Annotated in this window: 49 protein-coding genes (2 of these 49 only partly in view); 32 read left to right on the top strand and 17 right to left on the bottom strand. The window is 73.1% G+C overall.

The annotated features are described in order from the left end of the window. Positions 1-784, top strand: partial view of an endonuclease III gene (gene nth, locus EWV39_RS01635; protein WP_129656555.1) — the 3' portion only. 101 nt of this gene lie to the left of the window's left edge; 784 of the gene's 885 nt are visible here — the last part of the coding sequence; its start codon lies beyond the left edge, outside the window; the stop codon is at positions 782-784. After that, the gene (locus EWV39_RS01630) at positions 774-1,679 is read left to right on the top strand and encodes an NUDIX hydrolase (RefSeq protein ID WP_238147964.1); all 906 of its coding nucleotides are present in this window, start codon (positions 774-776) and stop codon (positions 1,677-1,679) included. Before nth ends, EWV39_RS01630 begins: the two co-directional genes overlap by 11 nt. 34 nt (positions 1,680-1,713) lie before the next feature. Here EWV39_RS01630 and EWV39_RS01625 read toward each other — a convergent pair whose 3' ends face one another. Then, a complete protein-coding gene (locus EWV39_RS01625; protein WP_129656554.1) occupies positions 1,714-3,492 on the bottom strand; it encodes a bifunctional 3'-5' exonuclease/DNA polymerase in 1,779 nt (592 codons plus the stop codon). 321 nt (positions 3,493-3,813) lie between these two features. Here EWV39_RS01625 and EWV39_RS14285 point away from each other — a divergent pair, with 321 nt between their 5' ends. From EWV39_RS14285 to EWV39_RS01580, 7 genes are all read left to right on the top strand, one after another. Then, positions 3,814-4,623 (top strand): CHY zinc finger protein, encoded by an 810-nt coding sequence (locus EWV39_RS14285; RefSeq protein ID WP_337589928.1) that lies wholly within the window; start codon positions 3,814-3,816, stop codon positions 4,621-4,623. A 345-nt stretch (positions 4,624-4,968) separates the two neighbouring features. Then, a complete protein-coding gene (locus tag EWV39_RS01610; RefSeq protein ID WP_129656553.1) occupies positions 4,969-6,237 on the top strand; it encodes a CpaE-like family protein in 1,269 nt (422 codons plus the stop codon). Further along, positions 6,234-7,355, top strand: a complete 1,122-nt coding sequence (locus EWV39_RS01605) for a TadA family conjugal transfer-associated ATPase (protein ID WP_129656552.1) — start codon at positions 6,234-6,236, stop codon at positions 7,353-7,355. The genes EWV39_RS01610 and EWV39_RS01605 overlap by 4 nt, the downstream gene beginning before the upstream one ends. A 350-nt stretch (positions 7,356-7,705) precedes the next feature. Continuing rightward, complete coding sequence (locus EWV39_RS01600; protein WP_129656551.1) at positions 7,706-8,134, top strand: type II secretion system F family protein; 429 nt, start codon at positions 7,706-7,708, stop codon at positions 8,132-8,134. Between the two features lie 848 nt (positions 8,135-8,982). Then, positions 8,983-9,246, top strand: coding sequence for a DUF4244 domain-containing protein (locus EWV39_RS01590; protein WP_129656549.1), 264 nt, complete (start codon positions 8,983-8,985; stop codon positions 9,244-9,246). Next, on the top strand, positions 9,246-9,701 hold the full coding sequence (locus tag EWV39_RS01585; RefSeq protein WP_129656548.1) for a TadE family type IV pilus minor pilin: 456 nt from the start codon (positions 9,246-9,248) through the stop codon (positions 9,699-9,701). Before EWV39_RS01590 ends, EWV39_RS01585 begins: the two co-directional genes overlap by 1 nt. Beyond that, positions 9,698-10,096, top strand: a complete 399-nt coding sequence (locus EWV39_RS01580) for an Rv3654c family TadE-like protein (RefSeq protein ID WP_129656547.1) — start codon at positions 9,698-9,700, stop codon at positions 10,094-10,096. The genes EWV39_RS01585 and EWV39_RS01580 overlap by 4 nt, the downstream gene beginning before the upstream one ends. A gap of 151 nt (positions 10,097-10,247) precedes the next feature. On the opposite strand, the gene EWV39_RS01575 is transcribed toward EWV39_RS01580, so the two are convergent. Together EWV39_RS01575 and EWV39_RS01570 are read right to left on the bottom strand one after the other, a co-directional pair. Beyond that, positions 10,248-11,792: a GntP family permease gene (locus tag EWV39_RS01575; protein ID WP_129656546.1), complete on the bottom strand. Its 1,545-nt coding sequence runs from the start codon at positions 11,790-11,792 to the stop codon at positions 10,248-10,250. A 338-nt stretch (positions 11,793-12,130) separates the two neighbouring features. After that, positions 12,131-14,701, bottom strand: coding sequence for a DEAD/DEAH box helicase (locus tag EWV39_RS01570; RefSeq protein WP_165313074.1), 2,571 nt, complete (start codon positions 14,699-14,701; stop codon positions 12,131-12,133). A 52-nt stretch (positions 14,702-14,753) separates the two neighbouring features. On the opposite strand from EWV39_RS01570, the gene trhO reads away from it, so the two are divergent. Then, positions 14,754-15,647 carry an oxygen-dependent tRNA uridine(34) hydroxylase TrhO gene (gene trhO / locus EWV39_RS01565; protein WP_129656544.1) on the top strand — a complete coding sequence of 298 codons (894 nt, stop codon included), beginning with the start codon at positions 14,754-14,756 and terminating at the stop codon, positions 15,645-15,647. Between the two features lie 29 nt (positions 15,648-15,676). Here the strand turns inward: trhO and EWV39_RS01560 are convergent, their stop codons facing one another. Further along, complete coding sequence (locus tag EWV39_RS01560) at positions 15,677-16,783, bottom strand: glutathione S-transferase C-terminal domain-containing protein (RefSeq protein ID WP_129656543.1); 1,107 nt, start codon at positions 16,781-16,783, stop codon at positions 15,677-15,679. A 71-nt stretch (positions 16,784-16,854) separates the two neighbouring features. On the opposite strand from EWV39_RS01560, the gene EWV39_RS01555 reads away from it, so the two are divergent. The 6 genes from EWV39_RS01555 (at position 16,855) to proC (ending at position 24,709) form a co-directional block, all read left to right on the top strand. Further along, the gene (locus EWV39_RS01555) at positions 16,855-18,519 is read left to right on the top strand and encodes a DUF7059 domain-containing protein (RefSeq protein WP_129656542.1); all 1,665 of its coding nucleotides are present in this window, start codon (positions 16,855-16,857) and stop codon (positions 18,517-18,519) included. A 9-nt stretch (positions 18,520-18,528) separates the two neighbouring features. Beyond that, positions 18,529-18,954: a pyridoxamine 5'-phosphate oxidase family protein gene (locus EWV39_RS01550; RefSeq protein ID WP_129656541.1), complete on the top strand. Its 426-nt coding sequence runs from the start codon at positions 18,529-18,531 to the stop codon at positions 18,952-18,954. A 144-nt stretch (positions 18,955-19,098) separates the two neighbouring features. Next, the gene (gene topA, locus EWV39_RS01540; RefSeq protein ID WP_129656539.1) at positions 19,099-21,975 is read left to right on the top strand and encodes a type I DNA topoisomerase; all 2,877 of its coding nucleotides are present in this window, start codon (positions 19,099-19,101) and stop codon (positions 21,973-21,975) included. Between the two features lie 2 nt (positions 21,976-21,977). Continuing rightward, positions 21,978-22,955, top strand: a complete 978-nt coding sequence (locus tag EWV39_RS01535) for a Ppx/GppA phosphatase family protein (protein WP_129656538.1) — start codon at positions 21,978-21,980, stop codon at positions 22,953-22,955. Between the two features lie 9 nt (positions 22,956-22,964). Continuing rightward, the gene (locus EWV39_RS01530; protein ID WP_129656537.1) at positions 22,965-23,780 is read left to right on the top strand and encodes a sugar phosphate isomerase/epimerase family protein; all 816 of its coding nucleotides are present in this window, start codon (positions 22,965-22,967) and stop codon (positions 23,778-23,780) included. A gap of 77 nt (positions 23,781-23,857) precedes the next feature. Beyond that, positions 23,858-24,709: a pyrroline-5-carboxylate reductase gene (proC, locus tag EWV39_RS01525; protein WP_129656536.1), complete on the top strand. Its 852-nt coding sequence runs from the start codon at positions 23,858-23,860 to the stop codon at positions 24,707-24,709. A gap of 203 nt (positions 24,710-24,912) precedes the next feature. Here the strand turns inward: proC and EWV39_RS01520 are convergent, their stop codons facing one another. After that, entirely contained in the window at positions 24,913-25,581 is a 669-nt protein-coding gene (locus tag EWV39_RS01520) for a potassium channel family protein (protein WP_129656535.1), read from the bottom strand. Next, positions 25,574-26,986, bottom strand: coding sequence for a TrkH family potassium uptake protein (locus EWV39_RS01515; protein WP_238147963.1), 1,413 nt, complete (start codon positions 26,984-26,986; stop codon positions 25,574-25,576). Before EWV39_RS01515 ends, EWV39_RS01520 begins: the two co-directional genes overlap by 8 nt. 183 nt (positions 26,987-27,169) lie before the next feature. Between EWV39_RS01515 and EWV39_RS01510 the strand changes: the two genes are divergently transcribed. From EWV39_RS01510 to ccsB, 10 genes are all read left to right on the top strand, one after another. Continuing rightward, positions 27,170-28,321 (top strand): acetoin utilization protein AcuC, encoded by a 1,152-nt coding sequence (locus EWV39_RS01510; protein WP_129657287.1) that lies wholly within the window; start codon positions 27,170-27,172, stop codon positions 28,319-28,321. Positions 28,322-28,403: 82 nt separating this feature from the next. Beyond that, positions 28,404-29,621 carry an ArsR/SmtB family transcription factor gene (locus tag EWV39_RS13930; protein WP_202864870.1) on the top strand — a complete coding sequence of 406 codons (1,218 nt, stop codon included), beginning with the start codon at positions 28,404-28,406 and terminating at the stop codon, positions 29,619-29,621. Between the two features lie 57 nt (positions 29,622-29,678). Continuing rightward, a complete protein-coding gene (locus EWV39_RS01500) occupies positions 29,679-30,692 on the top strand; it encodes a FadR/GntR family transcriptional regulator (protein WP_193554665.1) in 1,014 nt (337 codons plus the stop codon). Positions 30,693-30,883: 191 nt separating this feature from the next. Then, positions 30,884-30,982: a 30S ribosomal protein bS22 gene (locus EWV39_RS01495; protein WP_003792170.1), complete on the top strand. Its 99-nt coding sequence runs from the start codon at positions 30,884-30,886 to the stop codon at positions 30,980-30,982. Positions 30,983-31,096: 114 nt separating this feature from the next. Beyond that, complete coding sequence (locus tag EWV39_RS01490) at positions 31,097-31,372, top strand: glutaredoxin family protein (RefSeq protein ID WP_129656534.1); 276 nt, start codon at positions 31,097-31,099, stop codon at positions 31,370-31,372. A gap of 46 nt (positions 31,373-31,418) precedes the next feature. Continuing rightward, entirely contained in the window at positions 31,419-32,096 is a 678-nt protein-coding gene (locus tag EWV39_RS01485) for a histidine phosphatase family protein (protein ID WP_129656533.1), read from the top strand. A gap of 138 nt (positions 32,097-32,234) precedes the next feature. Then, positions 32,235-32,849, top strand: a complete 615-nt coding sequence (locus EWV39_RS01480) for a TlpA family protein disulfide reductase (protein WP_129656532.1) — start codon at positions 32,235-32,237, stop codon at positions 32,847-32,849. 7 nt (positions 32,850-32,856) lie between these two features. Then, positions 32,857-33,609, top strand: a complete 753-nt coding sequence (locus tag EWV39_RS01475) for a cytochrome c biogenesis CcdA family protein (protein WP_129656531.1) — start codon at positions 32,857-32,859, stop codon at positions 33,607-33,609. A 64-nt stretch (positions 33,610-33,673) separates the two neighbouring features. Continuing rightward, complete coding sequence (resB, locus tag EWV39_RS01470; RefSeq protein WP_129656530.1) at positions 33,674-35,350, top strand: cytochrome c biogenesis protein ResB; 1,677 nt, start codon at positions 33,674-33,676, stop codon at positions 35,348-35,350. Beyond that, the gene (gene ccsB / locus EWV39_RS01465; protein WP_129656529.1) at positions 35,347-36,435 is read left to right on the top strand and encodes a c-type cytochrome biogenesis protein CcsB; all 1,089 of its coding nucleotides are present in this window, start codon (positions 35,347-35,349) and stop codon (positions 36,433-36,435) included. Before resB ends, ccsB begins: the two co-directional genes overlap by 4 nt. A 205-nt stretch (positions 36,436-36,640) precedes the next feature. Here ccsB and EWV39_RS01460 read toward each other — a convergent pair whose 3' ends face one another. Further along, positions 36,641-37,117: a PLD nuclease N-terminal domain-containing protein gene (locus EWV39_RS01460; RefSeq protein WP_129656528.1), complete on the bottom strand. Its 477-nt coding sequence runs from the start codon at positions 37,115-37,117 to the stop codon at positions 36,641-36,643. A 79-nt stretch (positions 37,118-37,196) separates the two neighbouring features. Between EWV39_RS01460 and EWV39_RS01455 the strand changes: the two genes are divergently transcribed. Continuing rightward, positions 37,197-37,490, top strand: a complete 294-nt coding sequence (locus EWV39_RS01455; protein ID WP_129656527.1) for a DUF4229 domain-containing protein — start codon at positions 37,197-37,199, stop codon at positions 37,488-37,490. Positions 37,491-37,546: 56 nt separating this feature from the next. Here EWV39_RS01455 and EWV39_RS01450 read toward each other — a convergent pair whose 3' ends face one another. The 7 genes from EWV39_RS01450 to gluQRS all read right to left on the bottom strand — a co-directional run bounded on the left by EWV39_RS01450 (position 37,547) and on the right by gluQRS (position 46,012). Then, on the bottom strand, positions 37,547-38,830 hold the full coding sequence (locus tag EWV39_RS01450) for a CynX/NimT family MFS transporter (RefSeq protein WP_129656526.1): 1,284 nt from the start codon (positions 38,828-38,830) through the stop codon (positions 37,547-37,549). Continuing rightward, a complete protein-coding gene (locus EWV39_RS01445; RefSeq protein ID WP_129656525.1) occupies positions 38,827-39,711 on the bottom strand; it encodes a 1,4-dihydroxy-2-naphthoate polyprenyltransferase in 885 nt (294 codons plus the stop codon). The genes EWV39_RS01450 and EWV39_RS01445 overlap by 4 nt, the downstream gene beginning before the upstream one ends. Positions 39,712-39,757: 46 nt before the next feature. Continuing rightward, on the bottom strand, positions 39,758-41,140 hold the full coding sequence (locus EWV39_RS01440; RefSeq protein ID WP_129656524.1) for an AMP-binding protein: 1,383 nt from the start codon (positions 41,138-41,140) through the stop codon (positions 39,758-39,760). Then, positions 41,140-42,111, bottom strand: coding sequence for a 1,4-dihydroxy-2-naphthoyl-CoA synthase (locus tag EWV39_RS01435; protein WP_129656523.1), 972 nt, complete (start codon positions 42,109-42,111; stop codon positions 41,140-41,142). Before EWV39_RS01435 ends, EWV39_RS01440 begins: the two co-directional genes overlap by 1 nt. Before the next feature lie 117 nt (positions 42,112-42,228). Continuing rightward, positions 42,229-43,794: a sodium/proline symporter PutP gene (gene putP, locus EWV39_RS01430; protein WP_129656522.1), complete on the bottom strand. Its 1,566-nt coding sequence runs from the start codon at positions 43,792-43,794 to the stop codon at positions 42,229-42,231. Positions 43,795-44,000: 206 nt separating this feature from the next. Continuing rightward, positions 44,001-44,936, bottom strand: a complete 936-nt coding sequence (locus tag EWV39_RS01425) for an EamA family transporter (protein ID WP_129656521.1) — start codon at positions 44,934-44,936, stop codon at positions 44,001-44,003. Next, positions 44,933-46,012, bottom strand: a complete 1,080-nt coding sequence (gene gluQRS, locus EWV39_RS01420; protein WP_129656520.1) for a tRNA glutamyl-Q(34) synthetase GluQRS — start codon at positions 46,010-46,012, stop codon at positions 44,933-44,935. The genes EWV39_RS01425 and gluQRS overlap by 4 nt, the downstream gene beginning before the upstream one ends. Positions 46,013-46,120: 108 nt before the next feature. Here gluQRS and EWV39_RS01415 point away from each other — a divergent pair, with 108 nt between their 5' ends. Continuing rightward, a complete protein-coding gene (locus tag EWV39_RS01415; protein WP_129656519.1) occupies positions 46,121-47,026 on the top strand; it encodes an MBL fold metallo-hydrolase in 906 nt (301 codons plus the stop codon). 88 nt (positions 47,027-47,114) lie between these two features. Here EWV39_RS01415 and EWV39_RS01410 read toward each other — a convergent pair whose 3' ends face one another. Continuing rightward, positions 47,115-48,053, bottom strand: coding sequence for a phosphatase PAP2 family protein (locus tag EWV39_RS01410; protein ID WP_129656518.1), 939 nt, complete (start codon positions 48,051-48,053; stop codon positions 47,115-47,117). A gap of 146 nt (positions 48,054-48,199) precedes the next feature. On the opposite strand from EWV39_RS01410, the gene EWV39_RS01405 reads away from it, so the two are divergent. The 4 genes from EWV39_RS01405 to menD all read left to right on the top strand — a co-directional run bounded on the left by EWV39_RS01405 (position 48,200) and on the right by menD (position 54,472). Beyond that, positions 48,200-49,219: an o-succinylbenzoate synthase gene (locus tag EWV39_RS01405; protein WP_420329929.1), complete on the top strand. Its 1,020-nt coding sequence runs from the start codon at positions 48,200-48,202 to the stop codon at positions 49,217-49,219. Between the two features lie 161 nt (positions 49,220-49,380). Beyond that, positions 49,381-51,426: a PhoX family protein gene (locus EWV39_RS01400; protein ID WP_129657285.1), complete on the top strand. Its 2,046-nt coding sequence runs from the start codon at positions 49,381-49,383 to the stop codon at positions 51,424-51,426. 81 nt (positions 51,427-51,507) lie between these two features. Continuing rightward, a complete protein-coding gene (locus tag EWV39_RS01395) occupies positions 51,508-52,554 on the top strand; it encodes an HAD-IA family hydrolase (RefSeq protein ID WP_129656516.1) in 1,047 nt (348 codons plus the stop codon). A 115-nt stretch (positions 52,555-52,669) separates the two neighbouring features. Further along, the gene (gene menD / locus EWV39_RS01390; RefSeq protein WP_238147962.1) at positions 52,670-54,472 is read left to right on the top strand and encodes a 2-succinyl-5-enolpyruvyl-6-hydroxy-3-cyclohexene-1-carboxylic-acid synthase; all 1,803 of its coding nucleotides are present in this window, start codon (positions 52,670-52,672) and stop codon (positions 54,470-54,472) included. A 13-nt stretch (positions 54,473-54,485) separates the two neighbouring features. Here the strand turns inward: menD and EWV39_RS01385 are convergent, their stop codons facing one another. Together EWV39_RS01385 and EWV39_RS01380 are read right to left on the bottom strand one after the other, a co-directional pair. Beyond that, positions 54,486-54,716, bottom strand: coding sequence for a hypothetical protein (locus EWV39_RS01385; protein ID WP_129656515.1), 231 nt, complete (start codon positions 54,714-54,716; stop codon positions 54,486-54,488). A gap of 234 nt (positions 54,717-54,950) precedes the next feature. Continuing rightward, positions 54,951-56,751 carry the 3' portion of an MMPL family transporter gene (locus EWV39_RS01380; RefSeq protein ID WP_129656514.1) on the bottom strand. It continues 731 nt past the right edge of the window, so only the last 1,801 of its 2,532 coding nucleotides appear in the window; its start codon lies off the right edge, out of view — the gene reads right to left on this strand; the stop codon is at positions 54,951-54,953.

Raw genomic sequence — 56,751 nt, 5'->3', positions numbered from 1 at the left:
CGGCGTGGCGGAGACCCGGCTGGGCCTGGTCCGCCGCGCCCGGCGGATCGACCGGATCCTGGGCGAGACCTACCCGTACGCCGTCGCGGAGCTCGACTTCGAGAACCCCTATCAGCTGCTGGTCGCGACCGTGCTCTCGGCGCAGACCACGGACGTCAAGGTGAACTCGGTGACGCCCGCGCTGTTCGCCGCGTACCCGGACGCTGAGGCGCTGGCGAACGCCTCGCACGAGGCGGTGGAGGAGATCGTGCGCCCGCTCGGCTTCTACCGGGCCAAGACCCGCTCCATCGTGAAGCTCGCGAACCAGCTGGTGGACGAGCACGACGGCGAGGTGCCCGGCGAGCTCGAGGCGCTGACGGGACTGGCCGGCGTCGGGCGCAAGACGGCCTTCGTGGTGCTGGGCAACGCCTTCGGCCGGCCCGGCATCACCGTGGACACCCACTTCGGGCGGCTGGCGCGCAGGTTCGGCTTCACCGAGCAGACCGACCCGGTGAAGGTCGAGGCCGACGTCGTCGCCCTCTTCGAGCCCCGCGACTGGACGGACCTCTCCCACCACCTGATCTACCACGGGCGGCGCATCTGCCACGCGCGGGTCCCCGCCTGCGGGGTCTGCCCGGTGGCGGACCTGTGCCCCTCCTACGGGGTGGGGGAGACCGACGAGACGGCCGCCGCGGCGCTGCAGCAGTACGAGTTCGCCCCCGGCCGCGAGGAGCTGCACCGCCGCTTCCTCGAGGGCGCGACGCGGCGGGAGCTCCGGGCCGAGGGGTACGGCCTTGGCGCCTGAGCGGAGAGGGCCGGGGGACCCCGGCGGCGCGGAGCGGGACGTCGGGCGGGACGCCGGACGAGCGGACCAGGCCCCCGGGCGGGATGTCGAAGGAACGGACCGGGCCGCCGGATGGGAGCCGGGGGACGGCGCGGGTCGGCGGGAGCGCGATGCGGCGGCGACTCCGCCCGTCGAGCGGGCCCGCAGGACCCTGGAGCGCCTGGCCGAGCGCGGGCCCGAGGTGCTCATGGAGGACCGCGAGCCCTGGCGGATCGGCGGCCTGGACCCGGCGTCGGCCCGCGAGGCCGCGGTCCTGATCCTCTTCGGCGTCCTGGACAGCGACGACGCCCGCGCCCGCCCCGAGTCCCTCGCGGGCGCCGCGGAGCGGATCGGGGCGGAGCTGGACGTGCTGATCGTGGTGCGCGCCGGATCCCTGCGCCAGCACGCCGGCCAGCCGGCCTTCCCCGGCGGGAAGCTGGACCCGGAGGACGCCGACGCGCCGGACCCCTACGTCGAGGCCGCCCTGCGCGAGGCGGTGGAGGAGACCGGGCTGGACCGGGACGGCGTCGAGGTCCTGGGCAAGCTCGCGCCGGTGCCGCTGCCGGTCAGCAACTTCATGGTGATGCCGGTGCTCGGCTGGTGGACCCGGCCCACCCCCGTCCAGGCGGTGGACCGGGGCGAGTCCTCCCTGGTCTTCAGGGTCCCGGTGCTGGATCTCGTCGACCCCGGGCGGCGCCATTCCGCGACCGTGACCCGCGGCGGCATGACCTACCGCTCCCCGGCCTTCACGGCGCCTTCGGAGGAGGGCGACGTCGTCATCTGGGGGTTCACCGGCATCCTGCTGGACCGCATCCTGGACGAGACCGGGTGGGCCCTTCCGTGGGACGCCTCGCGGAGGATCCCGGCGCCGCTGTGAGCGGGGAGGCCGAGACGTGCTCAGCGGCCGGGGGTCACTTGGCCTCGGCGTAGGAGCCCACGGCCGCGACCGTGAGGGGGAAGTCGACGGGGGCTTCGCCGAAGAGCAGCCGGCCGGCCGCCGCGGCGGCCTCGCCCACGATGCCGTGGGCCTCCTCGGCCTCCTCCTCGGGGCCGTGCAGGACCACCTCGTCGTGGACGAAGAAGACCATCCGGGTCCGCAGCCCCGAGCCCCCGGGCCCGCCGGCTCGCAGCCGGCGCCGGATCTCGCCCATCCAGCACAGCGCCCACTCGGCGGCCGTCCCCTGCACCACGAAGTTCCGGGTGAAGCGCCCGTGGGAGCGGGAGAGCGTGCGGGACCTGGACTCGGCCTGGGCGGTGCCGACGTCGCGGACCGCGGCGAACCACGCCTCGTCGGGGGCGGGGGAGGTCCTGCCGAGCCAGGTGGCGACCTGGCCGCCGCGCTCGCCGGCCTCCGCGGCCCGCTCCACCAGCTCGATCGCGGCCGGGAACAGCCGCCGCAGGTGCGGCATCATCGCCGCGGAGTCGCCCGAGGTGGCGCCGTACATGGCTCCCAGCAGCGCGATCTTCGCCGCCTGCCGGTCCTTCAGAGCGGAGCCGGTGCGCTGCCCGATCTCCGCGATGCCGAGGTAGAGGTCGTGGTCCCGGCCGGCGACGGCGAGCGCCCGGTCCCCGGACATCGCGGCGAGGATGCGCGGCTCGACCTGGGAGGCGTCGGCCACGGTCAGGACGTGCCCGGGCTCGGCGCGCACGGCGTCGCGCACGGTCCGGGGGATCTGCATCGCGCCGCCGCCGTGGGCCGCCCAGCGCCCGGTGACGACGCCGCCCACCACGTAGGCGGCGTGGAACCGGTCCTCCCGGACCCACTCGTCCAGCCAGTGCCACCCGTTGGCGGTCCACAGCCGGTACAGCTGCTTGTACTCCAGGACCGGACGGATGAGCTCCCGCCGCTCCTCGACGTGCGCGCCGCCCTCCGCGGCCCAGGCCATGAGATCCCACTTCCGGGTGCTGCCCACCCGGACGCCCGCGGCGTTCAGGGCCCGCAGCAGGTCCTGCGGCGAGTCGGGGTTGAGGCGCTCGGAGCCCAGCACCCGCCCGACGTGCTCGGCCAGGCTCTGCATCCGGGCGGGCCGGCTGCCCTCCTCGGGGCGCGGTCCGAGCCGCTCTTCCAGGAGCCGCTCGTGGATGCCGCGGTTCCAGGGGAGGCCCTCGTGGTGCATCTCCTCCGCGATCAGGCCGCCCTGCGACTCGGCGGCCAGCAGGAGGTTCAGCCGATGCGGCTCGGGGCTCGAGGAGACCGCCCGCCGCTGGGCCTCGAGCTCGCGGATCAGCTGGTCGCAGGCGGGCCCCCGGGGCTGCGGCTGGGCTGCGGGGGCCTCGAAGAGCGATGCCTGCCGGGGATCGACGCGGGGCGGGGGGACGCGTCCCGCCGGCTCCTCCCGCTCCTCCGAGAGGTCGGCGGCCGGCGCGTACTCGACGCCGCGGGAGGACGCTGAGGCGGCGGTGCGCAGGATCCGCTGGCAGAGGCGGAGATCCCAGACCCGGGCGAGCTCGATGCCCGCCGCGAGCAGCTCGGGGTACACCTCGCGGGTGTCGGCCCAGACCCAGCGGATGCGGTCCGGGCGCTCGGATCCTTCCTGCACGGCCCGGACGACGGCGGCGAGCTGTCCGCGCGGGAAGTCCCGGGCGGAGACCTCGCGGCCGGCGTCGAGCGACACGGCGCGCCAGGGCGGCTGCGCCGTGTCCCCGTCGGGGCCTCGCGGCTCCGGGGAAGGGCCGAGGACGATGTGCATTCCTCTATTGTCCCAGAGGATGTGTCAGGCTGTCTCGCGTCGGGACGGCATCGTGCCGTCTTCGTCCTCAACTCGGCCGGCATCGCCGTGGCGGACTCCTCGATCTTCCGAGGGCGCGGGGCGCTGGAGTCTCCCGGTGTCCGGTGTCCGGTGCCCGGTGCCCGGGGCCCGGGGCCCGGGGCCGCGGCCGGGGCGCGGCGGGTGCGGCCGTCGGCCGGCCCGGTCCGGAGGAGGGGTCGAGGCGTCCGCGTCGGACCGTAGAGTGGTCCCGGGGCGGCAGCGGCCGTCCCGGACGGCGACGTCGTGGTGAGGAGGGGCGTTATGGGCGAGGGAACGGTCCGGCGGGCTGAGGAGATCGCCCGGCGCGCCCACGCCGGGCAGACGGACAAGGGCGGCGGGGACTACGTCGAGCACCCGCGGCGGGTCGCCGGCTACGCCGCGGAAGCGGCTCCCGACGCAGGGCTGAGGGAGGACGCGCAGGTCGTGGGGTGGCTGCACGACGTCGTCGAGGACACCGGCACGAGCCTCGCCGAGCTGCGCGGGATCTTCCCCGAGCGGATCTGCGCGGCCGTCGACGCGATGACCAAGCGGGCGGGCGAGTCGCCGGAGCGGTACTGCGCGCGGGTGCAGGGCGACGTCGTCGCGGCGATCGTCAAGCGGGCGGATCTGCGGGACAACACGGATCCCGCCCGGCTCGCGCTTCTGCCCTCCGAGGTGCGGGAATGGCTGCGGGAGAAGTACGCGCGCACGGAGCTGCTGCTCGAGCGCGCTGCGGCCTCGGCCGAGGACGGGGTCGTGGGGGAGCCCGCTCTCAGGGGCCCGCGCGTGCTGGGCCTCACCGTCGACGAGCAGACCCGGTGCGTGCACTACCGGCGCGAGGTCGACGTCGTCGCCATCCGCTTCGCCTGCTGCGGCGAGTACTACCCCTGCCACGCCTGTCACGAGGAGACCGCGGGACATCCTGCGCGCACCTGGCCGGCCGAGAGCTTCGGGGAGAAGGCGATCCTGTGCGGCGTGTGCCGCTCGGAGCTGCCGATCTCGGAGTATCTGGGAGCGGCCTCGTGCCCGCGCTGCGGGACGGGATTCAACGAACGGTGCTCGCTGCATCGGCATCTGTACTTCGCGGGGTGACCGGCGCGGGGCCTCGGGACGGGGCTCCCGGGACCGGGCCGTCCGGGACCGGACTGGCCGGCTCCGGAGCGGTGGAGGACGGGCCGTTGGACCCGGCGTCCCCAAGCGACTTCCTCGGGCCTCGGACGGGCCTGGATCCACAGAAGGAGCAGAACGGCGGGGCATGGGGGCCCGGGCCTTCCCCGGCACCGGCATGCTGGCCCCATGACGAGCGAATCGGCGGGTCTCCGCAGCACGAAGGAACGGGAAGCACACGGTTCCGTGGCCGGGATCGGAGCAGGGAGGACGGAGCCGGCCGGGCCGGGGCTGTCCTCGGCCCGGAATCCCGGGTGGGGGCCCGGCCCCGTGGTCGCCTGGGGACGGGACCGGGATTTCCTGCGCGTCGTCGCCGATGTCGCGGCCGCGGCGGACCGCCCCCTGAGGGTCCACTCGGGCGGGGGAGCCCCGCTGTGGGGTCCGCTGGACACCGTGATCGTCGAGGCCGAGAGCGTGCCGGACCTTATGAGCCACCTGGAAGGGGAAGCCGCCCGGCCCGCCGCGGGCCCGGTGGTGGTGGCCGGCCGTGACGGCGGGAGTGACCCATGGGCGGCCGCGAGCGAGCTGTCCAGGCGCTGGGGGCCGCCCGCCGTCGTCGTGCTGCCGCAGGGACGGGCCTGGCTGGCCGACCGGCTGGCCCTCCGGGAGGAGGCGCCGGCTGCTCGGCCGCGGATCGGGGTGGTGGGGGCCAGCGGCGGCATCGGAACCTCCGCGCTCGCCCTCTGGCTGGGCGGCCGGCTCCGGGGGCGCGGGAATGAGGTGGTGGTGGTCGACGCCGTCCCGGCCAGCGTCGGCCTGGATGCCTGCATCGCGCCCCGGCCGCTGCCCGGGCTGCGCTGGGAGGACCTCGTAGGGCTCCCGGGCCTGCCGGAGGGGGCGGCCCTCCTGGGAACTCTGCCCGCGGCGCACGGTCTGCCGGTGCTCACCTCCGGGAGCTCTTCCACGGCGGCCGAGCCCGGGAAAGACGGGACACAGGCGCCCGAGGTCACGGGCGGAGACCTTCCCCCATCGGCATCCGGTGCGCTCGCCCCTGCTCCCTCCCTCCCCGGAGCGGCGGGGACGAGGCCGTGGGACATCGCGACGGCGTTCGGCGGCGAGGCCATGACCGTCATCGACCTCGGGACCGCGGCCGGGATGCTGGCCCCCGGCGACGCGGAGGGCCGCTGGCTCTCCCGGTGCTCCGCGGTGGTGCTCCTGGTCCCCTTCACCCGGCGGGGCCTCTCCCAGGCGCGCGAGGTCCGGAGGCGCTGGGCGCCGCTGATGCCCCTCGTGCCGGTCGGGGTCGGCCCGCGATTCTGCGACGTGACGGACGCCGAGGCCGCGCGCATCCTCGGCGAGCGGCTGCACGCGGTCATCCCGCACCTTCCCTCGGTCTACGCGGCCTACGAAGCGGGCCATCTGCTGGAGGAGGGGCAGCATCGGGCCCTGCGTCGTCCGCTGGAGGATCTCGCCGACGCCGTCCTGGCCGCCCTCGGGAGGAACCCCGAGGAACGGTCGCCGGCCGCTTCCGGCACGGCGCCTCCCCGGCACCGGAACGGCCGGCGGGGGACCTCCTCCGCGCGGGGTGAGCGCACATGACCGCCCGGGTCACCGCGGCGGACCGACTCGCCGCAAGGGAGTCCGAGCGGGCCCGGAGCCGGGGGCTGGGCATCCTCCACCCGTTGCTGGAGGAGCCCGGTCTGACGGACATCTACGTGAACTCGCCCGACGAGGTCTGGACGGACGGGGCGGACGGTCCCCGACGCAGGGACGTCGTCTTCGCCGGAGAGGACGCCGTGCGCGAGCTGGCCACGCGGCTCATCACCGCCGCGGGGAGACGGCTGGACTCCGGCCATCCGTGCGCGGACGTCCAGAGCGCCGCCGGGTACAGGGTCCACGCCGTCATCCCGCCCATCTCCCCGGAGACGACCTGCCTCTCGATCCGCGTCCAGCCCCGCTCCCTGCCGACCTTCGAGGGGCTGTGCGCGGCGGGGATGCTGACGGAGAGCATGGAGGAGGCCCTGCGGGGGATGATCTCACGACGTCGCTCCTTCATCATCAGCGGCCCCGCAGGGACGGGGAAGACGACGCTGCTGAACGCCCTGCTCGGCCTGTGCGGGGCCTCCGAGCGGCTCGTGCTCATCGAGGACTCGGCCGAGCTGCGGCCGGCCCACCCCCATGCGATCAGGCTCCAGACCCGGGAGGCGAACGCGGAGGGCAGGGGAGCGGTGGGCCTGGCGGATCTGATCCGGCAGTCGCTGCGGATGGGCCCGGACCGGATCGTGCTGGGCGAATGCCGGGGCGCGGAGGTCAAGGAGCTCTTCCTCGCCATGAACACCGGACACGAGGGCGGGGGCGGGACGCTGCACGCCAATTCGGCGGAGGCGGTGCCGGCCCGGCTCGTGGCGCTGGGAGCCCTGACCGGGCTCACCGCGGAGGCCGTGACTCTCCAGGCGGTCAGCGCGATCAGCGTGGTGGTCCACCTGCAGCGTGGGCCGCGAGGGCGCTTCGTCCAGCAGGTAGGGGTGCTCTCCGTCGGAGAGGCAGGGCTGGAGGTCCTGCCCGCCCTGAGCACCACGCCGGAGGGGTGGACCGTCGCCGGCCCGGCCTTCGCAGCGTTGGAGAGCCTGACAGGTCAGGGACTTCCCCGGAGAGGGAGACGGCCTGAGAGGGCTCCGACGTCGTCGGCGACGGGACGAGGGGGTGAACGGACATGACGGCGGGTCTCCTGGCGGGGTGCGCGGCCGTCCTGATCCTCGGCGCGGTCCGCTGGAGGGAAGCCGCGCGTCGAAGGGGCCTCGTCCGCAGCAGCGGGGGCAGGGAACGACTCCTGCCCGTCTCCCTGCGGCCTCTCTCAGCGCTCCGGCGGCTCCTGGGAAGCGGTGCTCGGAACAGGGACGCGCTGGACCTCTGGCCCGGGGCCGTCCATCGGATGGTGGCCCTGCTCCACGCCGGTGCCGACCCCCTCACCGTCTGGCGGGCCCTCGGCTCCTGGACGGAGGAGGCCCATGCGGACGGATCACGGGGTACGTGGTCCGCGGCTCCGGGACGGGACCTCAAGAAGGCTTTGGAGCATGCCGGGTCCGCGGCACGCGCGGGAGGCGACCCCCTCGCCGCGCTGAGAGCGGCCTCCCTCGAGCATCCGCGCTCGAGGGAGGCCAGGAACATCCTGACCGCGGCGTGGCAGGTCTCGGGAGCCACCGGGGCACCGTTGGTCGGCGTGCTCACCCGGGTGGCCGGGGGCATCGAGGACGCGCTCGACGCCGCCGACGCCCGGGAGGCGGCGATCGCCGGGCCGCGGTCCACCGGACGGCTGCTCGCGGCCCTGCCCTTCCTCGGAGTGGGACTGGGGGTGCTCATGGGCACCGATCCCCTCGGAACCCTCCTCGGCACCGGGTGGGGACGCGTGGTCCTGGTGATCGGAACAGCCCTCTCCGTGGCGGGAGTCGCGTGGAGCCGGCGCCTCATCCGCATCGCCGAAGGAGGAGAGGTATGACGGCCTGGTGGCTCGTCCCGTTGCTGGCGGGTGCTGTCCTCCTCCTGGGGGGCGGCCGCCTGCCGCGATGGAGGGCTGGCACTGTCCGGCCCAGCTCCGCCGTGCGGACCCGCTCGGTCCCCGCTCCCTTCAGGATGGAGCTGGTCGGGGCGGCGCTGGACGCCGGGCTGCCGATTCCCAGGGCACTGGCGGCCGTCGCGGAAGCGGAGGGCTCACGGCGGCTGGCGGAGGTGGCGGCCCGGCTCGAACTCGGCCTGACGTGGGAGAGCAGCTGGGGCCCCGGTGCGGCGGACGCCGATGCTTCGGGAGCGGAGGATCGGGTGAGGGCGGGGGCACTCAGCGGAAGACGCCCGCTTTCCCTGCTTGCTCCGTGGCGCCGGCCTTCCTCCGGGAGGGGCAGGGAGAACCCGGAGCTGGAGCACCTGGGGCGGGCTCTGGGCTTCGCCTCCCGGACGGGGACGCCGGCCGCCCGCATGCTCCGCGCGGAGGCCCTCGCGACGCGGCGTCGCGCCCGCCGGGAGGCTGAGAAGCGGGCTTCCTCGCTGGGTGTTCGGCTGGTCCTGCCGCTGGGGCTGTGCTCCCTGCCGGCTCTGATCTGTCTGGGGGTTCTGCCGGTCGTCATCGGCCTGTTCTCCTCCTTGGCCTCATGATCGCTGCGGGGAGCGTGGGGAAGGGAACGGGGGATCGACAGGGGGAAGGAGCATCGGACGCGCAGCCTCGGGAGACCGAGTCGATGGAGGAAGGACCGCGTGGAGCAGAGCAGGAGGCGCGGGCGCGGCTCGCTGATCCACGACACAGACCACCGGGCCGCTGGGGCCCGGCTATCAAGGGGAAGGAGGGTGCATCGCATGAGGCATCCGGGAGAAGACACGGGGAAGACGAGGACGACGGGGCTCCGGGAGGAAGGCCCGAAGAGGTCCGCCGGCAGCGGGCCAGCATCGCGGCTGGTCCTCGCCGACGATGATCCCGACCTGGGCGCGACCACCGCCGAATACGGGATCGTGATGTTGGCGGCGGTCGGCTTCGCAGGTCTGCTGGTGGTCATCCTGCGCAGCTCGGAGGTGCGGGAGATGCTGCTGGGCATGATCCGCACCGCCCTCTCGGCAGGGTGATGGAGGCATCCGGTGGGCATCGCGGGGCGGGGCGGCGGGCGTCTCCCGGACGTGCGGCCGCCCCGCGCCGGCCCGGCGCCGGGGACGGGGAGCTGGGAGCGGCCACCGCCGAGTTCGCGATCCTGCTGCCCAGCATCGTGCTGCTGCTGGCGGTGGTCCTGGGAGCGGGGGCGTACGGTGTCGCCGCGGTCAAGGTGGAGGAGGCGGCCCGGCTCGCCGCCCGCTCCGCCGCGCGCGGGGACTCGGCGGAGTCCTCACGCAGCGTGGCCCAGGAGATCGCCGGGGAGGACGCCGTCGTCGTGGTGGAGATGCGCGGGGCCCGGACCGCGGTGGAGGTTCGCTCGCCCGCTCCGGGGATCATCGGGACATGGGGAGGCGCGGAGGTCTACGCCGACGCCGTGGTGGAGGAGGAGCCGGAGAGCGGCGGGGGATTCACGGAGGAGGACGGGGAATGACGACGCGACGGACGGGGGAGTCGGAGGATCACGCGGAGCGGGGCTCCTCGACGGCCGCGGCGCTCGGGATCGCGGCGGCCGCCGTCGTCCTGCTGGGCGCGGTGGGAGGGGCGGGTCACCTGGCGCTGATGGGTCACCGGGCGGCCACCGCCGCGGACCTCGCTGCCCTGGCCGCCGCCGACGCGAAGCGGGGGATCCGGGCGGGCGTGCCGTGCGAGGAGGCGGAGCGCAGCGCCGAGGCGAACGGTGCGCGGGTCACCACCTGCGAGGCCGCGCCGGGCGTGAGGGGCGGTATGGACGTGAGCGTCCGCGTCGAGCTCGCGGCACCGCTGCGCCTCCTGGGCCCCGCACGCGCGGTGGCGAGGGCAGGACCGCCGGGAGGAGAGGAGGAATGAAGCCCGAGGAAGGCGAGACCGGGTCGGGAGGGGAGCACAGGGGTGGGGAGGAGCATGCGGAGGCCTCATACTGGCCGGCACACGGCATGGGGTGGGCCGGGGAGGGCGTCCGCTGCAGTGCGGACGCCCTCCCCGGAGCACCCCGCCCCGGCTACGCGAAGAGGGACAGCAGCAGGGCGAAGCAGAGGCCGAAGACGCTGACCAGGGTCTGGACGGTCATGTGCGTCTTGGTGGCCTGGCCCAGCGTCATGCCGAAGGACTCCTTGACGAACCAGAAGCCGGCGTGGTTCACCCAGTTGAGCCCGATGGATCCCGAGCCGATGGCGATCACGATCAGCGAGACGAACATCGAGGACTCGTCGGTGATCAGGGGCGCCACGATCCCGGTCGCCGAGACGATGCCGACCGTGGCGGAGCCGGTCGCGAAGGAGAGGATGATGCCGATCAGCCAGCCCAGCACGATCAGGTTCATGTGCAGGTGCGAGGTGGCCGAGACCATGGCGTCGCCGATGCCCGAGTCCTTGAGGACCTCGTTGAAGGCGCCGCCGCCGGCGATGATCAGGATGACGCCGGCCACCGAGCCCAGGCTGCTGCCGAAGCTCGTGCGGATCTGCTCGCCGTTCATGCGCGCCGCCGTGCCCAGCGTGATCGCCGCGAAGATCACGCCGATGAGCATCGCCACCACCGGGTTGCCGATCGCCTCGGCGACGGACTCGGCGGGGGAGTCGGGGGCGATGATGACGACGACGGCGTGCACCAGCATCAGGGCCACCGGCACCAGGACGCAGACGAAGGCCATCCAGGTCGGCACCTTCCGGGCCTTCCTCTCCTCCTCGTCCCGGACCGCGACGGCGCCCTGCTCGGCACTCGCCTGGGAGTCTGGGGCCTGCCCGCCGGACCGGCCGGAGCCCGCCTCCCCGGCGGGCCTCTCGGAGCGCGCGCCCCCGCCGGAGCCCCCGCCGGATCCCGCGTCCCCGGAGGCCCCCGCCTCGGGCGCGTCCGGGGAGGTCCCCGTGTACTGCTCCACCAGCGTGCTCGAGGGCTCCAGGCGCACCAGCGGGGCGATGAAGCGGGCGTAGACGGGACCCGCGAGGATCACGGTGGGGACGGCGCAGACCAGGCCCAGCAGGATGGTCAGCCCGGTATCGGCGTTGAGGCCGTCGACGGCGATGAGCGGGCCGGGGTGCGGGGGCACCATGCCGTGCAGGCAGGACAGCGCCGCGATCGCCGGGATGAGGATCCGCAGGTACCACATCTTCGGCCGGTCGTGGAGTTTCTCGAGCCGGACCGCGACCGAGTAGATGACCGGCATCAGCACGACCAGGCCCACCTCGAAGAACATGGGGATGCCGACGACGAAGGCCACGGCCGTCATGATCCAGGGAGCGGTCTTCGGCGAGCTGTGCTCGACCACGAGGTCCGCGATGCGGCGGACGGCTCCGCTGTCCGCGAGGAGCCGGCCGAGCATGGCGCCCAGCGCCACCACCACTCCGGTCTCGCCGAGCGTGCCGCCGGCACCCTCGATCAGGGTCTCGGGGATGTCCACGAGGTGCTCGCCCGCGGCCAGGGCGGTGAGCAGGGAGACGACGAGCAGCGCCAGGAAGGGATGCAGCTTCGTGCGCCAGTTGATCAGGAAGATCAGGAGGGCGATCGAGGCGAAGAGGAGCCCGACCAGGTACACAGGATTGCCAAACACGGCGGGAGAGCCTTTCCGATGCGGCACGTCGCCGCGGGGACCAGGAGGCTGCACGAAGCGCCCGGCGTCCACGCTGAGCCGGCCGAGGATGAGAGGGACCGCCGTCACGTTACTCTTAGCGACGCTATTTATCGAATTGCCGACCTCCGGCCTCTCGCCCCGCCGGACCCCGCTCCGTGCGCCGGGCCCCCGCCTCGGGAAGGCCCCCGAGTTCCTCGGTCCCGCTCGGGAAGGTCCCCTGCGTCCCTCGGTCCCGGGGGCCTTCCGAGGCCTTTGGCATCGTAGGAAGCGTCGGTGCCCCGGCTCGCAGAACCGCCTCCGGGCCCTGGGTCCCCGCCTCAGGCCCCGGAGGCCCGCCGGTCCCCCTCCCGGTCCGCGTCGGCCGTCTCGAGCAGCCCGGTCAGCAGGCGGATCGCGCCGTCCTTGCTCAGCGGGTTGTTCTTGTTCCCGCACTTGGGCGACTGGACGCAGGAGGGGCAGCCGGCCTCGCACTCGCAGGCGCGGATCGCGGCGAGGGTCGCCTCGAGCCAGGCGCGGGCGACGTCGAACCCCCGCTCCGCGAAGCCCGCCCCGCCGGGGTAGCCGTCGTAGACGAAGATCGTGGGCAGCTCGGTGTCCACGTGCAGCGCCGTGGAGAGCCCGCCGATGTCCCAGCGGTCGCACGTCGCGACCAGCGGCAGCAGCCCGATCGCCGCGTGCTCGGCCGCGTGCAGCGCCCCGGGGAACTCGGGCTCGACGACGCCCTGGCCGGTCATGACCGTCGTCGGGATCGTCCACCAGGCGGCCCGGGTGACCAGCTCCTGCGCCGGCAGCTCCAGCGGCTCCTCGTCGATCACCCGGTTGCTCGCGATCTCCTTGCGCTGGAAGGAGACCACCTGGGTGCGCACCCGCACCAGCCCGCGGTGCAGGGTGACCGGCCCCCACCCGCGGGTGTCCTCGACCTCCAGGACCGTCACCTCGGTGATGTCCCGCGACTGGGTGTAGAAGGCCGGCTCGGCGGCGGTGACGACGACGGCGCGCCCCTCCTCGTCGAGCTCCTCGACGTGCCAGTTGGCGCCCTGGTGGACGTAGATCGCGCCGGGGTGCGCCTGGTGGTGCGCCTGCCCCGACTCCATGGTGCCGATGATCCCTCCGGTCTCCGCGTCGATGATCTGCAGCCGGTGGCCCCCGCCGCCGCGGATGTCCACCAGCTCCGCGGCCGACTCCGGATGGGTCCAGAACCAGCCGGTGGGGCGGCGTCGCAGGTAACCGTCCCGCTCCAGCCCGGTCAGGACCCCGGGCGCGGATGAGCCGAACAGACCCAGCTCCTCGGGCCGCAGCGGGCGCTCGGCGGCGGCCGCGCAGAGGTGCGGGGCGAGGACGTAGGGGTTCTGCGGGTCGAAGACGGTGGCCTCCACGGCCCGGTCGAAGACGTCCGCCGGATGGTGCACCAGGTAGGTGTCCAGCGGGTCGTCACTGGCGATGAAGACCGCCAGCGATTCCTGCCCGGCCCGCCCGGCGCGTCCGATCTGCTGGTAGAACGAGGCGCGGGTGCCCGGCCAGCCGGCGACGAGGACGGCGTCGAGCCCGGCGACGTCGATCCCCAGCTCCAGCGCGGGCGTGGAGGCGACGCCGAGCATCTCGCCGCTGCGCACCTGCCGCTCCAGCTCGCGACGCTCCTCGGGCAGGTAGCCGGAGCGGTAGGCGCATACCCGGTCCGCGACCTCGGGGGCGACGTCGTGCAGGTAGCTCTGCGCCTGGGCCGCCATGGTCTCGGCGCCGCGGCGGGACTTGATGAACGCGATGGTGCGGACCCGCTCGGCCACGAGGTCGGTGAGCATCTCCGCCGCCTCGGACAGCGCCGAGCGCCGGCGGGGCGCCCCGTTCTCGCCCGGTCCCGCGCCGGCGCCGTTGGGTCCGCGGCCGCTGGGCATCGGGGGCGCGGCGGGGTCGGAAGACGCGTCGGAGCCCTCGAGTCCGTCGGATCCGTGGATGCCGCCGGGCACCCCCGCCGCCAGCCCGTCCCGCTCCACCCGGTCCTCCAGCAGGGGCTCCCAGAGCAGCACGGTGACCGCGCCGTGCGGCGAGTCGTCGGCCTCGAAGGCCGTCACGTCCTCGCGTCCGGCGCCGAGCAGCCGCGCGAAGGAGGCGCCCGGATCCGCCGAGGTGGCCGAGGCCCCGATGAACACCGGCGCCGCGCCGTGCAGCGCGCACACCCGGCGCAGCCGGCGCATGATCATCGAGACGTGCGCCCCGAAGACCCCGCGGTACCCGTGCGACTCGTCGACGACGACGTAGCGCAGCCGCCGCAGGAACCGCGCCCACCGCGGGTGGTTCGGCAGCACCCCGGCGTGCAGCATGTCCGGATTGCACAGCACCAGGTTGGCGTGGTCGCGGATCCAGGCGCGCTGGCCGAGCTCGGTGTCGCCGTCGTAGGTCTCGGCGCGCACCGAGCCCAGGCCGAGCGCCCGCAGCGAGGACAGCTGGTCGGCCGCCAGCGCCTTGGTGGGGGAGAGGTAGAGGACCGTGGCCTCCCGGCTGTGCAGGCCCACGCCGGGGTCCTCCGCCCCGCGCACGATCGCGTCGAGGGCCGGCAGCTGGTAGGCCAGCGACTTTCCCGACGCGGTCCCGGTGGCGAGGATGACGTGGCGGGCCGCCGCCGGGCTCACGGTCCTCCCCGCGGCCCGCGCGGCCACGACCTCCTCCCAGGCGCTCGCCTGGGCGCGGTGGGCGGCCTCGGCGGCCAGGGCCTGGTGCCGGTACGGCTCCGGGACGCCGAGCCCGCGGAAGGCGTCCACCACCTCCGGGTGCGCCCACTCCGGCCATGGGGCGGTCACGGCCTCGCGCTCCGGCAGCACCCGGGCGTGCACGACCTCCGGGGGCTCCGGCCCCCGGTTCAACGACGCCAGCAGGTGCTCACGATGATCCACCCCACCATTGTGGCATCGCCGCCGGCCGCCGGGCCCGCGTAGAATACCGGCCGTGGCCATCTCGCGAATCCTCCTGTACTACGCCTTCGTCCCCCTCGCCGACCCCGAGGCGGTGCGGCTGTGGCAGCGCGCCCTGTGCGAGGGGCTGGGGCTGCGCGGGCGCATCATCGTCTCCCCGCACGGGATCAACGGGACCGTGGGCGGGGAGGTCGGCGCCCTGAAGCAGTACGCCAAGGCCACCCGCGAGCACCCCGCGCTCTCCGGCCTGGAGGTGAAGTGGTCCGACGGCGGGGCGGAGGACTTCCCGCGCCTGTCCGTCAGGGCCCGCGAGGAGATCGTCGCCTTCGGGGCGGCCGATCAGCTGCGGGTGGACGAGGACGGCGTCGTCGGCGGCGGGGAGCATCTGAGCCCTGAGGAGGTGCACCGGCTGGTCGAGGAGCGCGGGGACGACGTCGTGTTCTTCGACGGACGCAACTCCTTCGAGGCCCGCATCGGCCGGTTCCGCGACGCCGTGGTCCCCGAGACCGGGACTACCCGCGACTTCCTCGCCGAGCTGGACTCGGGCCGCTACGACCACCTGAAGTCCCGCCCCGTGGTCACCTACTGCACCGGCGGCGTCCGGTGCGAGGTGCTCTCGGCGCTGATGCGCGGCCGCGGCTTCGAGGAGGTCTACCAGATCGACGGCGGGATCGTCCGCTACGGCGAGACCTACGGGGATGCGGGCCTGTGGGAGGGCTCGCTCTACGTCTTCGACCGGCGGATGCACCTGGAGTTCACGCCGCAGGCGCTCACGATCGGCCGCTGCGAGGCCTGCGGGGAGCCCGCCCGCGCCTTCGCCAACTGCGCCGATCCGGCCTGCCGCCGCCTGGTGCTGCTCTGCCCGGAGTGCTCGACGCCGGGCGCGCGCTGCCCCGCCGGATGCGCCACGGGAGCCCCCGCGGCCTGACCGCCCCGGTCTGTCCCGGCCCGCGGCCCTCAGACCGAGCTGCCCGAACCCAGGTCCACCGGGTACAGCGGATTGTGCCCCGCCGCGACCCGCTCGTCCTCGCGCACCGGCCCCGGCGCGGACGCCCCGGCGGCCTCGTCGAAGGGCGAGCCGCCGAGCTCCTGGCGCCCGTGCGGCTCGAGCCACCCGGAGACGTCCGGCCCCACGGGGACGATCCCGGTCGGGTTGATGTCGCTCTGCACGCGGTAGTAGTGCTGCTTGATCTGCTCGAAGTCGACGGTGTCGCCGAACCCGGGGGTCTGGAAGAGGTCGCGGGCGTAGGCCCACAGGTGCGGCATGGTGGCCAGCGGCTGCCGGTTGCACTTGAAGTGCGAGTAGTAGACGACGTCGAACCGGGCCAGCGTGGTGAACAGCCGCACGTCGGCCTCGGTGATGTGCTCGCCCATCAGGTAGCGCCGGTTGCCCAGCCGCTGCTCGAGCCAGTCCAGGGCGCGCCACAGCCGGTCGTAGGCCTTCTCGTACGCCTCCTGCGAGCCGGCGAAGCCGCAGCGGTACACCCCGTTGTTGACCTCGGTGAAGACCCGCTGCATGACCTCGCGCATCTCCTCCTCGAGCTCCTCGGGCCACAGCTGGGGCGCGCCCTCGCGGTGGAAGCCGCGCCACTGCTTGGAGAGGTCCTCGGTGATCTGCGGGAAGGCGTTGGTCACGACCTTCCCGCTGGGCACGTCCACGATCGCCGGGACCGTGATGCCCCGCGGGTAGTCCGGGAACCGGGCGAGGAACGCCTGCTGCAGGCGCTCGATCCCCAGCACCGGGTCCCTGCCGTCCGGGTCCAGGTCGAAGGTCCACGAGCGGGCGTCGTGGACCGGGCCGGGCAGGCCGAGCGAGAGGGCGTCCTCGAGCCCGAGAAGGCGGCGGACGATGATCGTGCGGTTCGCCCACGGGCAGGCCCGGGCCGCGACCAGGCGGTAGCGCCCGGCCTCGACCGGCCACACGCCCCGCCCGGCGTCCTCGCCGCCGGACGCCAGGCCCGTGTCCGCGAGGATGCGGTCCTCGATGTAGTTGGTGTCCCGGGTGAACTCGCCGGAGTTCTTGATGTACGCCCCGGACGTCGAATGGCCGCTGCTCTCGCTCATGGCCTCATCCTGCCCGCCTCCGCCGGCGATGTACAGGACCCCGCCCCCACGCCCTAGACTGGATCCCCGTGATGAGCATCCCAGAATTCTCCCGCGTGCCGGACTCCCCCTACAGCGACGACGTCAAGGCGGTGGAGGCGCTGGCCCAGGCCCTGGCCGCCGTCGACTTCTCCTACGAGGGCATCCGCGGGCTGCTCGGCGAGGGCCCGTTCGCGGCCCTGGCGCGGGACCATGTGGTGCCCGCCCGGCACCGCATCCGGCAGGTGCTCGGCGGCGAGGTCGCCGCGCGCCCGGGACAGCGCCGGCTGGCGGGGGCGGTCGAGCTGTTCATGCTCGGCGGCGGCACCTCGCAGGAGGGGCTCGACGCCGTCCTCGGCGAGGGCGCCTTCGAGACCCTCCGCGCCCTGAACCTGATCGAGGAGGCGGACGGCCGGTGGGTCAGCGCCGTCGACCTCACCCCCCACGCCGCCGACGACGGCACGGAGCTGTGGGTCGCCTCGGACCTGGGCGCGCACCAGCGCCCCGGGGCCCTGAAGCGGGACCACGTCCTGGGCATCGGGCAGGCATCCCTCACCCTCGCCCAGTTCACCGAGCGGCGCCCGGTCCGCTCCGCGCTGGACCTCGGCACCGGCTGCGGGATCCAGGTCTTCCACCTCCTGGCGCACGCCGAGCGGGTCACGGCCACCGACCTCTCGGAGCGGGCGCTCGCCTTCACCCGCTTCAACCTGATCCTCAACGCCGGCGCCCTGGGGCTGGACCCCTCCCGGCTGGGGGACCGGGTCGAGCTGCTGCGGGGCAGCCTGCTGGAGCCTGTCGCGGGGCGCGAGTTCGACCTGGTGGTCTCCAATCCGCCGTTCGTCATCACCCCGCGGCGCGAGGACGAGGACGAGCTCTACACGTACCGCGACGGCGGCCTGCCCGGGGACCAGCTGGTCTCGGAGCTGCTGGGCGCGCTGCCCGGTATCCTGGCGCCGGGCGGGCGCGCCCAGCTGCTGGGCAACTGGGAGATCCACGAGATCGACGCCGAGGCCCCGCAGACCGGCCCCCGGCAGGACCAGCGGGACGACTCCCAGGAGCCCCGCCCGGCCTGGGACGCCCGTCCCCGCCGGTGGATCCCCGCCACGGCCGATGCCTGGATCATCCAGCGCGAGGAGCTCAGCCCGGAGGAGTACGCCGAGACCTGGCTGCGGGACGCGAGCCAGCAGCGGGACCCGGAGGCCTTCGAGGCGGCGTCGCTGGACTATTCGAGGGACTTCGCCTCCCGCGGGGTGGCCGCCGTCGGCTTCGGCATGATCTGGCTGCGCCGTCCCGAGGGGGAGGCCGCGCTGCGCCGCTTCGAGGAGATCGGACACCCGATCCAGCAGCCCGTGGCCCCCGCGATCACGGCCGCCGTCGAGGCCCACGACGCGCTGGAGCGGATGGACGACGAGCGGCTGCGCGCCGCGCACCTGACCGTGGCCGGGGACGTGACCGAGGAGCGGCACCAGCGCCCCGGTGCCGAGCACCCGGGCGTGATCCTGCTGCGCCAGGGCGCGGGGCTGCGGCGCACCGAGCTGCTGTCCACCGAGGCCGCCGGATTCGTCTCGGCGTGTGACGGCGAGCTCTCCGCCGGCCAGATCCTCGACGCGCTGGGCGCGCTGCTGGAGTGGGAGGACGAGGGACCGGCGTCGGACCTCCTCCTTCACATCCGGCGGCTCGTGGGCCACGGTTTCCTGGAGCTTACGGCGCGGTCCTAGACTCGGGACATGACGTCACCGAACCCCCATGACCTGCCCCGGATCGACGAGCAGCGCTGCTGGGACCTGCTGAGGTCCCACGCCTACGGCCGGCTGGCCGTGGCCGCCGCCGGGGTCATCGACATCTACCCCGTCAACCACGGCGTGCTCGAGGGGAGCCTGTGCTTCCGGACCGCGGAGGGCACCAAGCTCGCCAGCGTGGTGGTCGGCCGGGACGTCGCGTTCGAGATCGACGAGGTCGCCGACGGCGTCGCCCGCTCGGTGGTCGTCCACGGCCGGGCGGAAGTGGTCGAGGACGCCGAGCTGCTCGGGCGTTTGGACGGGGCGGGCGTGGAGAGCTACGCTCCCACGGTCAAGACCGTCTGGGTCCGGGTCACCCCCGAGCGCATCGACGGTCGCGAGTTCGAGGTGGGCCCCGAGCCGCCGCGCGAGTGATCGCCGCGGGCCGGGCGGGACGGCCTGGAGGCCCGGCCGACGCCCCCGGGGCGCTCGGGTCCGCCGCTCGCCGGCGTTGACCGGCCCCCTCGGAACCTCCGCTATTGTGGGGGCGTATCCACCCGTGAAGTCTCAAGGAGTGACGTGCCAGCACAGGCCAAGGGCAAGACCACCGGCAAGAGCCTACTGATCGTGGAGTCGCCGTCGAAGGTCAAGACCATCGGCGGCTACCTCGGCGACGCCTACGTCGTCGAGTCCTCGATGGGCCACATCCGGGATCTGCCCCAGCCCAAGGAGCTGCCGGCCGAGCTCAAGAAGACCCCGGTGGGGAAGTTCGCGGTGGACATCGAGAACCACTTCGAGCCGTACTACGTGGTGAACCCGGACAAGAAGAAGAAGGTCACGGAGCTCAAGCGGCTGCTCAAGGAGTCCGACGCCCTGTACCTCGCCACGGATGGCGATCGCGAGGGCGAGGCCATCGCGTGGCACCTGCTCCAGGTCCTCAAGCCCACCGTCCCCGTCTACCGGGTCACCTTCCCCGAGATCACCCGCGAGGCCATCGAGCGCGGCTTCGAGAACCTCCGTGAGATCGACGACGACCTGGTCGACGCCCAGGAGACCCGCCGCGTCCTGGACCGCATCTACGGCTACGAGATCTCACCGGTGCTGTGGCGCAAGGTCTCCCAGGGCCTGTCCGCCGGCCGCGTCCAGTCGGTCGCGACCCGCCTGGTGGTCGAGCGGGAGCGGGAGCGCATGGCCTTCCGCTCCGCCGAGTACTGGGACCTCTCCGGGACCTTCGTGACCGGCTCCGACGAGTCCTTCAACGCCAAGCTCTCCGCGCTCGACGGCGCCCGGGTCGCCTCCGGCAAGGACTTCGCCGACTCCGGCGAGCTCAAGGACTCGGCCCGCGCCAAGGTCGCCCACCTCGACGAGGAGACCGCCCGCGGGCTGGTCGCCGCCCTGGAGGGCTCGGAGTTCTCCGTCACCTCGGTCGAGACCAAGCCGTATACCCGCCGCCCCGCGGCCCCCTTCACGACTTCGACGCTGCAGCAGGAGGCGGCCCGCAAGCTGCGGTTCTCCTCCCGCTCCACGATGCAGGTCGCGCAGCGGCTCTACGAGTCCGGCTACATCACCTACATGCGCACCGACTCGGTCGCGCTGTCCGACCAGGCGATCAACGCCGCCCGGCAGCAGGCCAAGGAGCTGTACGGCGGCGACTTCGTCCCGGACAAGCCGCGCCTGTACGCCTCGAAGTCCAAGAACGCCCAGGAGGCGCACGAGGCGATCCGTCCCTCCGGCGACTCCTTCCGGACGCCGTCGGACGTGAAGTCGCGGCTCTCCGCCGACGAGTTCCGCCTGTACGAGCTGATCTGGAAGCGCACCGTCGCCTCCCAGATGGCCGACGCCAAGGGCCAGACCGCCTCGGTCCGCCTCGCGGCCTCCACCAGCGACGGCCGCACCGCCGAGTTCGGCGCCTCCGGCACGGTCATCACCTTCCGCGGCTTCCTCGCCGCCTACGAGGAGGGCCGCGATGCCTCCCGCGAGGACGAGAAGGACGGCAAGGACAAGCGCCTCCCCGAGCTCGCCGAGGGCGACGCGCTGACCGGGCGCGACGTCGAGGCCAACGGCCACGAGACCTCCCCGCCCCCGCGCTACACCGAGGCCTCGCTGGTCAAGGCGATGGACGAGCTCGGCATCGGCCGCCCCTCGACCTACGCCGCCGTGATCTCCACGATCATGGACCGCGGCTACGTGGACAACCGCTCCGGCTCGCTGGTGCCCTCCTGGGTCGCGTTCTCCGTGGTGCGCCTGCTCGAGGAGCACTTCGCCGAGTACGTGGACTACGAGTTCACCGCCGAGATGGAGGAGGACCTGGACCGCATCTCCCGCGGGGAGGAGAACAAGGAGCGCTGGCTCTCCTCGTTCTACTTCGGCAGCGACTCCCGGCACGGGCTGAAGCCGATCGTCGAGGACCTCGGCGAGATCGACGCTCGGGCCGTGAACTCCGTGGCGATCGCGGACGGGATCACCCTGCGTGTGGGCCGCTTCGGCCCCTACCTCGAGACCGAGGGTGCGGTGGACCCGGAGACCGGCGAGATCGGGGACCCGATCCGCGCGAACATCCCCGAGGGCCTGGCCCCGGACGAGCTCACCGCGGAGAAGGCCCGGGAGCTCATCGAGCAGGGCAAGGCGGACGGCCGCGAGCTGGGCGAGGACCCGGAGACCGGCCGCACGATCGTGGCCAAGGACGGCCGCTTCGGCCCCTACGTGACCGAGGTGATCCCCGAGCCCACCGAGGAGGAGCTGGCCAACCGGCCGGTCGAGTACTACAAGAACGGCAAGCCCAAGCCGCCCAAGAAGCCGCAGAAGCCCAAGCCGCGCACGGCGTCGCTGTTCAAGTCCATGTCCCTGCAGACCGTCACGCTCGAGGACGCCCTGAAGCTGCTCTCGCTGCCGCGGGTGGTCGGCCAGGACGAGGAGGGCACGGACATCACGGTCCAGAACGGCCGCTTCGGCCCGTACCTGAAGAAGGGCACGGACTCCCGCTCGCTGACCTCCGAGGACCAGATCTTCTCGATCACCCTCCAGGAGGCCCTGGACATCTACGCCCAGCCCAAGCAGCGCGGGCGGGCCGCGGCCAAGCCCCCGCTGGCGGAGCTGGGCAAGGATCCCAGCAACGACAAGCCGATCGTCGTCAAGGACGGCCGCTTCGGCCCGTACGTCACCGACGGCGAGACCAACGTGACGGTCCCGCGCTCGGAGACCGTGGAGTCGATGACCCACGCCCGCGCCGTCGAGCTGCTGGCGGAGAAGCGCGCCAAGGGCCCGGCCAAGAAGCCGGCGGCGAAGAAGCCCGCCGCGAAGAAGCCGGCGGCGAAGAAGACGAGCACGGCCAAGAAGACGACGGCGAAGAGCTCGGCCGCCAAGAGCTCGTCGACCAAGAGCACCGCGGCGAAGAAGACGACCGCCAAGGGCTCCGCCGGCACGGCGAAGTCCTCGGCGACGAAGGAAACGAGCTGACCATGCGCCTGTCCGTCCTCGACGTCGGGTCCAACACCGTCCACCTCCTCCTGCTGGACGTCCACCCGGGCTCCCGCCCGGAGCCGTACGCCTCGCACAAGTTCCCCCTGCAGCTGGTGCGCTACCTGGACGCCGAGAACAACATCAGCGACGAGGGCCGGGACGCGCTGACCCACTTCGTCGCCGAGGCGCGGGACTTCGCGGCGGAGCACGAGGCCGAGGACATCCTCGCCTTCGCGACCTCCGCGATCCGGGAGTCGGACAACGGCGCCGAGGTGCTCGACCACGTCCAGACGCAGACCGGGGTGACCCTGACGGAGATCGCCGGGGACCAGGAGGCCGCGATCACCTACTTCGCGGTGCGCCGCTGGCAGGGCTGGGGCGCGGGGACGATCCTCGACCTGGACATCGGCGGCGGCTCCTTCGAGATGGCGCTGGGCAAGGACGCGCTGCCCGACGTCGCCGTCTCGGTCCCGCTCGGCGCGGGCCGGCTGACCCGCCAGTTCATCGGCGAGGACCTCCCCAAGCCCAAGGAGGTCAAGGCCCTGCGCAAGCACGTGAAGTCCACCCTCAAGCCCGCCGTGGCCCGGGTGAAGGAGGCCGGCACCCCGAACATGGTGGTCGGGACCTCCAAGACCTTCCGCTCGCTGGCCCGCATCTGCGGAGCGGCGCCCTATGCGGCGGGCCCCTACGTCAAGCGCGAGTTCCACCTCCAGGACCTGCGGCTGTGGACCCGCCGGATGGAGGCCATGACGCCGAAGGACCGGGCCGACCTGCCCGGCGTCTCCGCCAAGCGGGCCCGCCAGATCCTGGCCGGCGGCATCGTCGCCGAGACCGCGCTGGAGCTCTACGGGATCGAGACGATGCGCGCCGTCCCGTGGGCGCTGCGCGAGGGACTGATCCTGCGCCGGATGGACCGCCTCAACTCGCAGGGGTCCGCCGCGCTGGTGGACCCCAAGACCCTGTCTCCCACCCTTTAGGACTTCCCCGTGGACCCCACACCCCGTCTGCCCGATCCGGAGCGGAAGCGCCCCGTGGCGCTGTCCTCCTCCTCGGTCTATCCGCTCAAGATCGCCGACACCTTCGCCATCGCGGAGGACCTGGGGTACGACGCCGTCGAGGTCATGATCACCGGCGACCCGCTCTCCCGCGACCCGGACGAGCTGCTGGACTACGTGCAGTACTACCAGCTGCCGATCAGCGCCATCCACGCCCCGACCCTCCTGCTGACCCAGCACGTGTGGGGCGACGCGTGGAACAAGATCCACCTGGCGGCCAAGATGGTCAAGCGGGTCGGGGCCGACGTCATGGTCGCCCACCCGCCCTTCGCCTGGCAGCGCCGCTACGCCGCCGGCTTCCCCGAGGGGGTCCGCCGGGTCTCCGACGCGGAGGGCGTGAAGATCGGCGTGGAGAACATGTACCCGTGGCAGGTCGCCCGGCGGGACGTCATGATGTACGCCCCGCACTGGTCCCCGCTCGGGCAGAACTACGAGTGGGTGACCTGGGACTTCTCCCACGCGGCGGCCTCCGGCATGGACTCCCTGGAGGCGATGCGGCAGCTGGGGCCCCGGCTGGGGCACGTGCACCTGACGGACGGCTCCGGCAACTCCGTCATGGACGAGCACCTGCGGCCCGGGCACGGCACCCAGCCGGTCGCGGAGTGCCTGGAGTACCTGGTGGAGACGGACTGGGACGGCGTCGTGGCGGCCGAGGTCTCGACCCGCAAGGCCAAGAGCGCCGACCAGCGGGACGAGTGGCTCTCCGAGACCCTCGAGTTCGCGCGGAGGCACCTGGGGCAGTTGTAGCCCCGCGCCGATTGCCCGTCCCGCCGCATCGGATACTGTGGGGAGCGTACCGACCCGCGACACGGCAGGAGTATCCAGTGGCTCAGACGACCATCGCCTTCCTCGGCACCGGCTCGATGAACGGCTCCATCATGGCGGGGCTGCTCGCCGGCGGCACCGATCCCTCGAGCGTGCGCGCCACGACCCGCTCGCAGGCCAGCGCCGAGCGCCTGCGCGACTCGCTGCCCGAGGACCAGCGCGGGGTGAGGATCTTCTCCGGCGAGTCCGACGCGGAGGCGAACCGGCACGCGGTGGAGGGGGCCGACGTCGTGCTCCTGGGGGTCAAGCCCAAGGGCATCCTGGACCTGGCCGAAGAGATCGCCGGCTCGCTCGAGCCCGGGGCGCTGGTGATCTCGGTGGCCGCCGGCATCGACCTGGCGATGCTCGAGGGCGCGCTCGCCGGGGGCCAGCCGGTGATCCGCTCGATGCCCAACACCCCCTCCCGGGTGGGCCGCGGCGTCATCGCCCTGGCCCCGGGGACGCACTGCACGCAGGACCAGCTGGCGCTGGCCCACGAGGTGCTGAAGAACTCCGGCACCGTGATCGACGTCCGCGAGGACCAGCTCGACGCCGTCACCGGCATCTCCGGCTCCGGCCCCGCCTATGCCTTCTTCCTCGCCGAGGCCATGCAGAAGGCGGGGGAGTCCATGGGGCTCGACGCCGAGACCGCCCGCCTGCTGGCCAAGGAGACCGTCTCCGGCGCGGGGGAGCTGCTGCACGCGGACGACGCCGACCCCGAGGCGCTGCGCGTGGCCGTGTGCAGCCCCAACGGCACCACCGAGCGGGCCATCAACGCCTTCGCCGAGGGCGGGCTGGTCGAGCTGACCGAGCGCGCGGCGCGGGCCTCGGCCGAGCGCAACGCCGAGATGGTGGAGGAATTCCGCCGCTGAGCGGGAAGGATCCCGCGGACCGGCGGGGCGGAGCGGCGCCGCACGCGCTGACCGGGCAGGATCCCGCGGGGCGGAGCGGCGCACGCGCTGACCGCTCCGCCGGCCCTCTCCGCGCTGCTAGGCCGCCCGGCCCAGGCAGGGCTCGCTGCGGCCCCGGTCCCGCCGTCCCACTCCGCAGGGCTCACGACCGACGCCCGTCCCGCTCAGGGCCGGGCGGCGAACCGCTCGATGAGGTCGACCTGCCCGGAGACGATCAGCACGTCCCGGGAGGTCACCTTGGTGCGCGCCGTCGCGTAGGTGAAGTCCTCGCCCGGCGACTTCACACCCACCACCGTGACCCCGTACTTGTTGCGCACGTCCGACTCCTCGAGCGTGAAGCCGTGCGTCTCCCGCGGGGGGTACATCTTGACGATGGCGAAGTCGTCGTCGAACTCGATGTAGTCCAGCAGCCGGCCCGAGACCAGGTGCGCGGCGCGGCGCCCGGCGTCGGCCTCCGGGTAGATCACGTGGTGCGCGCCGATCCGGGAGAGGATCTTGCCGTGCGCCGGGGTGATCGCCTTGGCCCAGATCCGGTCGATCCCCAGGTCCACCAGGTTCGCGGTGATGAGCACGCTGGACTCGATCGAGGTGCCCACGCCGACGACGGCGGAGGTGAAGTCCCCGGCGCCCACCTGCCGCAGGGCGTCGAGGTCCGCGGCGTCGGCCTCGACGACGTGGGTCAGCAGGCCGGACCACTTCTGCACGGTCGCGGCGTCCCGCTCGACGGCCAGGACCTCCTTGTTCTGACGGCGCAGCTGCTGGGCGGTCGAGGCGCCGAAGCGGCCCAGCCCGATCACCAGGACGGGAGCGTTGTGCGGTGAGCGATCAGCCAATGAGGGGCCTTTCTTCCGGATACTTGTAGAGCCTGCTGCGGGAGCGCAGCGCGAGGCCGGTGGCCACGGTGACCGTGCCCAGCCGGCCGATGAACATCAGGACGGAGAGGATGTAGAGCCCGGCCGGCGGCACCTCGGAGGAGATCCCCATGGACAGCCCGCAGGTCGCGTAGGCGGAGATCACCTCGAAGAGGATCTGGTCGAAGGGCCGGTCCGAGATCACCATCAGCGCAGCTGTGCCGACGACGATGCAGGTGGCGCTGAGCATCACGACCGAGATCGCGATCCGCAGCACGCCGTCGGGGATGGTCCGGTTGGAGGCGATGACGTGCTGGTCCCCGCGGGCCTCGGCGATGATGGCCAGGAAGATCACGGCCATGGTGGTGATCTTGACCCCGCCGGCCGTGGAGGCGGAGCCGCCGCCGACGAACATCAGCATGTTGGTGATCAGGACCGTGATCGGGTTCAGATCCGTCATCTCCACCAGGTTGAAGCCGCCGGAGCGGGTCATGACCGAGGCGAAGAAGGCGTGCAGGATCCTCTCCACCATGGACTCGGAGCCGATGGTCTCGGCGTTGCCCCACTCGGCGGCCCCCCACAGCAGGGTGCCGGCCAGCACGAGGATCGCCGAGCCCAGCACCGTGATCCGGGTGTGGAGGTTCCAGGAGCGTAGCCGGAAGCCGACCATCCGCAGCATCAGGATCACGGGGAAGCCCAGGGACCCGATCCAGACGCCGATGCACAGGGGGATCAGGATCCACCAGTCGTTGCCGTAGGGCACGAGGCCGTCGGAGTGCGGGGTGAAGCCGGCGTTGTTGAACGAGGAGATCGCGTAGAAGACCCCGTGCCACACGGCGGTGAGCAGATTCTCGCCGAGGAGCATGAACCGGGGCGCCAGGACCAGCGCGATCGCGGCCTCGATGCTCACCGAGGTCAGCACCACCACGAGCAGCAGCGACTTGACCTCGCCGAGCCTGCCGAGCTTGGGGGTGATGCTCAGCCCCTCCTGGGCGAAGAGCTTGGTCCGCAGCCCCAGCTTGCGCCCCAGCGCCATGGCCAGCAGGGAGGTCATGGTCAGCGTGCCCAGGCCGCCGATCTGGATCCCGAGGAGGATGACGAGCTGGCCGAACAGGCTCCACTGGGTGGCGGTCGAGACCGTGGTCAGGCCGGTCACGGTCACCGCCGAGGTGGAGGTGAAGAAGGCCTGGGCGAAGGTCGGCGGGTCCTCGGCGTCGTGGGAGATCGGCAGCATGAGCAGCAGCGAGCAGACCACGATCACCACGAGGAAGAGGGTGATGGAGATCCGGGCGGGCGAGGTGCCGAAGAGCCGGGTGACGACGCCGCGGAACCGCGGCGCCCGCACGCGGCGGGGCGCAGGCTCGACGATGGCGTCCTGGGCGCGCACGCGACCTCCTGGCGGCTGTTGGGCTGACGGTCTTCAGCGTAGTCCCTCCCGGAGGCTCCGGAGGGGCCGGTTCCGCGCTGGGGACGGGAACGTGCCACAATGAAAAGTGTGACGACACTTACAGAGCAGCTCCGCGAGGGAGGCCGCGGGGGGCCGCGCACCGCCGTGCTGTGGGACCCCAGCATGACCGCGTACTCCTTCGGGGACTACCACCCCATGCACCCGAGCCGGCTGGACGCGACCGCCCGGCTGGCGAAGGACCTCGGGCTCTTCGACCTGCCCGGCGTCATGATCGAGAAGCCGGAGGTCGCCGAGGACTCCGTGCTGCTGGGCGTGCACACCCGGCCGTACCTGGAGGCGGTCAAGGCCTTCAGCGAGGACCCCGCGGTGGGGCTGGAGGGCTACGGGCTCGACGGCGAGGACACCCCGGGCTTCGCCGGCGTGCACGAGGCCGCGGGGCGCCTGGCGGGCGGGAGCCGGCAGGCCGCCGCCGCGATCGCGGAGGGTCGGGTCCAGCACGCGGTGAACTTCGGCGGCGGGATGCACCACGCCCACAGCGACCATGCGAGCGGCTTCTGCGTGTACAACGACTGCGCCGTCGGCATCACCTACCTGCTGGAGCACGGCTTCGAGCGGATCGCCTACATCGACGTCGACGCCCACCACGGCGACGGCACCCAGAGCATCTTCTGGGACGACCCGCGGGTGATGACCCTCTCGCTGCACGAGACGGGGATGTCGCTGTTCCCCGGCACCGGATTCTCCTCCGAGACCGGGGGAGCGGGCGGGGCCGAGGGGACGGCGGTGAACGTCGCGCTGCCCACCGCGGCCGGCGACGCCGCGTGGCTGCGCGCCTTCCACGCCGTCGTGCCGCCGCTGGTCCGGGCCTTCCAGCCGCAGATCATCGTCTCCCAGCACGGCTGCGACTCCCACTTCCGGGACGAGCTGACCCACCTGCGGATCAGCGTGGACGCCCACCGCGAGGTCGCCGGCGCGATCGCGGACCTCGCCGCGGAGGTGTGCGAGGACCGCTGGCTGGCGACCGGGGGCGGCGGGTACAACGTGCTCGACGTCGTGCCCCGCTCCTGGGCCCACCTGATCGGCGTCGCGGCGGGGAGCCCCGTGCGGCTGAGCGATCCGACGCCGGCCAGCTGGCGGGAGCACATCCGGGAGAAGTACGGGATCGAGGCCCCGGAGCGGATGGGCGACGGCTCCGACCTGTGGTGGCGGCCCTGGGAGGTCGGCTACGACCCGGAGGACGAGCTGGACCGCGCGGTGATCTCCACCCGCCGGGAGGTCTTCCCCCTCTGGGGGCTGGACCCGTGGTTCGACTGATTCGTGACGTGGTCTTCGTCATTTCCGACCCGAGCTGGCGTGGGTGCATTCTGGGACCGGCATACGCCGCTAACCTAGTGGAATGACCATTGACGTCTTCGCCGTGATCGCCGACCAGACCCGCCGCAGAATCCTTGGTGCCGTCAAGGACAGCCCCCGGCCCGTCAACGACATCGTGACGGAGCTGGGGGTCAGCCAGCCCACCGTCTCGAAGCACCTGAAGGTGCTGCGGGAGGCCGGACTCGTCTCCATGCGCGCCGCGGGGCAGCGGCGCCTCTACAGCATCGACGCGGAGCCGCTGAGCGAGGTCGTCTTGTGGGCGGCCTCCCTCGGCGTGCCGGCCGAGGAGGCCGCAGGGCGCGGGGAAGCCGCGGACCGGGGGGAGTCTGCGGGGCCCGCAGGCGCGCTCGAGACGCGGGAGACTTCCTCCCCGACGACGGCCGCCGGCACGCAGGCATCCGACGACACGGAGTCGGGTGCCGGGGCGGAGACGAGTGCCGGGCGGGAGGACGCCGACGCTGCCCCTCCGCGTCCCGCCACCTTTCCCTCCACGGCCGCCGAGCCCCCGGCGCCGCTTGCGGTCCCGCCGAACGATCCGGTGCCCTCGGACGAACGGGGAGGAGCCTCGGAGCCCTCCTTCGCCTCGCGACACGCCCGCGTCATCTTCCAGCCGCTCGCTCCCCTCGCGCCGGAGGCCGCGCCCGCCTCCTCCCGCCTGGACGACCCCGCCGACGGGACGGACGTCCCCGCCTCCGCGGGCGCGGGGAGTGCGGCCGCAGGGCCCGCCACGGGCGCAGGGGAGCCGTCCACGACGACCACGTCGTCCGAGGGCGAGCCCGCTCCCGCGGAGCCCGCCGCCCCGGTGGAGCCCGCGGCGGGCCAGGCCGCTCCCGCGGACGAGCCGGAGGCCGCGCCGGGCGAGCCGGCGGATGATGAGCCGGTCGCGTCGCCCCAGCATGCCCCGGCGTCCTCGGAGCCCCTGATCCCTCAGGAGACCCCGCATGCCGCGGAGCCTGCCGAGGAGTCGGAGGCGGCAGCCGAAGGAGCCTCCGGCCCCGAGGACGAGGCCGACGCGCCCGGCGGCGCGGAGCCCGCCGAGGCCGCGATCCGCCCGACGCCGGGGATGCCCGGCCCGGCGCCCGCCGCCCCCGGCCCCGCCTCGGACGCGCCCGATGAGGCTCCGGATGCGGCCCCCTCCCTGGACCCCCTCGCCCACCGTCAGCGTGATGCCGACCACGAGGCGGAGAGCAAACCCACAGGTTTCCTGGCTAACCTGTTTGGCAAGCGGCGCGCTCGGTAGCGGCTCCCGGCTGCCTCCCCCGCGTCCCCGACCACCGCACGAAAGACTCATCACCGCATGGCTACCGACCGAAAAATACTTCAGTGGCTGGAGAACCAACTGTTCGACGGCGCCCTGGTCCTCGGCCAGGAGCTGCCCGACGAGAGGCACATCGCCGCGGCGATCGGGGCGACCCGCAACGCCACCCACCAGGCGCTCAAGGATCTCGAGACGCTGGGGGTCGTGCGCCTGTTCGAGGGCAAGCGCCGGCAGGTGATCGCGCAGCTGGTCAGGGATCCCGCCGCGAGCGCGGCGCCGGCGCTCAAGCTGCATATGGCGACCGCGGAATATCCGCTGCGGGACATCGTGCACACCCGGGTGCTCCTGGAGACCTGGGCCGTGCGGCGCGCCGACGCCGAGCATCCGGCCATGAAGGAGCTCACGGCGATCATGGACCAGATGGACCGCGAGGACGTGGGCCTGAAGGACTTCCACCGCCTGGAGGTCGCCTTTCACGTCGCGCTCACCCGCCTGGCCGGCAACAGCCTCGTCACCGGGCTGACCACCTCGCTGCGGGACTCGATCTACGAGTACACGATGTCCCTGGTGGGCTACGTCCCGCTGTGGTCCGCCACCGCGACCCGGCTGCGGGCGGAGCACCGGGCGATCTACGCGGCGGTGGAGTCCGGCGACAACGAGCTGGCCGCGCGCATGGTGGCCGAGCACATCGAGGGCCACTACCTGGAGGCCGGGGTGGACCCGGACCGGAAGCAGCGCTCCTCGGCCAGCGTCTTCGTCGAGCCGGAGACCGACGAGGAGGGGGAGGTCCGGCCCCTCACCGCCTCCTCGCCTCTCTCGACCACCGTCGCCGACTCCCGGGCCTCCGACGCGGACCTCCCGGACAGCGCCCCCGCCCCCCGCGAGGGGCTGGGCACGTTCAGCGAGCCCGCGGACGACGTCGAGGACGCCCCGGCGGAGGCCGTGGGCGAGGGCCGCGCCGAGGACTCCGAGGAGACGGCCGGTGAGGACCCGGACACCCGGGCCGGGGAGCGGGCGGCGGCGGATTCGAAGAAGTTTGACTCCACCTTGTAAGGTGTGTGAGGAACGTTTTCGGGCCCGTGGGCCGGGCATGCCCTTCTGGGTCCTCAGCCCGCCGAGGCCCGAGCAGAGCGTTTTGACCACAGGCCTCGTCCGGTCCCGGACCAAGGGGGCCGGCCCCATGCCGGAGCCGCGGCGCAGCAGTGCGCCGCTTTCCGGTGAACGACATACAAGGTAGGGATCCTATGGGTTCAGTCATCAAGAAGCGCCGCAAGCGCATGGCCAAGAAGAAGCACCGCAAGCTGCTTCGCAAGACCCGCCACCAGCGCCGCAACAAGAAGTAGACGCCCCCGCGTCGAGCGCCCTTCGGCCGCACACCTCGTCAGACGGTGCGCGGCCGAAGCCGTATCCGGAGGCCTGAGGGGCGCGCGGCGCCCGATCGCGGATACGCTGGGGGTATGAGCCACACCGCCCCCAGCATCGAGCTGCTCACCAGTCCCGGCTGCCATCTGTGCGAGGCCGCGCGGAAGGACCTGGACGACGTCGTCGCCCCCCTGGGCCTGACCTGGACCGAGGTCGACGTCACCCGCGACCCGGAGCTGCTGAGGCGCTTCGCGGAGGAGATCCCGGTGGTCGTGATCGAGGGCCGGCCGCGCGACTTCTGGCGCGTGGACCGCCCCCGGATCGACAGGATCCTCCGCGGCCTGCTCGAGGGCCGCGACCCCGAGGCCTGAGCGCCGGGCTCGCCGCTCCCACCCACTTCCGTCAGATTCGAGGACCATGAGCCACTCCGCCACCGTCCACCTGCTGCGCCACGGCGAGGTGCACAATCCCGAGCGCATCGTCTACGGCCGCCTGCCCGGGTACCACCTCTCCGAGCGAGGCCGCGCGATGGCCCGGCTCTCCGCCGCCGAGCTGCGCCGCCGGTCCGACGACGGCGCCCGGCTCGTCCACCTCGCCATCTCCCCGCTGACCCGCACCCGGGAGACCGCCGAGCCGATCGAGGAGCTCCTGGGCCTGAGGGCCCTGCCGGACGAGCGCCTCCTGGAGGCCGGGAACCACTTCGAGGGCCTGCACGTGACCAAGGACGAGCTGCTGCGCAGCCCCCGGCACTGGCCCCGCCTGCTCAACCCGCTGCGGCCCTCCTGGGGGGAGCCCTACCGGGAGCAGGTGCGACGGATGGCCGAGGCCGTGAAGGACGCCGCCGCGCAGGCCGTGCGGATCGGCGGGGACGGCGCCGAGGCGGTGCTCGTCTCCCACCAGCTGCCGATCTGGATGGCGCGCAGCAGCGTCGAGGGCAGGCCCCTCCCGCACGACCCCCGCACCCGCCAGTGCAACCTCGCCTCCCTCACCTCGCTGAGGTTCGACGACGTGCGCTCCGGCGGCCGTCCCGAGGTCGCCTACTGCGAGCCCGCCGCGGAGCTCTATTCAGGGGTCATTCAGCTTCCCGGATCATAATGGATACCGCATTCAGACGTCCGGGCGCGCCCCGGGAGCGTCCTCGTGCCCGGGGCATTCCCCGGCCGCGGCGGGGCTCCTCCAGGCGCCCGGCATTCTCCACGTCGAAAAGTGTCATCAACGCACCGAGAAAGACTTATGCCCGCCTCCTCCCCCCGCCGCCTGACCCGCAGAGGACTGCTCACCGCCGCCGGCGTCGCCGGACTCGCCGCCCTGACCGCGTGCTCGAGCGACGACAGCGGCCTGGCGGAGCAGGCGGACTCCGCCGATGACAAGGGCTACATCTCCGGCGACGGCACGGTCACGGAGTACGGCGAGGAGGAGCGCGGCGAGCCCGTGGAGTTCAGCGGCACGCTCTTCACCGGCGAGGAGATGACCGGGGAGTCCCTGCGCGGGCAGCCCGCCGTCGTCAACTTCTGGTACGCCGGCTGCGCCCCCTGCCGGGCCGAGGCCCCGCACCTGCGCGCCCTGCACGAGGAGTACGCGGACCGCGTCGGCTTCCTGGGCGTCAACCTGCGGGACGAGCGCGGCACCGCGGAGGCCTTCGAGCGCACCTTCGGCATCGACTACCCCTCGATCGAGGACCGGGACGGGGGAGTGCTCATGGACCTCTCGAACTTCGTCCCGGCCCAGGCGGTGCCCACCACCCTGGTCCTCGACGTCGAGGGCCGGGTCTCCGCCCGGGTGCTGGGGCAGATCGACGAGTCGGTGCTGCGGACCCTGATCGACGACGCGCTGCCCGGGGAGGGATAGGGTCTCGATGGACTTCTCCTTCGGCTCCGTGGTCATGGACGGCTCGCTGTGGGCGGCCGTCCCGCTGGCGGCGCTGGCGGGCCTCATCTCCTTCGCCTCCCCCTGCGTCCTGCCGCTGGTCCCCGGCTACCTGGGGTACGTCACCGGCCTCACCGGCTCGGACCTGCAGCGCAGCCGCCGAGGCCGCATGGTCCTCGGCACGGGCCTGTTCATCCTGGGCTTCTCCGTGGTCTTCGTGCTGATGTCGGTGGTGCTGGCCCAGATCGGCGCGGCCCCCTGGATCCGCAGCCACACCTGGATCAACGTGGTCCTCGGGCTGCTGGTGATCCTGCTGGGCGTGGTGTTCATGGGCGGCTTCTCCTGGTTCCAGCGCGAGCGGAAGATCCACGCGCGCCCGCCCTCGGGGCTGTGGGGCGCCCCCGTCCTGGGCATCACCTTCGGGCTGGGCTGGGCCCCCTGCATCGGCCCGACCTTCGCCGCGGTGCAGACCCTCGTGTACGTCGAGGGCCCCAACAGCGCCAAGGCAATCGTCCTGACCCTGATCTACTGCCTCGGCCTCGGCATCCCGTTCCTGCTCATCGCCCTCGGGTTCCGCCGCTCCGCCGAGATGTTCTCATTCCTCAAGCGGCACCGCCGGGGGCTGCAGATCACCGGCGGGGCGATCCTGGTGCTGATCGGCGTGCTGATCGCCACGGGACTCTGGAACTCCATGATGTCCTGGATCCAGGCCTCGCTGCCGGGATACGAGCTGCCCGTATGAGCGCGGCCGACGCCCGCCGGGCGAGAGGGCCGAGAACCACCGCGATCCGACCGGAAGAGTGCGCATGAGTAAAGAGAAGAAGGCAGCCGCGGACGCCCCGGCGCTCGGCCCCATCGGCATGCTGCGGTGGGCCTGGCGCCAGCTGACCAAGATGAACACGGCGCTGTTCCTGCTCCTGCTCCTGGCCGTGGCCGCGGTGCCGGGCTCGATCTTCCCGCAGAACATCCAGGACCCCGCCCGGGTCCAGGATTACCTGGACCAACACCCCACCTGGGGCCCGATCGCCGAGAAGATCCAGCTGTTCGATGTCTTCTCCTCGGTGTGGTTCTCCGCGATCTACATCCTGCTGTTCGTCTCGCTGGTGGGCTGCGTCGTGCCGCGGGCGATCAAGCACGCCAAGGAGTACCGCTCCAAGCCGCCGCGCACGCCGCGCAACCTCAGCCGGATGCCGCAGCACCGGGTGCTGACCATCCCTGCGGGATCCCTGGAGGGCCGGGAGCTCACCGCCGCCTCGGCCGCCGCGGAGGCCCGGGACATCCTCAAGCGGCGCCGCTACCGGACCGAGCTGCGCGGGGAGGACACCGGCACCCCGCACGTGGCGGCCGAGCGCGGGATGTTCCGCGAGCTCGGGAACCTGGTGTTCCACACGGCCATGATCGGGGTCCTGATCGGCATGGCGATCGGCTCCCTGTTCGGCTACAGCGGGCAGAAGATCGTCGTGCAGGACGAGTCCTTCGTCAACACGCTGGTCAGCTACGACTCCTTCACGCCGGGCACCAACTTCAACCCCGACTGGCTGCACAACTTCTCCCTGACGATGGACAGCTTCGACATCGAGTTCGACCGCCAGCCGGGCTCGCCAACCTACGCCCAGCCGCTGGACTTCGAGGCCGGCGTCACCGTGCGCGAGGACAGCGACTCCGAGCCCACCGAGGAGACGCTGAAGGTCAACGAGCCGCTGACGGTGGACGGCAACCGCGTCTACCTGGCGGGCAACGGCTACGCGCCGATCGTCAAGGTCAACGACGGCGAGGGCAACCTCGCCTACGAGGGCCCCATCGTGACCCTGACCACCGACGAGAACTACACCTCCTCCGTGGTCCTCAAGGTCCCGGACGCCGCCCCGGACCAGCTCGGCTTCGTCGGCATGTTCCTCCCCACGGCCGTGCTCGACGATGGCCAGGTCCCCTACTCGGCCGACCCGGTGCTGGCCAACCCGGCCCTGGTCCTCGCCTCCTACGCGGGCGACCTCGGCCTGGACGGCGGCGCCCCCCAGAACGTCTACGTCCTGGACACCGAGGGCCTGGAGGAGCTGAACTCGATGCAGTCGGACGACGGCGGCATCGTGCTGACCCAGGAGGACAGCTCCTACCAGCTGCCGGACGGCAAGGGCAGCATCGAGTTCGAGGGGGTCACCCGCTACATCGGCCTGGACATCCACTACGACCCGGGCAAGCCCGTGGTCTTGGTGTCCTTCCTCCTGGCCTTCGCCGGGCTGCTGGTCTCGCTGTTCGTGGCCCGCCGCCGGGCATGGGTCAAGGCCACCGAGACGGTCGACGAGGCGGGCCGCCGCGCCGTCGTCGTCGAGTACGGGCTCCTGGCCCGCGGCGAGGACCCGAGGCTGGCCCACGAGGCGGACCGGCTCACCGAGCTCTTCGCCCAGAAATGGGGACTAGAATTCAGCGAGGCCGCACCGCCGACCTCGGCAGCCGCGCCCGCGGCACAGAAAGGTGAATCATGACCATCAATGAAAGCCTGGCGCAGTGGAGCGAGCTCTTCATGCTCCTGGCCGCCGTGACCTACCTGGTGGCGTTCGTGGCCTTCGCGTGGGACATCGCGGCCCACTCCAAGGCGACCCACCGGGCCGACGCCGCGAGCCTGCGCCACCAGGAGGCCAAGCGGCCCGCGATGGCCGGTGGGGCCGGTGCCGCGGATCCGGCGGAGGAGGCAGAGGCGGACGCCGAGACCTCGGCCGAGGCGGGAGCGTACGGCGGCTCCGCGCCCTCGGACTTCGACCGGACCTCCGGCCGCCGCACCGCCGACGACTCGATGGCCTACTCGGGCGCCCGCCGCCCCGCGGCCAACGTCGGCGTCGCCGTCATGGTCATCGGCGTCCTGATCCACGCCGCGGGCGTGCTGACCCGAGGCCTCGCCGCCTCGCGCGTGCCGTGGGGCAACATGTACGAGTTCTGCACCACCGGCGCGCTGGTGGTCGCCGTGGTCTTCCTGATCGCCCTGATCTTCCGGGACCTGCGGTTCGTGGGGACGATGGTCTCCGGCCTGGCCCTGGTGATGATGGTCGCGGCGACCATCGGGTTCCCGACGCCGGTCGGCCACCTCCAGCCGGCCCTGCAGTCCTACTGGCTCGTCATCCACGTCTCCGTGGCCGTGATGGCCAGCGGCGTCTTCACCATCACCTTCGCCCTGGCGGTGCTCCAGCTGATCCAGAACGGGCGGGAGCGCCGGCTCGCGGCGGACGGGACGGACCGGATCCCGTTCATGCGGATGGTGCCCTCGGCCCGGGCCCTGGAGAACTTCGCCTTCCGCCTCAACGCGGTGGGCTTCGTGATGTGGACCTTCACGCTCGCGATGGGCGCGATCTGGGCCGAGCAGGCCTGGGGGCGCTACTGGGGCTGGGACACCAAGGAGGTCTGGACCTTCGTCATCTGGGTCGTCTACGCGGCGTACCTGCACGCCCGGGCCACCCGCGGCTGGACCGGAACCCGCTCGGCCTGGCTGTCGATCATCGGGTACCTGTGCATCATCTTCAACTTCACAGTCGTTAACGTCTTCTTCTCCGGGCTGCACTCCTACTCGGGGCTGTAGGCGGGAGGAGGTTCCCTCGGCGCAGCGCCGAGGGGACGGCGAAGGCCCCGGATCCGTGCGCGGATCCGGGGCCTTTCTCTGTGGCCGGGTGGCCGGGGGCGGGGACAATGCGCTCGGCTGGCGGGGACAGATGCGCTCTCGGGGGAGAGGGGCCTCTTCCGGGGAGAGGCGATGTCCCGGCGGGCAGCGCGGGCAGAGCTCCGCGCTAGCGGCCGCGGTCCTCCCGCGGGCCGTCGTCGTCATGGTCGCTCGGGGCGGGGTCCCCCGGCGGGCGGCCGGGGGAGTCCCCGTCGTCGTCGGGGTTCTTGCCGGGGTCGGGGGAGGCGCCGCCCTGCTCGCGCCGGCGCCGCTTCTCCTCCTCGCGCTTGGCGCGCTCCTCGTCGGCGCGGCGGCGCTGGGCCTGCTTGGCGAGGAACTCCAGGTACGCGGCGTCGTCGTCGGGCGCGGGGGCGTGGGAGGGGCCGACGGCGGCCCCGGCGGTCCCCCGGGCGGAGGCCCGTTCCGTGCCGAAGAACAGCCACAGGCCGGGCCCGATCACCGGGAACAGCAGAGCGATGATCACCCAGAGCGGTTTGGAGACGGCCTTGGTCCGCTCCCGGGAGGTGCGGGAGATGTCCAGGACGGCGTAGATGGTGAGCCCCACGATGAGGGCCCCCGCGGCGATGATCAGAACTGCGCGCATACTGCCATTCTACCGGTACGAACCTGGGGCTGACCTGTACTGAGCGGGCGTTCAGGCAAGCCGGGTACCATGTGTTCCCGTGAACTTCTTGTACTACACCCTCGTGCGCTTCGGCATCATGGCGGTGGTGTTCTGCGCCTGCGTATGGTTCGGCACCGGCCTGGTCCTCGGCGGCCTCTTCGCCGTGATCATCGGCTTCGCCGTCTCCTACCTGGCCTTCCCCCGGCTGCACGCCGCCGCGGGCCGGGACTTCGCCCGCCTGTGGCACCGCGTCGTGCCCCGGCGGCGCCGCCGGACGGCGGCCGAGGCCGACGCGGAGGTCGAGGACTCCTACGTGGACGAGAGGCTGCGCCGCGAGGGCCGCGAGGTCTGAGCCCGCGGAGGCCTGAGCCGCCGTCCTCGCGCGTCCGCCGCCCCGACGGCCCGGCCCTAAGAGGCGGGCTCGCCGATCTTGCGGTTGCGCCCGGCGAGCGCGCCGGCGACGAACTGGATGCTCACCAGCACCAGCAGGCCCCACAGCACGGTCGCCCAGGTGCCGGTCGTCTCGGCGATCCACCCGGTCAGCAGCGGGCCGGCCGCCGCCATGAGGTAGCCCAGGCACTGAGCCATCCCGGACAGGCGCATGGTCTGCGCCGGGTGGGAGGTGCGCAGCCCGATCATCGCCAGCGAGAGGGAGAAGCTCCCGCCGCAGCCGATGCCGGCCAGCCCGACCCAGACGATGGCCGCCTGCGGCGCGGCCAGCGCCCCGGCGGTCCCCACGATCAGGCAGCCGGCCAGGACCATCGCGAGCCAGCTCTGGGAGCGCCACCGCTCGGCCAGCAGGCTGACGCTGAGGTTCCCGGCGATGCCGACGATCTGCATCGTGAACATGTGCCAGCCGGCGAGCGCGGGGTCGTTGCCGATCTCCGCCTCCATGCCGGGCAGCCAGGTGCTCATCGTGTAGAAGATGATGGACTGGATGCCCATGAACACCGTCACCTGCCAGGCGATGGGGGAGCGCAGCAGCGAGACCTTGCGGCTGGCCAGCGGCTCCGCCGAGGAGGCCACGGCGGGCATCGCGCCGGTGACCGCCTCGGCCACCGACATGCGCTTCGACCCGGTCCCACCGCGTCCGGAGCGGGGGCCGCGGATGAGGAGGGCCCACCAGATGGCGCAGGCGAGCGGGATGATCGCCCACAGGGCGAGCGCTGCGCGCCAGGAGCCGGGCAGGGTCGCGGCGAGCGGGGCGGTCAGCCCCGCGGAGAGCCCCGCGCTGACCGAGACCACGGCGGTGTACAGGCCGGTCATCACGGAGATGTACCGGGAGAAGTCGCGCTTGACGATCACCGGCACCAGGACGTTGGCGGTCGCGATGCCGGCGCCGATGCACAGGGTGCCGACCCAGAGCAGGGCGATCCCCGGCGTCGAGCGCGCGAGGATGCCGAGGCCCAGGACCACCAGGGCGACCAGGAGCACCCGCTCGATCCCCAGCCGCTGGGCGGGGACCGAGACGAGCGGGGAGAGCAGGGCGAAGGCGAACAGGGGCAGCGCGCCGAGCATGCCGAGCCCGGCGGCGTTGAGGCCGGTGTCCGAGCCCATCCGGTCCAGCACCGGGCCGATCGAGGTCAGGGCCGGGCGGAGGCAGGAGGCGATCAGCAGGATCACGATGAACCAGGCGACCGTGACCTTGCGCGATCCGGCGGGGCGGGCGGCGTCGTCCTCGCGGGGGCTCATGCGGACCACGCCCCGATCGCGCCGGCGACCAGCAGGAGCACCGCGAAGAGCAGGCTGAGCAGGCCGGTCTGCTTGAGCACGGGGATCAGGGCCCGGGCCTCGCGGGTCACCAGCACCGTCCGGGCGGCGGCCCAGGCCAGCGGCAGCGCGAGGAAGACCAGCAGGTTCCACGGGTTCTGCGGCACGGCGAAGAGCATGAGGGCGAAGGCGAGGCCGAGCTCGACGGCGTAGGCCAGCCGGGCGGCCGGGGCTCCGATCCGCACCGCCAGGGTGAGCTTGCCGGACTCCGCGTCCGTGGGGACGTCGCGGAGGTTGTTGGCCATGAGCAGGGCGCAGGCGATCAGGCCCATCGCGAGCGAGGCCATCACCGCGGTCAGGGAGAGCCGGTCGGCCTGCACGTAGACCGTGCCGAGGGTCGCGACCAGGCCGAAGTAGACGAAGACGAAGAGGTCGCCCAGGCCCATGTACCCGTAGGGCCGCTTGCCGCCGGTGTACCCCCAGGCGGCCAGCACGGCCGAGGCGCCGATGACCAGGAACCACCACTGGCGGGTCTGCACGATCAGCACCAGCCCGGCGATCAGGGCGGCGGCGAAGCACGCGAAGGCGGCGAACTTCACCTGGCCGGGGCGGGCCGCCCCGGAGCCGGTGAGCCGCAGCGGGCCGACCCGCTGCTCGTCGGTGCCCTTGATGCCGTCCGAGTAGTCGTTGGCGTAGTTGACCCCGATCTGGAGGAAGAGCGCCACCAGCAGGGCGAGGACCGCCCGGCCGGGGTGGAAGGCCTCCAGGGACACCGCCGCCGCGGTGCCCGCGACCACCGGCGCCACCGCCAGCGGCAGGGTCCTCAGCCGCGCCCCCTCGATCCACTCTCCCACTGAGGCCACGTGAGCCCTCCCGTCTTCTCTCTGCGATTGATCAGCTCTCATTGTCTCACCTCGCACGAGGCGTCCCGCCTCGCCGGTGCTCGGCGGCCAGCAGCCGGGCCGCGGCGGCCCGGTCCGGCTTGCCGGTGCTCGCGGCGGGCAGCGCGTCGAGGACCAGCAGGGTCTTCGGCGCGGCGGCCCGCCCGAGGCGCTGCGCGACGCGCTCCCTCAGCGCCGGGGTGTTCACCGCGGCGCCGGGGGCCCGCGAGAGGAGGGCGGCGACGGCCGTGCCCCAGCGCTCGTCCGGCACGCCGACCACCAGGGCCTCGCGCACCCCCGGGTCCTCCTCGAGGGCCGCGGCCACGGCGCGCGCCGAGACCTTGACGCCGCCGGTGATGACGACGTCGTCCGCCCGCCCGGAGACGGCCAGCCGCGCTCCGCGTCCCTCGCCGTCCTCGCGCAGGAGGCCGAGGTCGTCGGTGCCGTACCAGCGGGTCCCCGCCGCGTCGCGGAGGAAGTGGCCCGCGGTGCGGGCGGGGTCGCCGAGGTAGCCGTGGGCGATCGTGGGGCCGCCCAGCCAGATGCGGCCCGGGCGGCCGGTGCCGGCGGGAGCGAGAACGTCGGGCGTGGGGCCGGCGGGCGCGCCGGACCGGCCGGATGCGGGGTCGCCGGGGAGCGGGACGTCGGACGGGCCGGCGTCGTCGTGCTCGATGCGGACCTCGACGCCGGGCAGGGGGACGCCGTCGTACACGCATCCCCCGGCGGTCTCGGCGCTGCCGTAGGTGAGCACGAGCGGCACCTCCAGCTCCTCGCAGCGGCGCAGCAGCCGGCGGGAGGCGGGGGCGCCGCCGAGCAGGATCGCGGTGAAGGAGCGCAGGGCCTCCAGCAGCTCGCCGGCGGGGACCTCGCCGGACTCCGCGGCCTCCAGCAGCGTGTGCACCTGGGTGGGCACGAGCGAGGTCATCCGCGGCCCGGCGGGGAGGGCCTCGACGCCGGCCAGGAAGTCGGCGGCGGTGAAGCCGGGCGTGCCGGAGCCCGGCGCCGAGGGCAGCACGACCGGCTCGGTCCCGGCCAGCACCGACCGGGCGATCACCTGCGCGCCCGCGACGTAGTGCACCGGCAGCGCGAGCAGCCACGAGGCGCCGGCGGAGGAGGTCGCGGCGGCCGTGGCGGTCCCCGAGGCCCGCAGCGCGCCGGCCGAGAGGACGGTGCGCTTGGGCGCGCCCGTGGACCCGGAGGTCGCGACCACCAGGGCGGGGCGCTCGTCCTGCGCCGCGTCGCCGAGGCCGGGGGTGCCGGACCCGGGGGAAGCGGCGGAACCCGCCCCGAGCAGCGGCTCGAGGGCCGTCAGCAGGCCCGAGGGCGTCACGGACCCGGGCCCGTCCAGCACGGGGACCTCCGCCGCCACGGGCCCGGGGGCCTGCAGCGGCTCGGCGTCGTGCGCCGCCATCAGAAGTAGTAGGGGTAGGCCGACCAGTCGGGGTCGCGCTTGCCGAGGAACGCGTCGCGCCCCTCCACGGCCTCGTCGGTCATGTAGGCCATGCGGGTCGCCTCGCCGGCGAAGACCTGCTGGCCGACCATGCCGTCGTCGGGCAGGTTGAACGCGAACTTCAGCATGCGCACGGCCTGCGGGGACTGGCGGGCGACGTCGGCCGCGCACTCCAGCGCCGTCTCCTCCAGCTCGGCGTGGTCGGCCACGATGTTGACCGCTCCCAGCTCGCGCATGCGCTCGGCGTCGTACTCGCGGGCGAGGAAGAAGATCTCCCGGGCCGCCTTCTGGCCCACCTGGCGGGCCAGCAGGGCCGAGCCGTAGCCGGCGTCGAAGGAGCCCACGGTCGCGTCGGTCTGCTTGAACATGCCGTGCTCGCGCGAGGCGATGGTCAGGTCGCAGACCACGTGCAGCGAGTGCCCGCCGCCCGCGGCCCAGCCGGAGACCACCGCTATGACGACCTTGGGCATGGTGCGGATCAGGCGCTGGACCTCCAGGATGTGCAGCCGCCCGGCGCGGGCCGGGTCGATGCTCTCCGCCGTCTCGCCCTCGGCGTAGCGGTATCCGTCGCGGCCGCGGATGCGCTGGTCGCCGCCGGAGCAGAAGGCCCAGCCGCCGTCCTTGGGGGAGGGGCCGTTGCCGGTCAGCAGCACGGTCCCGACGTCGCCGGTCATCCGGGCGTGGTCCAGGACGCGGTACAGCTCGTCCACGGTGCCGGGGCGGAAGGCGTTGCGGACCTCGGGGCGGTCGAAGGCGATGCGCACGCAGGGGAGGTCGCGGACCACGACGCCCTCGGCGTCGCGCTCCACCTGGCGGTGATAGGTCACGTCCGTCAGCTCCTCGAAGCCCTCGACGAGCCGCCAGCGGCGCGGGTCGAAGGTCTCGGAGACGGACGGGGGGAGCGGGGCGGGGGAGGCGGCTGAAGTAGTCATCGGTGCCGAGTCTAGTCCCGGGCGAGGGAGCGGCGCCCCGGGGTCGGACACGGCGCGGGGCCGGCGTCGTCGATGATGACGACGCCGGCCCCGTCGGTCCGGCGGGTGAGCCGGCCCTCAGTCGCGGCTGCCCACGGACTCGGGCTCGCGAGCCTCGGGGGCGGGGAAATCGCCGGTCCTCGCGAAGACGCGAGCGGCCGCGAACTCCCGCTCGACCCGCTCGGACGGCCGGTAGGTGGCCAGCGAGGCCACGATGCCGACGATGAGGCCCGCCGCGAAGCCGGGCACCATCTCGTAGAGGCCGAGGATGCCGGTGGACTCGGGATCGCCGATCACGTAGGCCCACAAGATGGTCACGATGGCGCCGCTCAGCATGGACAGCAGCCCGCCCGTGGCGGTGAGCTTCCTCCAGAACAGGGAGAGCAGCATCAGCGGGCCGAAGGCGGCGCCGAAGCCGGCCCAGGCGAAGGAGACGAGGTCCAAGACGGCGGCCTGGTCGTCGAGGGCGATCAGCGCCGCGATGATCGCGACGATCAGCACGGAGCTGCGGCTCATCCAGAGCTGGGTCCGCGGAGTGGGCTTGCGCTTGATGAGGAGCATCGCGAGGTCCTCGACGGCGGCCGAGGAGGAGACGATCAGCTGGGAGGAGACGGTGGACATGATCGCGGCCAGCACGGCGGCCAGGACGAACCCGGCGACCAGCGGGTGGAACAGGATCTGTGAGAGGTCCAGGAACACGGTCTCGGCGCTCTGGGTGTCCGTCAGGCTCGCCTCGGGGTGGGTCGAGAAGTAGGCGATGCCGGTCAGCGCCGTCGAGATGGTGCCCAGCACCACGAGGATCATCCAGGAGATGCCGACGCGGCGCCCGGTGGGCGCGTCGGTGGGCTTGCGCAGCGCCATGAAGCGGACCACGATGTGCGGCTGCCCGAAGTAGCCGAGGCCCCAGGCCAGCGACGATATGACGGCGACCGCCGTGGCGCCGGCCGTGAGGGAGAGCGCGTCCGGGTTGGCGGCCCGGACGGCGTCGAACACCTCGGTGGGGCCGCCGAACTCGAACAGCGCCACGACCGGCACGGCGATCAGGGCGACGAGGATGAGCAGGCCCTGGGCGACGTCGGTGAAGGTCGCGCCGAGGAACCCGCCGAAGAAGGTGTAGAAGACGGTCACGGCGGCGATGATGAGCATGCCGAAGAGGTAGTCCCCGCCGAAGGCGGTCTGGTAGAACTTGCCGCCGGCTACCATGCCCGAGGAGACGTAGAAGATGAAGAAGAGCAGGATGATGATCCCGCAGGAGACGCGGAGGATGCGGCTGGAGAGGCCGTGGGCCTTGAGTCGGTTGTCGAAGAAGGAGGGGAGCGTGATCGCGTTGCCCGCGATCTCGGAGTAGGCGCGCAGCCGCGGCGCCACGATCTTCCAGTTGACCCACGCGCCGATCGTCAGGCCGATGGCCATCCAGGCGTCGAGGAGTCCGGCGATGTAGATCGCTCCGGGCAGGCCCATCACGAGCCAGCCGGACATGTCGGAGGCGCCCGCGGAGAGGGCGGCCACGGAGGGCCGCAGGGAGCGCCCTCCGAGCATGTAGTCCTCGGCGTCCTTGTTCTTGGTGCTGGCCCAGAGGCCGATGGCGATCATGCCCAGGAAGTAGATCCCGATGGCGATGTACTGATACGTCTGATCAGTCATGATGGTGAGTCTCCAGTAGGTCTCAATCGGTGCGAGGCGCGCGAGGCATGGCCTCGCCGCTCAAGTAGCTCAGTGAAACACGGTAAGGGTACTTATGTAAAAATGGCCGTGAGCCCTGGGTCACAGATGGTCGCTGAGAAACCTACGGCATGGCGGTGGTCAGGTCAACGCGACGCGGCCCGGGAGGCGGGAACGGGCACGCCGTGTCAGCCCCGCGGAGGCTCCGTGTGCTCCACGGCCCGCAGCGAAGCGGTGTGCGCCGCGAGCTGCACGGCGCTGCGGTTGGCCCGCCAGGTCACGGCGGCCCCGGAGAGAACGATCAGCGCGATGCCGACGTAGGCCAGGGGCGGCAGCACCTGCCCGAGCAGCAGCACGCCGACCAGCGAGGAGACCACCGGGTCCAGGCTGAAGAAGACCCCGGCCGCGGCGGGGCTGGTCAGGGTCACCGCCAGCGCGTCGCAGCTGAACGCGAGCGCCAGCCCGACGACGCCGATGCACGCCGCCAGCACCCAGTCGGCCGGCACCATGCTCGGGATCGCCCCGACCGTCGCGGGGGAGAGCAGGATCGCGCCGATCGCGATCGAGACCGAGAGCCCCTTGATGCCCGAGGACGCCGGCGTCCCGGTCCCGATCTTCCCCGCCAGCATGGTGTACCCGGCCAGCGAGGCCGCCGCGCACGCCGCGAAGAGGTACCCCAGCAGGTCTGCCGCACCGAAGGTGGGCCCGGCGATCATGACGACGCCGCCCAGCGCGCCGACCGCGAAGAGCCCGTCCCGCAGCCGCCGCACCCCGATCAGCGCCACGGCGAAGGCGCCCAGGTACTCGATCGTCACCGCGACCCCGAGCGGGATCCGGTCCACGGCCAGGTAGAAGAAGACGTTCATCAGCGAGGCCACCACGCCGTAGGAGACCACCGAGACCCAGTCCCGGCGGGTGAAGCGCCAGAAGGCCGGCCGCGCGATCACCAGCAGGAACACGGCCCCGGTGAGCATCCGCAGCCCGGAGACCCCGATGGGTCCCAGGCGGTCGAAGAGCGTGGTGGCCAGCGCGGCCGTGCTCTGCAGCGCGGTCGAGCCGAGCAGGACGGCGAGCACCGCGACGGTGCCGCGGTGCCGGTGGGGGATGCGCTCGGTCAGCGTCACGAATCGCCTCCTCGGGCGGGGGTCGTCTGCCCGGAGGGATGGTCCGGGGAAGGGGCCTGCGGCGTCCCGGGCACTGTGCCGCCGGGTTCCGCCCGGAGCCGGGCGGCCTCCTCGACCGGGTCGCGCAGGACCCACGGCTCGCGGGAGAGCCCCGCCGGGTCGAAGACCTCCAGCATCTGCCCCGCGCTTCCCGGCAGGAACGGGGCCCCGGGCCCGGGACGGGGCGGCAGCGGGAGGGAGGAGGCGATCAGCCGCGCTACCTCATCGGTCCCGACGCCGGCCTCGCGCAGCTGCCTCAGCGTCACCGCGCCGTCGCGCTTGGCCAGTCGGCGGCCCTTGGCGTTCAGGGCCAGGGGGACGTGGACGTAGGAGGGTTGTGGCAGGCCGAGCAGGTGCGCGAGGTAGGCCTGGCGCGGGGCGGAGGAGAGCAGGTCGTCGCCGCGGACCACCTGGTCGATCCCCTGGTGCGCGTCGTCCACCACGACCGCCAGGTTGTAGGCCGCGCGCCCGTCGTTGCGGACCAGCACGACGTCGTCCACCGCGCCGGTGCACCTGCCGGCGTAGCGGTCGGTCACGGTCCACTGGGCCTCCTGCGCGGCCAGGCGCAGGGCCGCCGGCCGGTGCCGGGCGCGCTCGCGGCGCTGGGCCTCCGTCAGCCGGCGGCACGTGCCGGGGTAGGCGCCCGGCGCGCCGTGCGGGGCGGAGCCGGCCTCCTGGATCTCCCGCCGCGTGCAGTAGCACTCGTAGACGAGTCCGCGGTCCCGCAGCTGTTCGACGGCGCCGGCGTAGGCCTCCGAGCGCGCGGACTGGACCAGCGGCTCGGCGTCCCAGTCGATGCCGAGGGCGGCCAGGTCCTCGACCTGCCGCTCGGCGACCCCCTCCTGCACGCGGTCGAGGTCCTCGATCCGCAGCAGGAAGCGGCGCCCCGTGCCGCGGGCGAACAGCCACGCCAGCAGCGCCGTGCGCAGGTTGCCCAGGTGCAGGTCCCCGGAGGGCGAGGGGGCGTAGCGCCCGGCCCCGGGCGGCGTCGGCGCGGGATGAGGGGCGGGGGAGGTCGGGGCGGGCATAGCCCCCATGGTAGCCAGCTACCGGACGGTCATCGTCCTACCGCCGCGCGGCGTGCCGCCGGGCGCCCATGACACGCGTTATCCCTCGGCAACGCCAGGATAAAGTACCGTAGGGCTATGGCTCGTACACATGAGATCGCCGATGGCATCTACGTCATCGCCACGGATAACTACCGCCTCAACACCGGGTTGATCGTGGGCGGGGACAAGGCCATGGTCGTCGACACCGGGGCCGGGCCCCGGCAGGGCGCCGAGATCTTCCGCGCCGCGCGGCGCATCACGGACCTCCCCTTCGTGGTCACCAACACCCACGCGCACTTCGACCACTTCTTCGGCAACGCGGTGTTCGAGGCCGACGGGGTCACCGACTTCTGGGCGCATCCCAAGGCCCTGCGCGCCATGACGCGCTACGCCGACCAGCAGCGCGGGTACGTCGAGACCCTGGAGCCGGAGATGGCCCACCAGCAGGGCCCCAACACCGGGATCGTGCTGCCCACCCGGCTGCTGCCGGGCGACGGCGGCCGTGCCTCCTTCACGCGGGTGGACCTGGGGGACCGGGCCGTGACGCTGTTCTACCTCGGGCTCGGGCACACCGACAACGACGTCTTCGTCGGCGTCGACGAGGTCCTGTTCACCGGCGACGTCGTCGAGCAGGGGGCGGACCCCGCCTTCGACGACTCCTTCCCCGAGATGTGGGTCCAGACTCTCCTGACGGTCGCGGGACTGGACCGCTACCGGGTCTTCGTGCCCGGGCACGGGACGCCGGTCGAGCGGGCCTTCGTCCAGCGCCAGTCGGAGACCATGCGCGAGGCGATCGACAGGATCTCCGCCTCCGCGGCGAACCCCCAGGCCGGTCCCACCACGGCGGCGATGTACAAGCTGCCCTACGAGGCCGGGGTGACCAGGATCCTGCTGGACCGCCTCGAATGGCTCAAGTCCCGCGGCCTGGCCAGCGACGACATGGTCGCGGAGGAGACCCCCGAGGGCCTGACCGGGCCGATCACCCGCGGCGAGGCGCTCTAGCGGCTCTGCCGGGCCGACGCCGGGGGCCCAAGGACCCGTGCGTCCGGCCGCCGCGTCCGCCTTCTGCGGGTCCCGTCCGCCGAGCGGCTCAGTAGGTCCAGACCTTGGTGTAGGCCCTCTCCGAAGCCGGCCTGCCCATCCTCAGCAGGCCCACGAGCACGGCGTTGGTGAGCAGCCCCACGGCGCCGATCAGGCACAGGCTCCCCAGCAGGGCGGCCCCGGCGAAGTGCTGGTTCGCCGCGACCACGTAGGTGGCCCCGGCGCAGAACGCCATGAACAGCCCCACGATCACGAACAGCGGGATCAGCAGCATGCCCGAGTGCCGCGTGCTGGCCGTGTCGCGGGCCTCGGCGGGGAGGAAGCGGAGGATCAGCAGGCCCAGGACGGTCCAGGCGCCGACGACGAACAGCGCCGCGACGACGTCGGCCGGCCGGTGCCAAGCGTTGATCACGGTCGCGACGCCGGTGATGATGGCCAGCGCGGCCATGAGCACCGCCATTGCCGGGCGCCAGCGCTTCGGCGCCGCCAGGAACAGGGCGGCGCCCGCGGCCGCTGCGAAGGTGGTGTGCCCCGAGGGCAGGGAGTTCATGGTCGCGTCCTGGATGCCCAGGTCGGGCTTCTCCAGGATGGAGTGCTTGAGCAGCTGGGTGGTCGCGTTGGCTCCTCCGGCCATCAGCAGGCCCACCAGGGCGGGGACGAAGCGGTGGCGCCGGACGAGCACCAGCGCGATCCCCAGCACCGCCAGGATGCCTGAGATCAGGGGGAGGGCGTCCAGGAGATCCGTCGAGGGGGAGCTGTAGCGGATCAGGGCCCCGCTGACCTCGGAGAGCGCGGTCTCGTCGATCCACTGGCCCGTCGAGGTGAACAGGAAGGCCCAGACGGTGAGGACGAGCCCCGCGACCATCAGGCCCATCGCGGCGAGGTGCTTCAGCACGGCGCCGACGCCCGGGCGGGGGGCGGGCTGTCCCGACGCTCCGTACTGCGGATCGGTGCTCATCGGCCCGGAGCTCACCACCTTCCCGTCCATGGGTCTCCCCCCACAGTGTATCGACGCATGACCTGCTCAAATATCCATCCCGACGATGCCAGGAGAACCTGCCCGTATCGCGCGATTTGGCTGGACGTTGCCTGGGCGCTCGCCGTCGGCGAGGGGCCCGGTGCACCATGGTAACCATGACGCCTCAACACCTGCCTCCGCTTCCCGCCCTCCTCGAGACCGCCAGGGTGGTCTCGGTGCCGCTGCGGGTGCGGTTCCGCGGCGTCGAGCACCGGGAGGCGCTGCTGTTCCGGGGGCCGGCCGGCTGGGGCGAGTTCTGCCCCTTCCTGGAGTACGGGCCCGCAGAGTCCTCCCGCTGGCTCGCCTGCGCGATCGAGGCGGCCTTCGCAGGCTTCCCCGCGCCGCTGCGCGAGGAGGTGCCGGTCAACGCGACCGTGCCCGCCGTCGCCCCGGAGCGGGTCGCGGAGGTGCTGGAGCGCTTCCCGGGCGAGGTCCGGGAGGTCAAGGTCAAGGTGGCGGAGCGCGGGCAGGGCCTGGAGGACGACGTCGCCCGCGTGCGCGCCGTGCGCCGGGCCGCCCCCCGCGCGGTCCTGAAGATGGACGCCAACGGCGGCTGGGACCACGGGGAGGCGCTGCGGGCCGCGCGGGCGCTGGCGGAGTTCGAGCCGGCGTACCTCGAGCAGCCGGTGGCCGGCATCGAGGGCCTGGCCCGGCTGCGCGAGGCGCTGTGCCGGGACGGGATCGAGGTGCCCATCGCCGCCGACGAGTCGGTGCGCAAGGAGGAGGACCCCGTGCGGGTGGCGCGGGCCGGGGCGGCGGACCTGATCGTGGTCAAGGCGCCGCCGCTGGGCGGGGTCCGGGCGGCGCTGGAGGTGATCGAGCGGGCCGGGCTGCCCGCCGTCGTCAGCTCCGCGCTGGAGACCTCCGTGGGGATGAGCGCGGGGCTCGCGCTCGCGGCGGCCCTGCCCGAGCTGCCCCACGCCTGCGGTCTGGGCACCGCCTCCCTGCTGACCGCGGACCTGGTCGCCGAGCCCCTGACCCCGCGGGACGGCCGGCTGCCGGTAGTGCGGGCCGAGCCCGAGCCGGAGCTGCTGGAGCGCCACGCGGCCTCCCCCGAGCGCCATGAGTGGTGGCTGCGGCGCCTGACGGCGGCGTACGGCGAGCTGGCCGGCCAACAGCCCGACAGCCCGCGTTAACCGGGGCGTTCCCCTTCGGCAAGGCCGGACGGCTTGGATGGTGGGCGGCGGGCCGATCCCCCGCCCCACGCACCAGCCGCAGGAGGAACACCGTGAACTCACCCCTGGACCCGGGGACCGCCCAGACCGCGCAGCCGCTGGCCCGGCGCCTGCCGCTGGCCATGGCCGAGCACGTGCGGGGCAAGCGCTCCGCCGTCACCTGCCTGCTGAAGTGCGGCAACGCCTGCGCGGAGCCGGTCGCCAACTCCAGCGGTAACGGGTACTTCCGGGACGTCGCGGAGGCCAGCCTCTCCCGTCGCGGGGCGCTGGGGCTCGGTGCGGCGGCGGCGCTGGTGATCGGCGGCGCGGAGGCGGCCCGGGCCTCGGCGCCGGGGGCGGCGGGCGCCGCGGGGAGCCCCGGCGGCGCAGGCCTCCCGTTCTCCTTCGGCCCGATCGCGCCGGTCCCGGCCGACGTCGACGAGCTGACCGTCCCGGCCGGCTGGTCCTGGGACCCGATCATCCGCTGGGGCGACCCCCTCTTCCCGGGAGCTCCCGCCCTCGACACCGAGCAGCAGACCGCCGAGTCCCAGGCCCTCCAGTTCGGCTACAACAACGACTTCCTGGCGATCCTCCCGGACGCCGAGGATCCGCTGACCGGCGTGCTGGTGTGCAACCACGAGTACACCAACGAGGAGGTCATGTTCCCCGCGGCCCAGTGGTCCACCCGGGGCCGGGAGCTGCGCCGGGCGGCGATGGCGGCCCACGGGATGTCGGTGGTGGAGCTGGTCCGCGAGCGGGTCGGGGCGCCGTGGCGATACGTCGTCGGCGGCGCGCGGAACCGCCGCATCCACCTGGACACGCCCTTCCGGCTCACCGGCCCCGCCGCCGGCTCGGAGCTGCTGCGCACCGCGGAGGACCCGGCCGGGACCACCGTGCTGGGGACCCTCAACAACTGCTCGGGCGGCGTCACCCCGTGGGGCACCGTGCTGTCGGGGGAGGAGAACGTCAACACCTACTTCGTCGGCTCCCCCACCGAGGCGGAGGAGCGGTACGAGATCACCGCCTCGCCCACGCCCCACGGCTGGGAGAGCGTGCAGCTGCGCTGGAACCTGGGCGTGGAGGGGTACCGCAACGAGGCCAACCGCTTCGGCTGGATCGTGGAGATGGACCCGCAGGACCCGGGCTCGGCGCCGCTCAAGCGCACCGCCCTGGGCCGCTTCAAGCACGAGGGCGCGAACGTGCGCGTCGACCCCGCCAGCGGCCGCGTCGTCGCCTACATGGGGGACGACAGCCGCTTCGAGTACCTCTACAAGTTCGTCTCCCGGGACGCCTTCGTCGAGGGCGACGCGGCCCGCAACCGGACCCTGCTGGACCACGGAGACCTGTTCGTCGCCCGCTTCTCGGGGAACTCCCCGGCGGAGGAGATCGACGGCGAGGGCCGGCTGCCCTCCGACGGCGCCTTCGACGGCGTCGGCGAGTGGATCCCGCTGACCCGCGGCGGCGCCTCGGCGGTCCCCGGCATGGCGGTCGACGAGGTGCTGGTCAACACCCGCGCCGCCGCCGACGCCGTGGGCGCGACCGCGATGGACCGTCCCGAGGACGTCGAGCCCTCGCCCGCCAGCGGCCTGGTCTACGTCGCGCTGACCAACAACACCGACCGCGGCGCGAAGGACCGGGGCCTGTCCGAGGAGCTGCCGGCCGACGAGGCGAACCCCCGGGCCAAGAACCGGGACGGCCACGTCCTGGAGATCGCGGAGGACCGCGGAGCGGCCACGGCGGAGCGCTTCCGCTGGAGCATCCTGCTGGTCTGCGGGGACCCGGAGGAGGACGAGTCGGCGTACTTCTCGGGCTTCGACCGCTCGAAGGTCTCGCCGATCTCGTGTCCGGACAACCTGGCCTTCGACTCCGAGGGGCGGCTGTGGATCTCCACCGACGGGGCGCCGTCGAACATCGGGTACAACGACGGGCTGTTCCGCGTCGGCCTGGAGGGGAGCGAGCGGGGGAGGGTCGAGCAGTTCCTCTCGGTCCCGGTCGAGGCGGAGACCTGCGGCCCGGTGGTCCACGACGCGGAAGGAATGGTCTACGTCTCGGTCCAGCACCCGGGCGAGGAGGGCTCGCACGCCGTGCCCACCTCGCGCTTCCCGGACTACGTGGCCGAGGGCGCCCGTCCCGGCCCCGGCGAGAGCGCAGGACCCCGCCCCGCGGTGGTCCAGGTGTATCGGCCCTAGCGAACGCGCGACGCGGCGCGCCCCGGGGCGGAGTATCCTTTCGGCGGACCCTGAAACTCTCCCCGACCGGAAGGACGCGCCGTGGCCGTCATCGACAAGCTCGCGTGGATCTGCGTGCTCGACGGGCGCCTGCTGGTCGCCCGCTCGCGGGGCCGCGAGGCCTTCTACCTCCCCGGTGGCAAGCGCGAGGAGGGGGAGTCCGACGCCGAGGCGCTGACCCGCGAGGTGCGCGAGGAGGTGGGCGCGCAGCTGGAGGCTGGGACCTTGCGCCACGTGCTGACCCACGAGGCGCCGGCCCACGGCAAGCCCGGCCTGACGGTCCGGATGACCTGCTACGAGGCCGCCCACCGGGGCGCGCTGGCCCCGCACAGCGAGATCGAGGAGCTGGCCTGGGTGACGCTCGCCGAGGCGGATTCCCTGTCCGACGGCGCCCGCGGCGTCCTCGAGCAGCTGGCCGGGCAGGGGCTGGTCCGCTCGCAGGCGCCGCGCCCGCGGGCCGTGCTGTTCGACCTGGACGACACGCTGGTGGACACCCGCGAGGTCAAATGGGAGCACGCCCGCCAGGTGACCCGGCAGTTCTACGGCTTCGAGCTGACCGACGCCGAGCTCGAGGCCTCCTGGGGCAAGCCCTTCGACGTGATGATCACCGAGCTGTACCGCAACTCCGCCTCCCTGGAGCAGATGCGCGCGGACAACGAAGCGCTCGAGCCGCACTATCCCAAGGCGGAGATCCCGGGCGCCATCGAGACCGTCCGGCGGCTGGCCGGGGCCGGGCTGCTGCTCGGCGTCGTGACCTCGACCAACACCGCCCGGGCCCGCGCGCAGATGCGCACCATCGGCTTCCCGCTGGGCAGCTTCGAGATCATCCAGGGCGCGGACCGGACCCAGCGGCACAAGCCCGATCCCCGGGTCTTCGAGCCGGCCCTGGAGCGGCTGGCGGAGTCCGGGATCGGGCCGGCGTCCACGGTCTACGTGGGGGACTCGGCGGCGGACCGGGCCGCGGCCATCGGGGCGGGCATGGACCTGATCGCGATCGCCTCGTCCCTGCCGCGCGACGCCGCCCCGGAGGGCCACCGCCCCGCCGTGCTCGGCTCGGTCGTGGAGCTGCCCGGGCATCTGCTCGGCTGAGGCCGTCCCGTCCCCCGGCGACCTCCGGAGGAGCCTCGCTGCAGACGTCCGGAGTAGCCCGCCTCACCGCCTGAGGAGGCGCCGCCGCCCGCGGGACCGGCGTAGAGTAGCTTGGGTGACCACCCCCAGCTCGAGCCCCGACCCAGCCCTGCCCCGCGACCCCCGGCCGGGGCCGGACTCCTTCCTGACGGCGGTCTCGGTGCTGGACACCCTGATCCGCTCCGGCATGGACCACGTGGTGCTGGCCCCCGGCTCGCGCTCAGCCCCGCTGGCCTACGCCCTGGCGGCCGCGGCGGAGAGCGGCGTCGTGACCGTGCACGTGCGCATCGACGAGCGGAGCGCGGGCTTCACGGCCCTCGGGCTGGCCGAGGCGCTGGGACGCCCGGTCGGCGTCGTCACCACCTCCGGCACCGCGGTGGGGGAGCTGATGCCCGCCGTGATGGAGGCGAGCCACTCCGAGGCCCCGCTCGCGATCCTCTCCGCGGACCGCCCGCCCCGTCTGCGCGGCACCGGGGCCAACCAGACCACCCGGCAGCCCGGCCTCTTCGCCCAGCACGCGCGCGCCTCGGTGGACCTCGTCTCCTATCCCGAGGAGGAGCCCGGCGCGCAGACGGCCGGCTTTAACGCCTGCCTCGCCGCCCTGACCGGCCGCGACGCCCGGCACTGGGAGAGCCCCTCGCAGCTGCCGCGGGGTCCGGTCCAGATCAACGTCGCCTTCGACGACCCCCTGACCCCGGAGCCGCGGATGCGCGAGACGCTGCGCGCGTGGGCCTCCTCGCTCGCCGGATACCAGGCGCCTGACGCCCCGAGGGCCGTGGACCCCACCGCGGCCCGCGCGCTCGCCTTCGCGGCGGCCGAGGACGCCGTCGCCCGCCGCACCGTGGTCATCGCCGGCGACGGCGCCGGCCCGGTCGCGCGGCTCTTCGCCGAGTCCCGGGGCCTGCCCCTGCTCGCCGAGCCCTCCTCCAACGCCCGTTCCGGGTCCTCGGCGGTCACGGCCTACCGGCTGCTGCTGGGCGGGGGCCTCGGCGAGAGGATCGAGCGCATCGTGCTCTTCGGCCGTCCGACGCTCTCCCGCCCGGTCGCGCGGCTGCTGGACTCCGAGGACGTCGAGTCCGTGATCTACCTGCCGCGGCCGATGGCCTGGGCCGACCCGGCGCTGCGCCGCGAGCGGCCCGTGCGGACCCTCGCCGAGGCGGCGGAGTTCGCCGGCCTCGGCGCCCCGGGATGGCTCGAGGAGTGGCATGCGGCGGACCGCCGGGCGGACGAGCTCGTGCGGCTCGCCAGCGGGGCGAGCGGGGAACGGGCGGGCGTGCCCGGCGGTCTCGAGGTGGCCCGGGCCGTCTGGCAGGCCTCGATGGCCGACGGCGCCACGCTGATCACCGGCTCCTCCAACGCGGTCCGGGACCTCGACCTCGCGGCGGAGCCAGGCGACGTCGACCCGGCCGCGGCCCCCCGCGTCTACGCCAACCGCGGCCTCGCGGGGATCGACGGGACCATCGCCACCGCCAGCGGGATCGCCCTCGCCGAGGGGGCGCCCGTCCGGCTCCTGGTGGGGGACCTGACCTTCCTGCACGACGTCGGCTCCCTGCTCTTCGGCCCCGGCGAGCGCATCCCGCGCCTGCAGATCGTGGTCTTCAACGACGCCGGCGGCGGCATCTTCTCGACCCTGGAGCACGGCCGCGTGGGGGAGCAGGAGGACTGGACGAGCGCCGTCGAGCGCTTCTTCGGCACCCCGCACGAGGCGGACATCGAGCGGCTCGTGACCGGATACGGCCACCGCTATACCCGGGCCCTCGACGTCGCCCGCCTCCGCGAGCTGCTCGCCGAGCCGGCCGAGGGCATCCGCGTGATCGAGGTCCGCGGGACCCGCTCGATGCTCGGCGCCCTGCACCAGGAGCTCAACGGCCTGCACTAAGCGGCCGGACCGTTCAGGGGCCGCCACGCCGGTCCTCGGGGACGCCGTGCCGCCTGAGCACTGCGATGCCGTACAGGAGAGCGCAGGCGACGACGAGGCTTCCCCCGACCGGACTGCGGGCGACGACGACGTCACCGACGTCGAGCGGGCCGGAGGCGATGGCCATGCCGAGGCAGAGGGCGGCCAGCGCCGTCGTGAGGCGCTGAGCCGTGTCCCAGCGCGGTGGGCGTCTCTTCTCCGCCATCTCGTCTCCTGCCCTCCAGAAGGTCCCCTCAGCTCGAGGTATACCAGAGGGCCGGGGAGGGTGAGACGAGGGAAAGAGCCGAAGGCACGAGCTGACGGAGCCGGTGCCGGCCGGCAGAGCGGCCCAGAGCCGCGCCCGCACCGCTGAGACGACGGAAGCCCCCGTCCCCTGCCGTATCGGCACGGGACGGGGGCTTCCGTCATCTCCTGGGGCCGGGCGCAGCCGCCCGGACCGTCAGCGGGCCTCCGCGGGCGTCTCCCGGGAGGTCTCGGACGCCTTCTCGGCCTCCTCGGAGTCGTGGCCGCCGTGCACGCGGTTCTCCAGCGAGGAGCCCTCCACGTCCACGTTCGGCAGGATGCGGTCCAGCCAGCGCGGGATCCACCAGGCCTTCTCGCCCAGCAGGTGCATCACGGCCGGGATCAGCGTCATGCGGATGATGAACGCGTCCAGGAACACGCCCAGCGCCAGGCCGAAGCCGATGGGCCGGATCATCGTCAGCTCGGAGAAGATGAAGCCGCCGAACACGCTCATCATGATGATCGCCGCGGCGATCACCACGCGCGCCGACTGGTTGTAACCGGAGACCACGGCGCGGCGGGCCGGCTGGCCGTGCGCGTAGCTCTCCCGCATCCCCGTGACCAGGAAGATCTGGTAGTCCATCGCCAGCCCGAAGAGGATGCCGACCGTCAGGATGGGCAGGAAGGAGAGCACCACCGAGGGGTCGTGCACCTGGAAGACCGGCCCCAGCCAGCCCCACTGGTAGATCGCGACGACGCCGCCGAACACCGCCAGCAGGGAGAACAGGAAGCCCAGCGTAGCGAAGAGCGGCACCAGGATCGAGCGGAACACCAGCACCATGACGATGAAGGAGAGCCCCAGGACGATCCCGACGTACACCGGCAGCGCCTTCGCGAGGATCTGCGAGATGTCGATGTTCCCACCGGTCATGCCGGTCACGCCCAGGCTCGCGCCGAAGCGGTCCTCCGTCTCGTCGGAGAGGTCGCGCAGGTTGTTGACCAGGTCCTCCGTGGAGTCGGCCGCCGGGCCGTCCTGCGGGGTGATCTGGAAGACCAGGGTCGAGCGGTCGTCGGACATGCCCGAGGGCAGCACGGAGACGACGTCGTCGTCCTCGAGGATGCGCTGGGCGATGTCGATCTGGAGGTCCTGCGCCTGCTCCTCGTCGAGATCCTCGTCCGTCTGGGCGACGCCCACGATGGGGCCGTTGGCGCCCGCCCCGAACTTGTCCGCGATGGTCTGGTAGGCCTGGTACTGCGTGGAGTCCTCCGGCTCGGTGGAGGCGTCGGGCAGGCCCAGGCGCATCGAGGCCGCCGGGATGGCGATGACGCCGAGCACCACCACGGTCGCCACGATCACGACCACGGGGTTCCGGGTGACCATCTTGATCCAGCCGCGTGCCTCGGTGAGGTTGCGCCGGCGGACATGCTTGCCCGCATCGCCGCGGTAGGCCGCCCGCTGCCCCTTGGAGAGCACGCGCTGGCCGACCAGGCCCAGCAGGGCCGGGGTCAGGGTGACCGAGATCAGCACGGCGATCAGCACGCACATCGCGGCCGTGGTGCCCATCAGCCCCAGGAACGGGATCCCGACGACGTTCAGGGCCAGCAGCGCGATCATCACGGTCGAGCCCGCGAAGACCACGGCGTTGCCGCTGGTCCCGTTGGCCAGGCCGATCGACTCCCTGATCTCCATGCCGTGGCGCAGGTTGGTGCGGTGCCGGTTGATGATGAACAGCGAGTAGTCGATGCCGACCGCGAGCCCCAGCATGAGGCCCAGGATCGGGGTGATCTGCTGGACCTCGAAGACCGCCGAGAGCGCCAGCGTGATGAGGCTGCCGATGCCGACGCCGATCAGCGCGGTCAGGATCGGCAGGCCCGCGGCGATCAGCGTGCCCAGCATGACCAGCAGGACGACCAGGGCGACCACGACGCCGATGATCTCGGCGGGACCGGCCAGGCTGTTGATGTCCTGGGTGATGGTCATGCTGAAGTCGACGTCGACCCCGGTGAGCCCGGCGTCG

The organism is Rothia halotolerans (assembly GCF_004136635.1).
Taxonomy (GTDB): Bacteria; Actinomycetota; Actinomycetes; order Actinomycetales; family Micrococcaceae; genus Rothia; species Rothia halotolerans.
This window is presented reverse-complemented; position numbering and strand designations above follow the sequence as displayed.

What these genes read in the sequence shown, in the direction of transcription:
- EWV39_RS01400 (WP_129657285.1), top strand. Translation starts at nt 49,381, where the DNA reads ATGGCCGAGCACGTGCGGGGCAAGCGCTCCGCCGTCACCTGCCTGCTG.
- putP (WP_129656522.1), bottom strand. Translation starts at nt 43,794, where the DNA reads ATGACTGATCAGACGTATCAGTACATCGCCATCGGGATCTACTTCCTG.
- resB (WP_129656530.1), top strand. Translation starts at nt 33,674, where the DNA reads ATGAGTAAAGAGAAGAAGGCAGCCGCGGACGCCCCGGCGCTCGGCCCC.
- EWV39_RS01405 (WP_420329929.1), top strand. Translation starts at nt 48,200, where the DNA reads ATGACGCCTCAACACCTGCCTCCGCTTCCCGCCCTCCTCGAGACCGCC.
- EWV39_RS01495 (WP_003792170.1), top strand. Translation starts at nt 30,884, where the DNA reads ATGGGTTCAGTCATCAAGAAGCGCCGCAAGCGCATGGCCAAGAAGAAG.
- EWV39_RS01500 (WP_193554665.1), top strand. Translation starts at nt 29,679, where the DNA reads ATGGCTACCGACCGAAAAATACTTCAGTGGCTGGAGAACCAACTGTTC.
- EWV39_RS01535 (WP_129656538.1), top strand. Translation starts at nt 21,978, where the DNA reads ATGCGCCTGTCCGTCCTCGACGTCGGGTCCAACACCGTCCACCTCCTC.
- EWV39_RS01415 (WP_129656519.1), top strand. Translation starts at nt 46,121, where the DNA reads ATGGCTCGTACACATGAGATCGCCGATGGCATCTACGTCATCGCCACG.
- EWV39_RS01480 (WP_129656532.1), top strand. Translation starts at nt 32,235, where the DNA reads ATGCCCGCCTCCTCCCCCCGCCGCCTGACCCGCAGAGGACTGCTCACC.
- EWV39_RS01460 (WP_129656528.1), bottom strand. Translation starts at nt 37,117, where the DNA reads ATGCGCGCAGTTCTGATCATCGCCGCGGGGGCCCTCATCGTGGGGCTC.
- ccsB (WP_129656529.1), top strand. Translation starts at nt 35,347, where the DNA reads ATGACCATCAATGAAAGCCTGGCGCAGTGGAGCGAGCTCTTCATGCTC.
- EWV39_RS01590 (WP_129656549.1), top strand. Translation starts at nt 8,983, where the DNA reads ATGAGGCATCCGGGAGAAGACACGGGGAAGACGAGGACGACGGGGCTC.
- EWV39_RS01625 (WP_129656554.1), bottom strand. Translation starts at nt 3,492, where the DNA reads ATGCACATCGTCCTCGGCCCTTCCCCGGAGCCGCGAGGCCCCGACGGG.
- EWV39_RS01450 (WP_129656526.1), bottom strand. Translation starts at nt 38,830, where the DNA reads ATGAGCCCCCGCGAGGACGACGCCGCCCGCCCCGCCGGATCGCGCAAG.
- EWV39_RS01490 (WP_129656534.1), top strand. Translation starts at nt 31,097, where the DNA reads ATGAGCCACACCGCCCCCAGCATCGAGCTGCTCACCAGTCCCGGCTGC.
- EWV39_RS01510 (WP_129657287.1), top strand. Translation starts at nt 27,170, where the DNA reads ATGACCGCGTACTCCTTCGGGGACTACCACCCCATGCACCCGAGCCGG.
- EWV39_RS01410 (WP_129656518.1), bottom strand. Translation starts at nt 48,053, where the DNA reads ATGGACGGGAAGGTGGTGAGCTCCGGGCCGATGAGCACCGATCCGCAG.
- EWV39_RS01550 (WP_129656541.1), top strand. Translation starts at nt 18,529, where the DNA reads ATGACGTCACCGAACCCCCATGACCTGCCCCGGATCGACGAGCAGCGC.
- EWV39_RS01605 (WP_129656552.1), top strand. Translation starts at nt 6,234, where the DNA reads ATGACCGCCCGGGTCACCGCGGCGGACCGACTCGCCGCAAGGGAGTCC.
- EWV39_RS01435 (WP_129656523.1), bottom strand. Translation starts at nt 42,111, where the DNA reads ATGACTACTTCAGCCGCCTCCCCCGCCCCGCTCCCCCCGTCCGTCTCC.
- EWV39_RS01560 (WP_129656543.1), bottom strand. Translation starts at nt 16,783, where the DNA reads ATGAGCGAGAGCAGCGGCCATTCGACGTCCGGGGCGTACATCAAGAAC.
- EWV39_RS13930 (WP_202864870.1), top strand. Translation starts at nt 28,404, where the DNA reads ATGACCATTGACGTCTTCGCCGTGATCGCCGACCAGACCCGCCGCAGA.
- gluQRS (WP_129656520.1), bottom strand. Translation starts at nt 46,012, where the DNA reads ATGGGGGCTATGCCCGCCCCGACCTCCCCCGCCCCTCATCCCGCGCCG.
- EWV39_RS01475 (WP_129656531.1), top strand. Translation starts at nt 32,857, where the DNA reads ATGGACTTCTCCTTCGGCTCCGTGGTCATGGACGGCTCGCTGTGGGCG.
- EWV39_RS01585 (WP_129656548.1), top strand. Translation starts at nt 9,246, where the DNA reads ATGGAGGCATCCGGTGGGCATCGCGGGGCGGGGCGGCGGGCGTCTCCC.
- EWV39_RS01385 (WP_129656515.1), bottom strand. Translation starts at nt 54,716, where the DNA reads ATGGCGGAGAAGAGACGCCCACCGCGCTGGGACACGGCTCAGCGCCTC.
- EWV39_RS01580 (WP_129656547.1), top strand. Translation starts at nt 9,698, where the DNA reads ATGACGACGCGACGGACGGGGGAGTCGGAGGATCACGCGGAGCGGGGC.
- EWV39_RS14285 (WP_337589928.1), top strand. Translation starts at nt 3,814, where the DNA reads ATGGGCGAGGGAACGGTCCGGCGGGCTGAGGAGATCGCCCGGCGCGCC.
- EWV39_RS01485 (WP_129656533.1), top strand. Translation starts at nt 31,419, where the DNA reads ATGAGCCACTCCGCCACCGTCCACCTGCTGCGCCACGGCGAGGTGCAC.
- EWV39_RS01555 (WP_129656542.1), top strand. Translation starts at nt 16,855, where the DNA reads ATGAGCATCCCAGAATTCTCCCGCGTGCCGGACTCCCCCTACAGCGAC.
- EWV39_RS01440 (WP_129656524.1), bottom strand. Translation starts at nt 41,140, where the DNA reads ATGGCGGCGCACGACGCCGAGCCGCTGCAGGCCCCCGGGCCCGTGGCG.